The sequence below is a fragment of the Amycolatopsis samaneae genome (assembly GCF_039541975.1).
In the GTDB taxonomy this organism is placed as follows: Bacteria; Actinomycetota; Actinomycetes; order Mycobacteriales; family Pseudonocardiaceae; genus Amycolatopsis; species Amycolatopsis samaneae.
The window spans coordinates 168,969-223,831 of the sequence record NZ_BAABHG010000007.1 but is presented as its reverse complement, the minus strand read 5'-3'; the positions used below and the strand labels follow the sequence as shown (position 1 = coordinate 223,831).

61 protein-coding genes (2 of these 61 cut by a window edge) are annotated in these 54,863 nt (G+C 70.2%); 21 read left to right on the top strand and 40 right to left on the bottom strand.

The features are described from left to right. From nagA to ABD987_RS20075, 3 genes are all read left to right on the top strand, one after another. Positions 1 to 772, top strand: partial view of an N-acetylglucosamine-6-phosphate deacetylase gene (nagA, locus tag ABD987_RS20085; RefSeq protein ID WP_345396196.1) — the 3' portion only. It extends 380 nt beyond the left edge of the window; the window shows 772 of its 1,152 coding nt (coding positions 381-1,152); the start codon falls outside the window, past its left edge; the stop codon is at positions 770 to 772. A 37-nt stretch (positions 773 to 809) separates the two neighbouring features. Beyond that, a complete protein-coding gene (locus tag ABD987_RS20080; protein ID WP_345395444.1) occupies positions 810 to 1,244 on the top strand; it encodes a hypothetical protein in 435 nt (144 codons plus the stop codon). 63 nt (positions 1,245 to 1,307) lie between these two features. Next, positions 1,308 to 2,018, top strand: coding sequence for a DedA family protein (locus tag ABD987_RS20075; RefSeq protein ID WP_345395441.1), 711 nt, complete (start codon positions 1,308 to 1,310; stop codon positions 2,016 to 2,018). A gap of 49 nt (positions 2,019 to 2,067) precedes the next feature. Here ABD987_RS20075 and ABD987_RS20070 read toward each other — a convergent pair whose 3' ends face one another. Next, positions 2,068 to 3,459, bottom strand: coding sequence for an FAD-binding oxidoreductase (locus tag ABD987_RS20070; RefSeq protein WP_345395438.1), 1,392 nt, complete (start codon positions 3,457 to 3,459; stop codon positions 2,068 to 2,070). A gap of 4 nt (positions 3,460 to 3,463) precedes the next feature. Continuing rightward, on the bottom strand, positions 3,464 to 4,963 hold the full coding sequence (locus tag ABD987_RS20065) for an MFS transporter (RefSeq protein WP_345395435.1): 1,500 nt from the start codon (positions 4,961 to 4,963) through the stop codon (positions 3,464 to 3,466). Between the two features lie 87 nt (positions 4,964 to 5,050). On the opposite strand from ABD987_RS20065, the gene ABD987_RS20060 reads away from it, so the two are divergent. Further along, positions 5,051 to 5,578: a TetR/AcrR family transcriptional regulator gene (locus ABD987_RS20060; protein ID WP_345395432.1), complete on the top strand. Its 528-nt coding sequence runs from the start codon at positions 5,051 to 5,053 to the stop codon at positions 5,576 to 5,578. A 21-nt stretch (positions 5,579 to 5,599) separates the two neighbouring features. On the opposite strand, the gene ABD987_RS20055 is transcribed toward ABD987_RS20060, so the two are convergent. Beyond that, complete coding sequence (locus tag ABD987_RS20055; RefSeq protein ID WP_345395429.1) at positions 5,600 to 6,019, bottom strand: PPOX class F420-dependent oxidoreductase; 420 nt, start codon at positions 6,017 to 6,019, stop codon at positions 5,600 to 5,602. A 7-nt stretch (positions 6,020 to 6,026) separates the two neighbouring features. Further along, positions 6,027 to 6,473 (bottom strand): DUF6653 family protein, encoded by a 447-nt coding sequence (locus ABD987_RS20050; RefSeq protein WP_345395426.1) that lies wholly within the window; start codon positions 6,471 to 6,473, stop codon positions 6,027 to 6,029. A 255-nt stretch (positions 6,474 to 6,728) separates the two neighbouring features. On the opposite strand from ABD987_RS20050, the gene ABD987_RS20045 reads away from it, so the two are divergent. From ABD987_RS20045 to ABD987_RS20030, 4 genes are all read left to right on the top strand, one after another. Beyond that, positions 6,729 to 7,253 carry a MarR family winged helix-turn-helix transcriptional regulator gene (locus ABD987_RS20045; protein ID WP_345395423.1) on the top strand — a complete coding sequence of 175 codons (525 nt, stop codon included), beginning with the start codon at positions 6,729 to 6,731 and terminating at the stop codon, positions 7,251 to 7,253. Further along, complete coding sequence (locus ABD987_RS20040; protein WP_345395420.1) at positions 7,250 to 9,853, top strand: MFS transporter; 2,604 nt, start codon at positions 7,250 to 7,252, stop codon at positions 9,851 to 9,853. Before ABD987_RS20045 ends, ABD987_RS20040 begins: the two co-directional genes overlap by 4 nt. Continuing rightward, a complete protein-coding gene (locus ABD987_RS20035) occupies positions 9,850 to 10,671 on the top strand; it encodes a YceI family protein (protein WP_345395417.1) in 822 nt (273 codons plus the stop codon). The genes ABD987_RS20040 and ABD987_RS20035 overlap by 4 nt, the downstream gene beginning before the upstream one ends. 181 nt (positions 10,672 to 10,852) lie before the next feature. Further along, positions 10,853 to 11,533: a DedA family protein gene (locus ABD987_RS20030; protein WP_345395414.1), complete on the top strand. Its 681-nt coding sequence runs from the start codon at positions 10,853 to 10,855 to the stop codon at positions 11,531 to 11,533. Between the two features lie 10 nt (positions 11,534 to 11,543). Here ABD987_RS20030 and ABD987_RS20025 read toward each other — a convergent pair whose 3' ends face one another. The 7 genes from ABD987_RS20025 to ABD987_RS19995 form a co-directional block, all read right to left on the bottom strand. Continuing rightward, entirely contained in the window at positions 11,544 to 11,957 is a 414-nt protein-coding gene (locus ABD987_RS20025; RefSeq protein ID WP_345395411.1) for a VOC family protein, read from the bottom strand. Between the two features lie 246 nt (positions 11,958 to 12,203). Next, positions 12,204 to 12,950, bottom strand: coding sequence for an SDR family oxidoreductase (locus ABD987_RS20020; RefSeq protein WP_345395408.1), 747 nt, complete (start codon positions 12,948 to 12,950; stop codon positions 12,204 to 12,206). Between the two features lie 51 nt (positions 12,951 to 13,001). Next, on the bottom strand, positions 13,002 to 13,637 hold the full coding sequence (locus ABD987_RS20015; RefSeq protein ID WP_345395405.1) for a nucleoside/nucleotide kinase family protein: 636 nt from the start codon (positions 13,635 to 13,637) through the stop codon (positions 13,002 to 13,004). Continuing rightward, a complete protein-coding gene (locus ABD987_RS20010) occupies positions 13,634 to 14,485 on the bottom strand; it encodes a PfkB family carbohydrate kinase (RefSeq protein WP_378214200.1) in 852 nt (283 codons plus the stop codon). Before ABD987_RS20010 ends, ABD987_RS20015 begins: the two co-directional genes overlap by 4 nt. A 10-nt stretch (positions 14,486 to 14,495) precedes the next feature. Then, positions 14,496 to 15,308 (bottom strand): ATP-binding cassette domain-containing protein, encoded by an 813-nt coding sequence (locus ABD987_RS20005; RefSeq protein WP_345395399.1) that lies wholly within the window; start codon positions 15,306 to 15,308, stop codon positions 14,496 to 14,498. After that, entirely contained in the window at positions 15,305 to 16,294 is a 990-nt protein-coding gene (locus ABD987_RS20000; protein ID WP_345395396.1) for an ABC transporter permease, read from the bottom strand. The genes ABD987_RS20005 and ABD987_RS20000 overlap by 4 nt, the downstream gene beginning before the upstream one ends. Further along, positions 16,291 to 17,304, bottom strand: coding sequence for a substrate-binding domain-containing protein (locus ABD987_RS19995; RefSeq protein WP_345395393.1), 1,014 nt, complete (start codon positions 17,302 to 17,304; stop codon positions 16,291 to 16,293). Before ABD987_RS19995 ends, ABD987_RS20000 begins: the two co-directional genes overlap by 4 nt. Before the next feature lie 122 nt (positions 17,305 to 17,426). On the opposite strand from ABD987_RS19995, the gene ABD987_RS19990 reads away from it, so the two are divergent. The 3 genes from ABD987_RS19990 (at position 17,427) to ABD987_RS19980 (ending at position 20,009) form a co-directional block, all read left to right on the top strand. Next, the gene (locus ABD987_RS19990; RefSeq protein WP_345395390.1) at positions 17,427 to 18,461 is read left to right on the top strand and encodes a LacI family DNA-binding transcriptional regulator; all 1,035 of its coding nucleotides are present in this window, start codon (positions 17,427 to 17,429) and stop codon (positions 18,459 to 18,461) included. 117 nt (positions 18,462 to 18,578) lie between these two features. Beyond that, positions 18,579 to 19,445: a LacI family DNA-binding transcriptional regulator gene (locus ABD987_RS19985; protein ID WP_345395387.1), complete on the top strand. Its 867-nt coding sequence runs from the start codon at positions 18,579 to 18,581 to the stop codon at positions 19,443 to 19,445. 33 nt (positions 19,446 to 19,478) lie between these two features. After that, a complete protein-coding gene (locus tag ABD987_RS19980; protein WP_345395384.1) occupies positions 19,479 to 20,009 on the top strand; it encodes a GNAT family N-acetyltransferase in 531 nt (176 codons plus the stop codon). A 91-nt stretch (positions 20,010 to 20,100) separates the two neighbouring features. Here the strand turns inward: ABD987_RS19980 and ABD987_RS19975 are convergent, their stop codons facing one another. The 4 genes from ABD987_RS19975 to ABD987_RS19960 all read right to left on the bottom strand — a co-directional run bounded on the left by ABD987_RS19975 (position 20,101) and on the right by ABD987_RS19960 (position 22,768). After that, a complete protein-coding gene (locus ABD987_RS19975) occupies positions 20,101 to 20,514 on the bottom strand; it encodes a VOC family protein (protein WP_345395381.1) in 414 nt (137 codons plus the stop codon). Between the two features lie 10 nt (positions 20,515 to 20,524). Then, positions 20,525 to 20,977 carry a helix-turn-helix domain-containing protein gene (locus tag ABD987_RS19970; RefSeq protein WP_345395378.1) on the bottom strand — a complete coding sequence of 151 codons (453 nt, stop codon included), beginning with the start codon at positions 20,975 to 20,977 and terminating at the stop codon, positions 20,525 to 20,527. Between the two features lie 55 nt (positions 20,978 to 21,032). Then, entirely contained in the window at positions 21,033 to 21,632 is a 600-nt protein-coding gene (locus tag ABD987_RS19965) for an SMI1/KNR4 family protein (protein ID WP_345396193.1), read from the bottom strand. Between the two features lie 113 nt (positions 21,633 to 21,745). Continuing rightward, positions 21,746 to 22,768, bottom strand: a complete 1,023-nt coding sequence (locus ABD987_RS19960) for a glycoside hydrolase family 76 protein (protein WP_345395375.1) — start codon at positions 22,766 to 22,768, stop codon at positions 21,746 to 21,748. Positions 22,769 to 22,842: 74 nt separating this feature from the next. Here ABD987_RS19960 and ABD987_RS19955 point away from each other — a divergent pair, with 74 nt between their 5' ends. Beyond that, the gene (locus tag ABD987_RS19955) at positions 22,843 to 24,984 is read left to right on the top strand and encodes a molybdopterin-dependent oxidoreductase (RefSeq protein WP_345395372.1); all 2,142 of its coding nucleotides are present in this window, start codon (positions 22,843 to 22,845) and stop codon (positions 24,982 to 24,984) included. 208 nt (positions 24,985 to 25,192) lie between these two features. On the opposite strand, the gene ABD987_RS19950 is transcribed toward ABD987_RS19955, so the two are convergent. From ABD987_RS19950 to ABD987_RS19885, 14 genes are all read right to left on the bottom strand, one after another. Then, entirely contained in the window at positions 25,193 to 25,447 is a 255-nt protein-coding gene (locus ABD987_RS19950) for a hypothetical protein (RefSeq protein ID WP_345395369.1), read from the bottom strand. Between the two features lie 211 nt (positions 25,448 to 25,658). Beyond that, complete coding sequence (locus ABD987_RS19945) at positions 25,659 to 26,042, bottom strand: YybH family protein (protein ID WP_345395366.1); 384 nt, start codon at positions 26,040 to 26,042, stop codon at positions 25,659 to 25,661. A 9-nt stretch (positions 26,043 to 26,051) separates the two neighbouring features. Then, positions 26,052 to 26,726: a TrmH family RNA methyltransferase gene (locus ABD987_RS19940; RefSeq protein ID WP_345395363.1), complete on the bottom strand. Its 675-nt coding sequence runs from the start codon at positions 26,724 to 26,726 to the stop codon at positions 26,052 to 26,054. A 25-nt stretch (positions 26,727 to 26,751) separates the two neighbouring features. After that, positions 26,752 to 27,144: a DUF2784 domain-containing protein gene (locus ABD987_RS19935; RefSeq protein WP_378214188.1), complete on the bottom strand. Its 393-nt coding sequence runs from the start codon at positions 27,142 to 27,144 to the stop codon at positions 26,752 to 26,754. 107 nt (positions 27,145 to 27,251) lie between these two features. After that, positions 27,252 to 27,440: a hypothetical protein gene (locus ABD987_RS19930; protein WP_345395360.1), complete on the bottom strand. Its 189-nt coding sequence runs from the start codon at positions 27,438 to 27,440 to the stop codon at positions 27,252 to 27,254. Positions 27,441 to 27,499: 59 nt separating this feature from the next. After that, on the bottom strand, positions 27,500 to 28,075 hold the full coding sequence (gene amaP / locus ABD987_RS19925) for an alkaline shock response membrane anchor protein AmaP (protein ID WP_345395357.1): 576 nt from the start codon (positions 28,073 to 28,075) through the stop codon (positions 27,500 to 27,502). Further along, positions 28,072 to 28,611, bottom strand: a complete 540-nt coding sequence (locus ABD987_RS19920) for a DUF6286 domain-containing protein (RefSeq protein ID WP_345395354.1) — start codon at positions 28,609 to 28,611, stop codon at positions 28,072 to 28,074. Before ABD987_RS19920 ends, amaP begins: the two co-directional genes overlap by 4 nt. Further along, positions 28,608 to 28,955 carry an Asp23/Gls24 family envelope stress response protein gene (locus ABD987_RS19915; RefSeq protein ID WP_345395351.1) on the bottom strand — a complete coding sequence of 116 codons (348 nt, stop codon included), beginning with the start codon at positions 28,953 to 28,955 and terminating at the stop codon, positions 28,608 to 28,610. Before ABD987_RS19915 ends, ABD987_RS19920 begins: the two co-directional genes overlap by 4 nt. A gap of 3 nt (positions 28,956 to 28,958) precedes the next feature. Continuing rightward, entirely contained in the window at positions 28,959 to 29,141 is a 183-nt protein-coding gene (locus tag ABD987_RS19910) for a hypothetical protein (RefSeq protein ID WP_345395348.1), read from the bottom strand. A gap of 1 nt (position 29,142) precedes the next feature. Then, positions 29,143 to 29,622 carry an Asp23/Gls24 family envelope stress response protein gene (locus tag ABD987_RS19905; protein ID WP_345395345.1) on the bottom strand — a complete coding sequence of 160 codons (480 nt, stop codon included), beginning with the start codon at positions 29,620 to 29,622 and terminating at the stop codon, positions 29,143 to 29,145. A gap of 106 nt (positions 29,623 to 29,728) precedes the next feature. Beyond that, positions 29,729 to 30,037 (bottom strand): hypothetical protein, encoded by a 309-nt coding sequence (locus tag ABD987_RS19900; protein ID WP_345395342.1) that lies wholly within the window; start codon positions 30,035 to 30,037, stop codon positions 29,729 to 29,731. Then, on the bottom strand, positions 30,037 to 30,444 hold the full coding sequence (locus ABD987_RS19895; RefSeq protein ID WP_345395339.1) for an Asp23/Gls24 family envelope stress response protein: 408 nt from the start codon (positions 30,442 to 30,444) through the stop codon (positions 30,037 to 30,039). The genes ABD987_RS19900 and ABD987_RS19895 overlap by 1 nt, the downstream gene beginning before the upstream one ends. Continuing rightward, positions 30,441 to 31,034: an Asp23/Gls24 family envelope stress response protein gene (locus ABD987_RS19890; protein WP_345395336.1), complete on the bottom strand. Its 594-nt coding sequence runs from the start codon at positions 31,032 to 31,034 to the stop codon at positions 30,441 to 30,443. Before ABD987_RS19890 ends, ABD987_RS19895 begins: the two co-directional genes overlap by 4 nt. Then, positions 31,025 to 31,591 carry an RNA polymerase sigma factor gene (locus ABD987_RS19885; RefSeq protein WP_345395333.1) on the bottom strand — a complete coding sequence of 189 codons (567 nt, stop codon included), beginning with the start codon at positions 31,589 to 31,591 and terminating at the stop codon, positions 31,025 to 31,027. Before ABD987_RS19885 ends, ABD987_RS19890 begins: the two co-directional genes overlap by 10 nt. A 164-nt stretch (positions 31,592 to 31,755) precedes the next feature. On the opposite strand from ABD987_RS19885, the gene ABD987_RS19880 reads away from it, so the two are divergent. Then, the gene (locus tag ABD987_RS19880) at positions 31,756 to 31,962 is read left to right on the top strand and encodes a CsbD family protein (RefSeq protein WP_345395330.1); all 207 of its coding nucleotides are present in this window, start codon (positions 31,756 to 31,758) and stop codon (positions 31,960 to 31,962) included. Positions 31,963 to 32,037: 75 nt separating this feature from the next. Here ABD987_RS19880 and pyrE read toward each other — a convergent pair whose 3' ends face one another. The 5 genes from pyrE to ABD987_RS19855 all read right to left on the bottom strand — a co-directional run bounded on the left by pyrE (position 32,038) and on the right by ABD987_RS19855 (position 38,107). Then, complete coding sequence (gene pyrE / locus ABD987_RS19875; protein WP_345395327.1) at positions 32,038 to 32,601, bottom strand: orotate phosphoribosyltransferase; 564 nt, start codon at positions 32,599 to 32,601, stop codon at positions 32,038 to 32,040. Positions 32,602 to 32,640: 39 nt separating this feature from the next. Next, a complete protein-coding gene (locus ABD987_RS19870) occupies positions 32,641 to 35,223 on the bottom strand; it encodes an FtsX-like permease family protein (RefSeq protein ID WP_345395324.1) in 2,583 nt (860 codons plus the stop codon). Beyond that, complete coding sequence (locus ABD987_RS19865; protein ID WP_345395321.1) at positions 35,223 to 35,978, bottom strand: ABC transporter ATP-binding protein; 756 nt, start codon at positions 35,976 to 35,978, stop codon at positions 35,223 to 35,225. Before ABD987_RS19865 ends, ABD987_RS19870 begins: the two co-directional genes overlap by 1 nt. Positions 35,979 to 36,059: 81 nt before the next feature. Beyond that, a complete protein-coding gene (locus ABD987_RS19860) occupies positions 36,060 to 36,824 on the bottom strand; it encodes an SDR family NAD(P)-dependent oxidoreductase (RefSeq protein ID WP_345395318.1) in 765 nt (254 codons plus the stop codon). Continuing rightward, positions 36,821 to 38,107, bottom strand: a complete 1,287-nt coding sequence (locus ABD987_RS19855) for an RNA-guided endonuclease InsQ/TnpB family protein (protein ID WP_345395315.1) — start codon at positions 38,105 to 38,107, stop codon at positions 36,821 to 36,823. The genes ABD987_RS19860 and ABD987_RS19855 overlap by 4 nt, the downstream gene beginning before the upstream one ends. 92 nt (positions 38,108 to 38,199) lie before the next feature. Between ABD987_RS19855 and ABD987_RS19850 the strand changes: the two genes are divergently transcribed. Further along, positions 38,200 to 39,378 (top strand): hypothetical protein, encoded by a 1,179-nt coding sequence (locus ABD987_RS19850; protein WP_345395312.1) that lies wholly within the window; start codon positions 38,200 to 38,202, stop codon positions 39,376 to 39,378. Between the two features lie 6 nt (positions 39,379 to 39,384). Here the strand turns inward: ABD987_RS19850 and ABD987_RS19845 are convergent, their stop codons facing one another. The 5 genes from ABD987_RS19845 to ABD987_RS19825 all read right to left on the bottom strand — a co-directional run bounded on the left by ABD987_RS19845 (position 39,385) and on the right by ABD987_RS19825 (position 47,352). Then, on the bottom strand, positions 39,385 to 40,206 hold the full coding sequence (locus tag ABD987_RS19845) for a type III secretion system chaperone family protein (protein ID WP_345395309.1): 822 nt from the start codon (positions 40,204 to 40,206) through the stop codon (positions 39,385 to 39,387). Between the two features lie 500 nt (positions 40,207 to 40,706). Further along, the gene (gene clpB / locus ABD987_RS19840; RefSeq protein ID WP_345395306.1) at positions 40,707 to 43,301 is read right to left on the bottom strand and encodes an ATP-dependent chaperone ClpB; all 2,595 of its coding nucleotides are present in this window, start codon (positions 43,299 to 43,301) and stop codon (positions 40,707 to 40,709) included. A 115-nt stretch (positions 43,302 to 43,416) separates the two neighbouring features. Continuing rightward, positions 43,417 to 44,604: an MFS transporter gene (locus ABD987_RS19835; protein ID WP_345395303.1), complete on the bottom strand. Its 1,188-nt coding sequence runs from the start codon at positions 44,602 to 44,604 to the stop codon at positions 43,417 to 43,419. Between the two features lie 115 nt (positions 44,605 to 44,719). Then, complete coding sequence (locus tag ABD987_RS19830; protein WP_345396187.1) at positions 44,720 to 46,813, bottom strand: MFS transporter; 2,094 nt, start codon at positions 46,811 to 46,813, stop codon at positions 44,720 to 44,722. Positions 46,814 to 46,857: 44 nt separating this feature from the next. After that, a complete protein-coding gene (locus ABD987_RS19825; protein WP_345395300.1) occupies positions 46,858 to 47,352 on the bottom strand; it encodes a MarR family winged helix-turn-helix transcriptional regulator in 495 nt (164 codons plus the stop codon). 350 nt (positions 47,353 to 47,702) lie between these two features. Here ABD987_RS19825 and ABD987_RS19820 point away from each other — a divergent pair, with 350 nt between their 5' ends. From ABD987_RS19820 to ABD987_RS19790, 7 genes are all read left to right on the top strand, one after another. After that, positions 47,703 to 48,878 carry a globin domain-containing protein gene (locus tag ABD987_RS19820; RefSeq protein WP_345395297.1) on the top strand — a complete coding sequence of 392 codons (1,176 nt, stop codon included), beginning with the start codon at positions 47,703 to 47,705 and terminating at the stop codon, positions 48,876 to 48,878. Positions 48,879 to 49,205: 327 nt separating this feature from the next. Continuing rightward, complete coding sequence (locus ABD987_RS19815; protein WP_345396184.1) at positions 49,206 to 50,309, top strand: globin domain-containing protein; 1,104 nt, start codon at positions 49,206 to 49,208, stop codon at positions 50,307 to 50,309. 57 nt (positions 50,310 to 50,366) lie between these two features. Further along, the gene (locus ABD987_RS19810; protein ID WP_345395294.1) at positions 50,367 to 51,068 is read left to right on the top strand and encodes a dienelactone hydrolase family protein; all 702 of its coding nucleotides are present in this window, start codon (positions 50,367 to 50,369) and stop codon (positions 51,066 to 51,068) included. A 141-nt stretch (positions 51,069 to 51,209) separates the two neighbouring features. After that, positions 51,210 to 51,965: a lytic polysaccharide monooxygenase gene (locus ABD987_RS19805; protein WP_345395291.1), complete on the top strand. Its 756-nt coding sequence runs from the start codon at positions 51,210 to 51,212 to the stop codon at positions 51,963 to 51,965. 80 nt (positions 51,966 to 52,045) lie between these two features. Further along, the gene (locus ABD987_RS19800) at positions 52,046 to 52,528 is read left to right on the top strand and encodes a DUF305 domain-containing protein (protein WP_345395288.1); all 483 of its coding nucleotides are present in this window, start codon (positions 52,046 to 52,048) and stop codon (positions 52,526 to 52,528) included. Between the two features lie 454 nt (positions 52,529 to 52,982). Further along, positions 52,983 to 53,732, top strand: a complete 750-nt coding sequence (locus tag ABD987_RS19795; RefSeq protein ID WP_345395285.1) for a GntR family transcriptional regulator — start codon at positions 52,983 to 52,985, stop codon at positions 53,730 to 53,732. A gap of 70 nt (positions 53,733 to 53,802) precedes the next feature. Continuing rightward, on the top strand, positions 53,803 to 54,567 hold the full coding sequence (locus ABD987_RS19790) for a sulfite exporter TauE/SafE family protein (protein WP_345395282.1): 765 nt from the start codon (positions 53,803 to 53,805) through the stop codon (positions 54,565 to 54,567). Positions 54,568 to 54,634: 67 nt separating this feature from the next. Here the strand turns inward: ABD987_RS19790 and ABD987_RS19785 are convergent, their stop codons facing one another. Further along, on the bottom strand, positions 54,635 to 54,863 hold the 3' portion of the coding sequence (locus ABD987_RS19785) for a heat shock protein transcriptional repressor HspR (protein WP_345395279.1). 200 nt of this gene lie beyond the right edge of the window; 229 of the gene's 429 nt are visible here — the last part of the coding sequence; its start codon lies off the right edge, out of view; it ends in the stop codon at positions 54,635 to 54,637.

The window sequence follows — 54,863 nt, the reverse complement described above, 5'->3', positions numbered from 1 at the left end:
GGCCCGCTGCGGCGCGCACGACCCGCTGGCGCTGCTGGAGCCGGACACCGGGACCGTGGACAAGCTGCTGCGCGCCGGGCAGGGCGCGATCCGGATGGTGACGCTCGCGCCCGAGCTGCACGGCGGCATCAAGGCCGTCCGCCAGCTCGCCGAGTCCGGGGTGATCGCCGCGATCGGGCACACCGACGGCGTCGAGGAGCAGCTGCTGCCCGCCATCGAGGCGGGCGCCACCGTCGCGACGCACCTGTTCAACGGCATGCGCCCGCTGCACCACCGCGAGCCCGGACCGGTCGGCGTCCTGCTCGACGACGAGCGCATCACCATCGAGCTGATCTGCGATCTCGTGCACCTGCACCCGACCGTGGTCCACCTCGCGGCCAGCCACGCCGGCCGCGACCGGACGGTGCTGATCACCGACGCGATGTCGGCCACCGACGCCGCCGACGGCCGGTACACCCTCGGCAGGCTCGAAGTCGACGTCCACGACGGCGTCGCCACGCTGGCCGACAACGGCTCGCTGGCGGGCAGCACGCTGACCATGGACAACGCCTTCCGGAACCTGGTGCTCGGCGCGAAGCTGCATGTCCTCGACGCCGTCCGCGCGACCTCCGCCCGGCCGGCCGAACTGCTCGGCGTCGCGAACCGGACCGGTTCGCTGCGGACCGGGTTCGCCGCCGACGTGGTCGTGCTGGACGACGACCTGCGCCCGCTGAAGGTGCTGCGACGGGGCGAGTGGGTCGCCGAGGTGGGCCGGGCTACCTTGAGTACCTGAGAACTCAAGGTCGTGCCTGACGCGGGGAGAACGCAGGATGAGCGAGCCGAAGGACCCGGAGCGGCTGCTGGCCGACGCCCTGCGCGCGCAGGCCGTCTTCGCGCCGCATCCGCAGGCTGACCGGGCCCCCGTCGGCGAGCAGAGCACGGAGCAGGCCGCCGCGACGGGGTCGGCCTCGTTCACCCGGCCTCCGGCCGAAGGGGAGCTGCCACCCCGCTACGGCCTGCTGTCCGGCGCGGGAGCGGACTCCCTGGAACGCGCCGCGATGGAGGTGGGCACCGCGCCCCAGCAGGCCCAGCCGCAACCACCGTCCCAGCCGCAACCCCAGCCGACGGCCGCTGCCGAACCCGGGACGGTCATCACGGCACCGGCTCCGGCCAGCGCACCGCTGCCGGTGCACTGGATCCTGCTGCTGGCGCTGCTGCTCGGCCTCGCCGCCGGCTCGGTGATCGGCCTGCTGACGCTGGTTTGACACGGCGCTTACCTGCGGTTCCTCCTGTGAGGACACACAGCGTCACCCTGTACCGTTTTCGGTGTGATTCTCGCCCAGAGCACAGTGACGACCATGTCCCTCCTGCCGTCGTGGCTGGACCCGCAGCACCTCCTGCAAGGGCTGGCGGCGCCGGTGATCGCCGTGCTCTGCCTGATCATCTTCGTCGAGAGCAGCATCTTCCCGGTGCTGCCCGGTGACTCGCTGCTGTTCACCGCGGGCCTGTTCATCGCGAACGGCACCCTCGACGCCCCGCTGTGGCTGGTGTGCGTCCTGGTGACGGTGGCGGCGCTGCTCGGCAACGTCGTCGGCTACTACATCGGGCACTTCGTGGGACCGAAGCTGTTCAACCGGCCGGACTCCAAGATCTTCAAACAGGAGTACGTGGACAAGACCCACGCGTTCCTCGACAAGCACGGCCCGAAGGCCGTGGTGCTGGCGCGGTTCGTGCCGTTCGTGCGGACGTTCATCACCTGGATCGCCGGGATCGGCCGCATGGACCCGAAGCGCTACTTCACCTACACGGTCATCGGCGGCATCCTGTGGGCCGCGGGGATCACCGTGCTCGGTTCGCTGCTGGGCAACATCTCCTTCATCGCCAACAACGTCGACGCGATCTTCGTCCTGATCGTGCTCGTGTCGGTCGTCCCGATCGTCATCGAGTACCTGAAGAGCAGGCGCGAGAAGAAGTCCGCCGCCGCGGCCGCGGCGGCGGACCCCGACATCACCCAGCAGATTCCGCGCATCCGCGACTGACCGCCGGGCTCCACAGTGGACGGGGCCCGTACGTGCCGGGCCCGCGGCGTCAGGTGAGGGAGAACATCGAGCCCGGGTTGAAGAGGTTGTCCGGGTCCAGCGCCTGCTTGATCTGGCGGTGTACCCGCAGCCCGACCGGCCCGATCTCGCGCTCCAGCCACTCGCGCTTGATCTTGCCGACGCCGTGCTCACCGGTCACCGTGCCGCCCAGCGAGAGCACGACCTCAAGGATCGCGTCGAACGCCTTCCGCGCGCGGGCGAACTCGTCCGGGTCGTCGGGCTGGTAGACGATCGTGGGGTGCATGTTCCCGTCACCGGCGTGCCCGACGACGGCGATCCGCAGCCCGACCTCCTCGCTGATCCGCTCGCAGCCCAGGATCAGCTCGGCGATCCGGGTACGCGGGACACAGAGGTCGTCGGTCAGCCACACGCCGTACATCTCCAGCGCGGTCAGCACCACCCGGCGCGCCTGGAGCAGCATCTTGCCCTCTTCGAGGTCGTCCGTGGCGTAGACGAGGTCGGCCCCGCAGTCGGTGCAGATCTGCTCCAGCACGGCCAGTTCGCGCCGTGCCGCCTCGCCGCCCGAGTCGGACTGGGCGAGCAGCAGCGCCCGGCAGTCCGAGCCCGCGCCGAGATCCGTCTTCAGGTACGCCTCGGCCGCCTTGATCGACGACGCGTCCATGATCTCCAGCAGTGACGGCACGAGCCCTTCGCGCACCGCGCGGGCGACCACCTCGCACGCGGCCTCGGTGGTGCTGAACCCGGCGACCAGGGTCGCGGGCGCCTGCGGGAGCGGTTTGAGCGCGACGGTCGCCTGCGTGATCACGCCGAGTGTGCCCTCGCTACCGACGAACAGCCGGGCCAGGTCGTATCCCGCGACCCCCTTCACCGTGCGCCTGCCGGTTTTGAGCAGCGAACCGTCCGCCAGCACGACCTCAAGACCGAGCACGGAATCCGTGGTCACCCCGTACTTCACGCAGCACAGCCCGCCCGCGTTGGTGGCCAGGTTGCCGCCGATGGTGCACCAGTCGTAGCTCGACGGGTCGGGCGGATAGAACAGGCCGTGCTTCTCGACCGCGGAGCGGAAGTCGAGGTTCACGACGCCTGGCTGCACCACGGCGAGGCGGTTGCCCGCGTCGATCTCGACGACCTTGTCGAGCTTCGTCAGCACCAGCACGACGCAGCCGTCGACGGCGTTCGCGGCGCCGGAAAGCCCGCTTCCGGCGCCGCGCGGCACGATCGGCACTCCCGCCTCGGCGCACGCGCGAACGGTGGCCTGCACGCCCTCGGTGTCGGACGGCAGGACCACCGCCACGGGCTTGCCCGCCGAGGCGAGCGGCATCATGTCCCGCGAGTAGGTGGCGAGCACGTCAGCGTCGGTGAGGACCGCGTCCTTGCCGATCTGTTCCTGGAGCCGGGCGATGAGGGCGTCGTTGCTCATGGATTCATCGTAAGCCCGATTCTGTCCGCACAGCGGAATTATTTTTCCGATTTAGCAGAATCAGCGCCTGAACACCCGTATAGACCAGCACGGCCGTGGCGGCCAGCGCGGTGATGTGCAGTCCGTTCACGAACGCCTCCCTTGCGGTACCCAGCAACGCGCCCGCCTGCTCGGCGGGGAGCTGCTGGGCCGTCGCGACCGCGCCGCCGAGCGTCTCGCGCGCCGCCTCCGGCGTACCCTCCGGCAGCCCGCCGCGGTACACCGCCGCCGCGACACTGCCGAGGATCGCCGTACCGAGCGCGCCCCCGAGCTCGAAGCCCATCTCGGAGATCGCCGAGGCCGCGCCGGCTCGTTCGGCCGGGGCCGCGCTGATGACCATGTCGTTCGTCAGCGTGTCTGCCAGCGCGACACCACCGCCGACCACGACGAACCCGATCACCACCGCCACCAGACCGGACCCCACCCCGGCCGCGGCGAGCACGACGCAGCCGAGCGCGGCGACGATCAGACCGCCGGAGACCAGCACCGGCACCCGGAACCGCTTGGCGAACCACACCGCGGCCATCGCCCCGAGGACACTGGCCACGCTCGACGGCAGTACCCACAGCGCCGCCTCCAACGGCGACATACCGAGCACGAGCTGCAGGTACTGCGGTACGAGGAACAGCAGCCCGGACAGCGCGAACACGGCGAGCAGGTTCGTCGCCACGGACCCGGTGAAACGCGGGTTCGCGAACAGCGCGAGGTCGATCATCGGCGATTCGAGAGCCCGCTGACGCCGCACGAACACCACGCCGAACCCGACGCCGACGAGGATGCCCAGCACCGCGACGACCGAGAAACCCTCGGTCGCGAGGACCTTGATGCCGTAGACCACCGGCAGCACCGTGGCCAGCGAGAGGACCGCCGACAGCGGGTCGAACCGGCCCGGGTTCGGATCCCGCGCCTCCGGCAGCAGGAACGGGCCCGCGATCAGCAGCAGCACCATCACCGGCACGTTGATCAGGAAGACCGAGCCCCACCAGAAGTGGCCGAGCAGCCAGCCGCCGACGACCGGGCCGAGCGCCATCCCGCCGGAGAACGCGGAACTCCACACCGCGATCGCGATCCGGCGCTCGCGGGCATCGGTGAAGATGCCGCGCAGCAGCGACAACGTCGAGGGCATCAGCGTGGCACCACCGACACCCAGCAGCGCCCTGGCCAGGATGAGCATCAACGGGGAGGTCGAGAACGCGGCGAGCACCGAGGCGACACCGAACGCGACCGCGCCCGCGAGCAGCAGCTTCCGCCGCCCGATGCGGTCACCGAGCGTGCCCATGAACACGAGCAGCCCGGCCAGCACGAACGAGTAGATGTCGACGATCCACAGCTGTTCGGCGCCGCTCGGCCGGAGGTCCTCGCTCAGATACGGCAGCGCGAAGCCGAGGACCGTCATGTCCACGCTGATCAGCAGTGTCGGGAGGACCAGCACCGCCAGTGCCCACCAACGCTTGCGCCCCACCATGGCGCACTCATCCTTTCTTGCACCGTCCAGACGGTGCAGTTTCGCAGTTGTCTCGACACTATACCGTCCAGACGGTACAGTCAAACCATGGCGAAACCTTCCGCACGTGAACGCATCCTCGACGCGTACGAACAGATCGTGATCGATCAGGGGCCCGGCGTCACCTTGGAAGGTGTCGCGGCGCGGGCCGGGGTGTCGAAGGGCGGCCTGCTCTACCACTTCGGCTCGAAGGACGCGCTGCTGGAAGGGCTGCTGGAGCGGCTGCTCAGGCTCAACGACGAAGATCTCGAACAGGCGCGGCGGGCGCCGGAGGGGGTGGTGCGGTACTACCTGCACTCCACGGTCACGGACGCGACCGAGAACGTGCCACTGCACCGCGCGATGTCGGCGACCATCCTGCTGCTGGCCACCGAACCGCGGGCGGCCGAAGCGCTGCGGCGGTGTTCGGTGGCCGTGCGCGAGGTCGTGGCGTCCGTGGTGGACGACCCGCTGACCGCCGACCTCGTGGTGCTGGTCGGCGACGGCCTGTGGCTGCGCACCGCGATGGAAGGCAAGGAGAGCGTGGTGCTGGGCCAGGTCGACGCCATCATCAGCCGGCTCGAAGCGCAGATCTGACCAGGCGCCCCGGCGTCGTGGTCAGCGCACCTGGCCGTAGACGTGCGTGATGCGCAGGGTCAGCAGCACCCGCTGGTCGGCGACCATCGCTTCGCGGTACTCGGCCCAGTCGGGGTGCTCGCCCGCGACCTTCCGGTACAGCTCGACCAGCCCTTCGACGGTCGCGTCGTCCGTGGCCGCGGCGGGCGGCGTGAGCTCGGCGGTGGCCTCCGCGACGGCGAAACTCCAGCCGTCCTCGCTGCTCACGTGGTAGGTGGCGCGGGGATCACGGCGCAGGTTCTTCGTCTTGGCGCGGGTCTCGGTGATCGAGACCTGGATGGTCCTGGCCCCGGGGTCGTAGTGGTGCGTGACCGTGGACAGCTGAGGACGGCCATCGCGTTTGATCGTGGCCAGCACCCCGCGCTTGGCGGAGCCGAGGAAGTCGTAAAGCACGTCACTCATGCGGACCTCAAGCTTTCTCAGCGGTGTCGTTGTTCCCGGAGCCGTGGTGTTCGTCGTAGTAGGCCACCATCTGACGCCAATAGATCATGAGCAGCGCCATCTCGGCGGCGGTCGCCGCGACGGCGAGCCCGCGACGGCGGCGCCAGGCCGCCACGACCGCGAGCAGGCCGAGCGCCGAACCGGCCAGGTTGGTGGCCATCGCGGCGTCCCGCGGCCGCCGGACGACCCACAGTTCTTCGCCGAGCATCGCCCGCGTGGCGAACGCGCTGTCGTCGCGCGGCTCCGGGAAGACGACCGCGTTCGCGGCGAGCCAGGTGGCGACCACCGCGCCCTGCCGCCAGCTGCGGTTCCAGATCGGCACCAGCACGACCGGCGTGGTCAGCCAGCGGCTCCACGCGCTCCACGGATTGGCATGACGGCGGAACATCCACCGCCGCGCCTCGGCCAGCTTCACCCCAAGCCCCTTTCACCCCAGACGGCCGCCCCCGGACGGCACGGCGCGAGCGTACGCGCAAAGCGGCTACCCGGGTTTCCCACAAGGGATGAACAGGACGATCGACCACGAATAATCTGCTTGCATGTGGCAACTAAAGTGGCTTGTGACACACCGCAGTCATAACTACTTGCGGTTTCGTCCAACTGGGCACACTCTTGCTCTAGGCAACTAGTTGCAGGGGCCAATCAACGGCCGGACCGCGGGGAAGACACCATGCCAACGAACAACGGCACCACCAGGCCCAAGGCCGAGCTCGACGTCGCCGATCAGCTCGGCCACGAGCTCGTGCGCCTCATGCGGCTGGTCACCAAGGCGAAGTCGCAGGTGTCGAAGCAGGGACCGGACGGGATCGAGCGGGCCGCGTACGCGATCCTCTTCACGCTCATCCACGAAGGGCCCCAGCGGACCAGCAAGCTCGCCGAGATGATGCACGCCGAGATTTCGACGATCAGCAGGCAGAGCAGCTCGTTGGTCCAGCACGGTCTTGTCGAGCGACAGGCGGACCCGGAGGACGGGCGGGCGTGCCTGCTCGCGCCGACCACCGAGGGGCTGCGGGTGTTCGAAGAGAACCGCAAGCAGCGAAACCAGTGGCTTGCCGAGGTACTCGCGGACTGGCCCGAAGAGGACCGCCGGAACCTCAACAAACTGTTCAACCGGCTCAACTCGGGGATCGAAAAGAGCCTTCCACACTTCGCCGACCCCGACTCGGCGACCTCGGGCAAGGGGGCCCCAGCATGACAGCGACCACGGAGAAACCACCACAAAGCGCGCCACCCGGCGCGACCGACGAGGGACCGAGGCTGACGCACCGCCAGATCGTCACGATCCTGAGCGGGCTGATGTGCGGCATGTTCCTCGCCGCGCTCGACCAGACCATCGTCGGTACCTCGATCGTCAAGATCGCCAACGACCTGCACGGCTTCGACCTGCAGGCCTGGGCGACCACGGCGTACCTGATCACCTCGACGATCGTCACGCCGATCTACGGCAAGCTTTCCGACATCTACGGCCGCAAGCCGTTCTACCTGGCCGCGATCGGCATCTTCGTGGTCGGCTCCGCGGCATCGACCTTCTCGACGTCGATGTACGAACTGGCCGCGTTCCGCGCGGTACAGGGTCTCGGCGCCGGTGGTCTGATGTCGCTGGCGATGACCATCCTCGGTGACATCGTGCCGCCGCGTGAGCGGGCAAAGTACCAGGGCTACATCCTGGCCGTGTTCGGCCTGTCGACCGTGCTCGGCCCGGTGCTGGGCGGCTTCTTCGCCGGTATCGACAACCTCGCGGGCCTGCACGGCTGGCGCTGGGTCTTCCTGATCAACGTGCCGATCGGCGTCATCGCGCTGTTCGTCGTCGCCAAGGTCCTGAACGTGCCGCACAAGCGCCACGACCACAAGATCGACTGGTGGGGCGCGCTGACGCTGGTCATCGCGGTCGTGCCGTTCCTGATCGTCGCCGAGCAGGGCCAGAAGTGGGGCTGGGGCGACCAGAAGTCGATCCTCTGCTACGTCATCGGCGGCGTCGGCGTCATCGCGTTCATCGTGGTCGAGAAGCTGATGAAGGACGCCGCGCTGATCCCGCTGCGGCTGTTCAGGAACTCGACGTTCACCGTGGCGATCATCGGCGGTGTCATCGTCGGTGTGGCGATGTTCGGCGCGATCACCATGATCCCGCAGTTCATGCAGGTCGTGCAGGGCTACACGCCGACCGAGTCCGGGCTGCTGATGCTGCCGCTGATGGCGGGCATCATGTTCAGCTCGATCGTGTCCGGGAAGATCACCGGGACCACCGGCCGCTACAAGGTGTTCCCGATCGTCGGCACCATCCTGATCGCCGGTGGCGCGTTCCTCTTCGCGCAGGTCGAGTACGACTCGGCGCTGTGGCACCCGCTGGTCGCCGCGGCCATCATCGGCCTCGGCCTCGGCCAGTGCATGCAGACGCTGATCATCGCGGTGCAGAACGCGGGCCCGCGCAGCGACATGGGCGTGTCGACCGCGGCGGCGACGTTCTTCCGGCAGATCGGTGGTACCGCGGGTGTCGCGGTGTTCCTGACGATTCTGTTCAACGTCCTGCCCGGCAACATCACCAAGGCGTTCGGCGGGCGCATGCCCCCTGGCGGCGGGCAGCTGACCGACCTGCAGAGCAACACGAGCGGCATCCAGAGCCTGCCCCCGGAGATCAGGACGCCGGTGCTGATCGGCTTCACCGACTCGATCACCACGGTGTTCTGGGTCGCCGGCGGTGTGGCGCTGCTCGCCACGGTGGTGCTGCTGTTCATGAAGGAGATCCCGCTGGTCGGTGGCGGCCCCTCGGCCGCGGCGACCGCGGTGGAAGGCGGCGAAGCGCTGCTGGCAGAGGAAAGCGCAGACGACGCGCCGACCGAGATCGTGGAGCCGGTCGCGCCGGCCGCCGAGCCGCCGCGGGAACCCGCGCTGGTCGGCGCCGGGAAGCACGCGATGAACGGGAACGGGCACGGTGACTACAAGGCCGTCTCGGGAGCGCTGCCGATGCCGATCTCGGCGTCCGCCGGCTCCGACGACCTCCCGGTCGGCGCGGGTGGCCTGCCGATCACCGGCCACGTCCGGCGGCAGGACGGCACCAACGTCAGCGGGGCCGCGCTGACCCTGATCGACCAGCGCGGGCACCAGGTCGCGCGGGCGACCGGGAACACCGACGGCAGCTACTCGATCCCGACCACCGGGCCCGGCACGTACGTGCTGATCGTCGCGGCGGGCGGGCACCAGCCGCAGGCGTCCAGCGTCGTGGTCGGCGGACGCCCGGCGAAGCTGGACGTGACGCTGACCGGGTCGGGCGAGCTGACCGGTGTGGTCAGGGCGGCCGGTCGCGGTACGCCGCTGGCGAACGCGACCGTGACGCTGACCGACGAGCGCGGCGAGGTGAACGGCGCCTCGATCACCGGCGAGGACGGGGTCTACTCGTTCGCCGGTGTCGGCGCCGGGCGGTACACGCTGGTCGCGGCCGGTCCGCACTACCGGCCGGTGGCGGTCACGCTGACCGTGCCGGACAGCGGGGTGCTGCGCCACGACGTCGAGCTGACCGGGGCGGTGCTGCTCTCCGGCATCGCGCGGACCGACGGCGACCGCATCGTGCCGGACGCGCGGATCACCGTGCTCGACGAAAGCGGCAACGTCGCGGCCGTGGCGCGGACGGACGCCGAGGGGCACTACGTGGTGAGCGACCTGCCCGCCGGCGCCTACACGGTGGTGGCGAGCGGATACCCGCCCGCGACGAGCCGGGTCGAACTGTCCGACGGGGAAGCCGCCCACGACGTCCGGCTCAGCTACGACCAGGCGCTCGACGAGCTGGTCGACCGGTCGTGAGCGGGCTGCGAGCGTCGATCCGGACGGCCGAGGGCTGGGCGGTGGAGCACGCGGTGCTGACCGTGACCGACCCGGCAGGCCGTCAGGTCGCGCGGGAGGAGACGGACGCGAAGGGGGAGGTGGCGGTCGGGTCGCTGCCCCCTGGGAGCTACACCGTCGTGGTCACCGCGGCCGGGTTCGGGCCGGTCGCGCGGACCGCGCTGGTCGGTTCGGACGGCTCGGGGGCGCTCGGCGACATCGTGCTGGCCCCGCTCGCGGACGCGGTCGAGCCGCCGCCCGCCGGGCCGTGGACGATCGATCCGATGCACTCGTCGGTCGTGGTGACCGCGCGGCACCTCGGCATCGCGAGCATCAAGGCGCGGTTTCCCGAGGTCGGCGGCCGGATCGAGATCGGCCGTCCGGTGGAGCGGTCCTCGGTGCGCGCCGAGATCGTGGCATCGAGCATCGACACGGGGATCAAGATGCGCGACGACCACCTGCGGTCGGCGGACTTCCTCGACGTCGACGCGCACCCGGTGATCACGTTCGCGAGCACCGGGCTGCGCCAGCGCGGCGCGGACTCGTGGGTGCTTTCGGGTGAGCTGACGCTGCACGGGGAGCAGCGGCAGATCGAGCTCGACCTGACCTACGGCGGCTACGGGCCGGACCCGTGGGGCGGGGTGCGCGCGGCGTTCCACGCGGAAACGCAGCTGCACCGCAACGAGTTCGCGATCAACTACAACGCCATGGTGCGGGCCGGGGTCGCGGCGATCGGGACGACGGTGAAGGTCGAGCTGGACATCGAGGCCGTCCAGGGCGAGTCACTGCCGCAGTTCTGAATTTCTCCAGGACAGGGCGCACGGGGGTGCGTGGCCGGTCCGTGGGGGCCTCCTTGAGGGACTCTAGGTCCCTCAAGGAGGCCCCCACGGATCTTTGGCCTGCAAGTTCCCGACCTGCGGTTTTTCCGGGTTTTCGCACGTGGCGCCCACGCACGCAACCTTCGCCACGTAGGCTCAGGAGGTGAGCGTGGTGAGCATCGAGGCCGCGGGCATGGGTGTCGGCTGGCTCGACACCGCCGGCCCGCTGCTCGTCTGGGTGATCGTGCTGAGCTTCGTCTTCGTCGAATGCGCACTGATCATCGGGCTTTTCCTGCCCGGCGATTCGCTGCTCTTCGGCGCCGGGGTGGTGCTCGCCCAGCACGGCTCCGACCTCAACGCCTGGCTGCTGTCCGGCGCGGCGCTGATCGTCGCCGTCCTCGGCAACCAGGTCGGCTACTACATCGGCCGCGGCACCGGGACCAAGTTCATCGCGCGACGCGGCGGCAAGGTGCTCAACCGGGAGAACCTCGAACGGGCGCAACGCTTCCTCGACCGGCGCGGCTTCTTCGCGATCGTCGCCGCGCGCTGGATCCCGTGGATCCGCACGCTCGCCCCGCTCATCGCGGGCACCGCCCGGATGGATCCGCGCCGGTTCATGTTCGCCACCGCGCTCGGCGGGCTGCTCTGGGTCCCGACGCTCGTGCTGCTCGGCTACTACGGCGCCGGGCTGCTCGACGCGCTCCCGTGGGTCAAGACCGTCGCGCTGTGGGCCAGCATCGCCTTCTTCGTGCTCGGCACGGGTTACGGTTTCCTGCGGTACCGGCGCGAGATGCGCCGCCCGGTCGAGGTCACCGCGTCCGACGACTCGAACGCCCGCGCCTGAGCGACGCGTCTCAGAGCGCCGGGTCGGCCCAGACCTCGAGCTGAATTCCGTCCGGGTCGCGGAACACGATCACCGTGGCACCGTCGAGTGTCCGCGAAGGCGCCGCGGGCGTGTACTGCACCCCGAATTCGGCGAGGCGGGCCTCCCATTCGGCGAGCTCCGCCACCGACGAGACCTTGAACGCCACGTGGTCCAGACCAGTGTGGCACTCGTCGAAAACGCGGCGTCCGGTGTCGGCGTGCTGGACGAGCATCACCGAGAACTCGTCACCCGGCGAGCGCAGCACCACCTTGCGCAGGCCGCTTTCCGGGTCCTCGCGACGCGTGTGCTCCGCCAGGTCGAGCACCCGCACGTACCAGGGCACGCTGCGGTCCACATCGGTCACGGTGAGCGCCAAATGGTGCACAGACGTGAGTTTGGGCATGGCTTTCGTGGCCGTCCTTTCAGCAACCCCGGCGGCGCACTCCGTGGCATATCAAAGCGTTCGCACGATCACGGAGGTCACGGACCCGTGACACACCGTCCCCCCGGCCCGTGCCAGAAGAAAGATCTTGTTCCGCCGAGGCTTCATCAGACTCGCACAGCGACGGCACGACGAAAGCCGGGTTCACCGAGTTCCCCCACGAATCGTGATCTCACCGTCGCCGAGCTTCTCAGCCCGTGGACCCGGTCACCGGGCGCCGCCGACCTCCAGCACCGCCCCCGCGGTGAACGACGCGCCGGGCGAGAGCAGCCACAACACCGCCTCGGCGATCTCCCCGGGGTGCCCGGCCCTGCCCATCGGGATCGCCGGGACGAACCGCTCGATGCGGTCGGGCATCCCCGCCGCCTCGTGCAGCCCGGTGTGCACCATGCCGGGCGCGACCGCGTTGACCCGCACGCCCTCGCCCGCGACCTCCTGCGCCAGCCCGAAGGTGAAGGTGTCGACCGCAGCCTTCGACGCCGCGTAGTGCACCCACTCCCCGGCCGAGCCCATGCGCGCCGCCGTCGAGCTGATGTTCACGATGGCGCCACCGCCGCCGCCGTGCCGGATCGACAGCCGCCGTACCGCCTCCCGCGCGCACAGGAACACGCCGGTCACGTTGACGTCCAGCACCCGCCGCACGATCGCGACGTCCTGTTCGTCGACGCGGCCGGGCGTGTTCCCGGTGATCCCGGCGTTGTTGACGAGGCCGGCCAGCGGCCCCAGTCCCACGGCGGCGTCGAACAGCGCGCGGACGTCCGCCTCGTCGGTGACGTCCGCGCGCACCGCAAGCGCTTTCCGGCCCAGCTCGCGCACCCGTCCGGCCACCTTTTCGGCGGGCTCCGCGTCACCCGAATAGTTGACCACCACGTCGTAGCCCTGTTCCGCGGCGAGCCCGCAGACGGCCGCGCCGATCCCGCGGCTGCCGCCGGTCACGATGAGCACCCCAGTCATAGGGCCAGTCAACCAGGCCACGGCGCGCGCACAACCCCGATTCGTGCGCTGTTACAGCGCGAAGTTGACCAGCGGGAGGTTCTCCAGCACCAGGTCCGCGCGGTCGCGGGTCTGCGCGATGAGGTCAGCGTTGCGCTGGTCGGACCCCAGCGCGCGCTTCCGCGCCTCGACCAGCGAACGACCGTAACGGCGGTGCCGGGACACGAGCCGCTCGATGCGTTCCGGCTCGTCCGGGGCGAGGAACCACGACTCGGTCAGCAGCGGTTCGACGCCGCTCCACGGATCGTCCTGCAGCAGCAGGTAGTTGCCCTCGGTGATCACCAGTTGCACGCCGGGTGGCACCGCGACGGCACCGGCGATCGGCTCCTCGATCTCTCGCCGGAACTCGGGCGCGTACACCGTCTCGCGGCCTTCGGAGAGACGGCGGACGAGGTGCACGTACCCGGCGGCGTCGAAGGTGTCCGGCGCGCCCTTGCGGTCGGTCCGGCCGAGCCGCTGCAGCTCGACCTGGGCGAGGTGGAAGCCGTCCATCCCGACGACCGCGGCCCTGGTGCCCAGCGCGTTCGCGATCGTCCACGCCAGCGTCGTCTTGCCGGACGCGGGCGCGCCGACGATGCCCAGCACGCAGCGCTTGCCCGGCTGGGCCATCCGCTCGGCCCTGGCCAGCAGGTCGTCCATCCCCGTCATCGTTGCTCTTCTCCCATCCTCGCGACCGCGGCCGTCCACGACCTCGGTCCTGCGTGCCGCACCCGTTCGGCGGCCACCTCGTTGGCGAACCCGATCCGGCTCGCCACGTCCCCGCCGCGCGCGACCGCGTAGGCCAGCGCGCCGTGCCAGACGTCGCCCGCCCCCAGTGTGTCCCGCGCTTCGACTGCCGGAACGGGCACCTCGCCGGACGCCCCGCCCGCCGACCAGCGCACCGGCTCCGGCCCGGCGGTGGTGATCACCGTGGCGACACCACGCTCGTGCAGGCCGGGCTCCGGCGCGCGGAAGTGCGCCGAGCACGCGGCGATGTCGACCAGCGGCAGGAGCTCGTCGAGCACCGGCTTCCAGCTGCCCGCGTCGAGCACCACCGGGACGCCGTGCCCGCGCGCCCACCTCGCCACCGCCAGCGCCAGTTCCGGATGGTGACCGTCGACCAGCACCGCGTCCGGCGTCGGCCGGAAATCCAGGATGGGCAAGGAAAATCCCGCCGACGGATCGGCGGCGTTGCGGGAGACCACGGTCCGCTCGCCGTCGTGCTCGCGGACCGTGACGGCGCTGACCGCGGGCGGTTCGGCGCGCCCTGGCGCGAGGTCGACGACCCGCACGCCGTGTGCGTCGAGATCGGCCCGCGCGAGTGCCGCCAGCGAGTGTCCACCGAGGACGGTCAGCAACGTCGCCTCGCCACCGAGCGCGGCCACGGTCACCGCGGCGTTCGTCGCGGGCCCCCCGGCCGCGACGGCCACCGCGAGCGACTGCGTCTTTTCGCCCGGTGCCGGGATTTCGGCGACTCGCTGCACCACGTCCACAGTGCACAGTCCCGCCAGCAGCACTCGCGCCATGTCAGTCGAGTCCCGCGTGGACGGCCGCCGCGACTTCCTCGACCTCGCCGTTCTCGCCGACCTTCAGCGCACCGGTGAGCAGGCCGACGACCTGGTTCATCGTGTGCGTCTTCGGCGAGACCACCGCGACACGCTTGCCGAGCCGATGCACGTGGATGCGGTCGGCGATCTCGAAGACGTGCGGCATGTTGTGGCTGATCAGCACGACCGGCAGGCCACGCTCGCGGATCCGGTCGATCAGCGCGAGCACCTTGCCGGACTCGGCGACGCCGAGCGCGGCGGTCGGCTCGTCCATGATCACCGCCTTGGTGCCGAACGCGGCCGCGCGGGCCACCGCGACACCCTGGCGTTGCCCGCCGGACAACGTCTCCACCGGCTGGGTGATGGACTTGACGTTGATGCCGAGCTCGTCGAGCACGCGTTGTGCCTCGGCCCGCATCGTCGCCGTGTCCAGCTTGCGGAACAGGCCGCCGAACAGCCCGCCGCGGCGTTTCTCCCGGCCGAGGAACATGTTCGACGCGATGTCCAGCGCGGGCGCGACGGCGAGATCCTGGTACACCGTCTCGATCCCGTAGTGCCGGGCGTCCAAAGGGGACTTGAAGTGGACGGTCTTCCCGTCCACTTTGATCTCCCCGGCGTCCGGGACCACCGCGCCGGAAAGGGCCTTGATGAGGCTGGACTTCCCGGCGCCGTTGTCGCCGACCACGGCGAGCACCTCGCCGGGGAGCAGGTCGAAGTCGGCGCCGTCGATCGCGGTCACCCGGCCATAGCGCTTAACCAGTCCGCGCGCGGAGAGCGTGGGTTCGGGGCTCATACTTGCTGCCTCCTCGCGAAACGGTCTACGGCGACAGCGGCGATCAGCAGCGCGCCGGTGGCGACGTCCTGATAGAGCGCGTCAACGCCGAGCTGGGTCAGGCCGGACCGCAGCACCGCGACGACCAGCGCGCCCATCATCGTGCCCAGCACCGAGCCTCGGCCGCCGAAAAGGCTTGCGCCGCCGAGGACAACGGCAGTGATGGAGTCGAGGTTGCCGAGCTGGAACGCGTTCGGGTCGGCGTTCGGCACCCGGCCGAGCGCCTGCCAGGCCGCGAGCCCGAAGATCACCCCGGCCACGACGTACACCGAAAGAATCGTGCGCTTGACCTTGATCCCGGACAGCCGCGCGGACTCCGGCGCGTTGCCGACGGCGTAGACGTGCTTGCCCCACGAGGTTTTCGTGAGCGCGTACCAGAGCACGAGGTACATCAGCAGCGCGAGCGTCATGCCGTAGGTGATCGGGATGCCGCCGAAGAGGAAGCGGCGGGTGCCTAGCCACTTGAGCAGCTCGTCGGTCACCGGCACCGCCTGCCCACCGGCGAACAGCTTCGCGGCGGCGGTCAGCACGGTCAGCAGGCCGAGCGTGACGATGAACGGCGGCAGCTTGATCCGGGTGACCAGCGACCCGGTGACCGTGCCGATCACCACCGTCGCGACGATGCCCAGCAACAGCGCCCAGATCCCGGCCGCGCCACCACCGGCGAGCTTCGCCATGATCAGTGTGCCGAGCACCATCGCCGCGGCGTTGGCGAGGTCGATCCCGGCGGTCAGGATGATCAGCGTCTGGCCGAGCGCGAGCGTCCCGACGACCAGCGACTGTTGCACCACAAGGGAAAGGTTGTCGAGGTCGAGGAAGGTGTCGGTGGACACCGAGAACACCACGACCGCGACGACGAGCGCCAGCGCCGGACCGACCGCGGGGGCGCGGAGGAAGAACTCACCGATGCTCGCGCGATCCTGCGCGCGTGCCGTGGCCGTGGTCATTTCGTCCCCCAGCAGTTCTCCAGGCCCCAGGCGGTGTCCTTGCTCTCCACCCCTGGCACGGGCTTGTCGGTGATCACCGCGGATCCGGTGTCGATGAACCCGCTGGGCTTCTTGCCGGTCTTGGCGTACTCGACGGCCGCGAGCACGCCCTGTTCGGCCATCTTCTTCGGGAACTGCATGACGGTCGCGGCGTACTGACCGTCCTTGACGTTGTGGACGCCCTCGCAGCCGCCGTCGATCGAGCCCATGACGACCTTGCCGACGAGCCCGCGTGCCTGGAGCGCCGCGTAGGTGCCCCGGCCCATCGGCTCGTTCATCGTGTACACGGAGTTGATGTCGGCGGTGCGCTGCAACAGGTTCTCCACGCCCTGCTGGGCGAGGCTCTGGTCACCGTTCGCCGCGACCTTGCCCTTGATCTCCGGCGAGGCGTCGGTCAGCCCGATGCCCTTGAGGAACCCGCCGTGCCGCTGGGTGTCCACGGTGCTGCCCGCGGTGCCGTCGACCATGAAGAACTTCGGCGCCTGACCGCCGAGCGCGGCCTTGACGTAGGCGCCCTGACGGCGGCCCGCCTCGAAGTTGTCGGTGGCGTAGGTGGCGTCGACGGCGGTCGCCGGTTCGGTCGCGGTGTCCAGCGCGATGACCAGGACGCCGGACTTGCGGGCCCGGTCGATCGCGTCGAGCACGCCGGTGGAGGAGCTTGGCGTGATCAGGATCGTGGTCGCGCCCTGCTGCATCAGGTTCTCGATCGCGCGGACCTGACCGTCGTTGTCGCCGTCGAACTGACCGGCGAGCGCGCTGAAGTCGGCGCCGTTGGCGTCCGCGGCGGCCTTCGCGGCGGCACGGAGCTCGACGAAGTAGGGGTTGGTGTCGGTCTTGGTGACCAGGCCGACCTTGGCCTTCCCACCGCCGCCCGCGTGCGCGCCGCCGCCCCAGTGGCGTTCGACGGTGCACCCGGTGGTGGTTACGGCGAGGAGGGCCAGCGCGAGGGCTACGAGACTGCGCTGTCTCATGTGTTTTGCTCACCTTCGTCTGTCGAGGCTTGCCGATGGTCGGGAAGGTAGACAGACTCACTGCCAGGGCGCAAGCGTTTGCGCAAACGCTTGCGAGTGAACAGTGCGCTCGAAGGGTGGACATGCCGCAGCCGAAGTCGTCCCGGCCGACCCAACGCGACATCGCCGAGCTGGCCGGCGTCTCGATCACGACGGTATCGCACGTGGTGAACGGCACCCGCGCGGTCGCCGAGGAGACCAAGGCCGCCGTGCTGCGGGCCGTCGAAGCGACCGGTTACACCGGTGACGCGATCGCGCGTTCGCTGGTCACCGGGGGCACGCGGTCGATCGGGATCGCGATCTCGCTGCTGGCCAACCCGTACTTCGCGATGCTCATGCAGGCCATCGAGCGCGAGGCCGCGGCGGCCGGGTACACCGTGCTGCTCGCCGACACTCACGACACCGTGGACACCGAGCGCGCGACCGTGCGGGCCCTGCGCTCCCGCCGCGTCGACGGGCTGCTGATCACCCCCGCGCCCGGCGACGGCTCGGTGATCGGCGAGCTCGTCTCGCTCGACGTGCCGACCGTGCTCATCGACCGGCTCGCCACCCGGGGCGACGTCGACCAGGTCGGCGTCGAGAACATCCAGTCGACCTCGGCGCTGACCGCGCACCTCGCGACGCTCGGGCACCGGCGGATCGGCATGATCAGCGGCGCGCCGGGGCTGAGCACGAGCGAGGAGCGCACGCTCGGCTACCGGCTCGGCCTCGGCCGGTCGGGGCTGACCTGGTCGCCGGAGCTGGTCGCGTGTGGCCAGTCGTCGCGGGAGGGCGGCGCGCTCGCGCTGAACACGTTGCTCGCGCTGCCCGAGCCGCCGACTGCGCTGGTCGTGGCCAACGACAGCATGATGGTCGGCGTGCTGCACGAGGCGCGGCGGCGTGGGCTGCGGATCGGGCGGGACCTCCCGGTGGTCGGCTACGACGACGTCGAGTGGGCCGATCTGGTGGATCCGCCGCTCACCACGATGGCGCAGCCGATCGAGGACATCGGGCGGCAGGCGGTGCGGCTGCTGCTCGGCCGCATCAACGACCCGGCGCGCCGGGCGCAGACCGTGCGGCTCCCGCCGACCCTGCGGCACCGGTCCTCCTGCGGCTGCCCCGGTGTGTCCACTCCGTGACGAGCCCTCGGCCGGGTCACTCACATTGGTGATTCTCTGAGACGTTTGCGCCGCTGTAACGCCGGTCAGGGCGCCGTCCGACTACCTTCACCTGGACACCTGTGAGGGTCGGAGGACATGACCGCACTTTCGCCGGAACTCCCGCTCCGGGAGCCCCCGGTCATCCATCGCTTCGGGGTCGCGATGGGACTGCACGCGAACCCGTACTCGGCCGAACTGCTGCGCGCGATCGAGAACGCCGCCGCCAAGGCGGGGTGCGCGATCACGCTCGCGGACACCGGTGACAGCGTCAGTGAGGAGGCCGCGGTCGTGCGCGCGCTGCGCGCCGACCGGGTCGACGGTGTCCTGCTGGTGCCCGCCGCCGGGGACGACGCGGTGGTCAACGGCCTCGTGCGGATGGGCGTGCCCACCGTGCTGGTGGACCGGATCGCCGGCCGCAACGACGTGGACCAGGTCGGCTCGGAGAACATCCAGGCGGTGTCCGCGCTGGTCCGGCACCTCGCGCAGCGGCGGCACCGCAAGATCGGCCTGATCGCCGGGGACGAGGGGCTGACCACGAGCGAGGAACGCGCGCTCGGCTACCGGCTCGGCCTCGGCCGCTCCGGGCTGCGCTGGACCTCGTCGCTGGTCGCCTGTGGACAGTCGACCCCCGGCGGCGCCGCGCGGGCGACGGCGAAGCTGCTCGACGCGTGGCCGTCGCCGACGGCGCTGGTGGTGGCGAGCGAGTCGATGTTGATCGGGGTGCAGTACGAGGCGCATCGGCGCGGGATCCGCATCGGCTCGGAACTCGCCGTCGTCGGCTACGGCGACATGGAGTGGGCGCGGCAGGTGACGCCGGGGGTGACGACGATGGCGCAGCCGATCGCCGAGATCGGGCGCAAGGCCGTGCACCTGCTGCTCTCGCGGCTGGCCGATCCGGAACGCAGACCGGAGGCGGTGCGGCTGGCCCCGCGGTTCCGCCACCGCTCGTCCTGCGGCTGCTGAAAGCGTTTGCGTGGGCTCGACATACTGGGCGACATGATCACCCGTCTCGCGCACACCGCCGACCTCGACGCCGCGACACGCACCGCCGCCAGGACCCTCCTCGACGCCGCGTTCGACGGCGATTTCACCGACGAGGACTGGGCGCACGGTCTCGGTGGGATGCACGTCCTGTGCTGGGAAGGCGACGAGCTGACCGGGCACGCCTCGCTGGTACAGCGGCAGTTGCTGCACCGGGGACGCGCGCTGCGTACCGGGTACGTGGAGAACGTCGCGGTGCGCGAGGACCGGCGGGGACGCGGGTACGGTGCCGCGCTGATGTCCACTGTGGAGCGTCTGATCCGCGGCGGCTACGAACTCGGCGCGCTGTCCTCGTCCTCGGACGCGCTGGAGTTCTACGGGGCCCGCGGCTGGGTGCTGTGGCGCGGGCCGACGTCGGCGTTCGGCCCGGACGGGCTCGTCCGGACCGAGGAGGACGACGGCGGCGTGTTCGTGCTGCCGGTGAGCGCCGCCCTCGATCCGGACGCGCCGCTGGCCTGCGACTGGCGCGAGGGCGACGTCTGGTGACACGGGCTCCGGATGTGCGGCGGCCGTGCGCCCCAATGCCACATTCGGTGCGTTTGAGGGCCGCCGAGAGCCGGTGTGCCAGGACGAGCGGTCAGGCCGCCGGAGCTTCGCGGATGCGCAGCTGGTTGCCGAACGGGTCGCGGATCGCCATGTCCGTACCGTAGGACTGCACCGTCGGTTCCTGGGTGATCTCGACGCCCTTGTCGACGAGTTCGGTGTGCGTCTTGTGGATGTCGTCGGTGGTGAAACCGAGCCAGCCGCCGGTCGCGCCCTTCGTCACCAGTTCCCGGATCCGTTCGGCGGTCGCGTCGTCGTGCGCGGGCGCGCCGGGGCGTTCCAGCAGGATTTCGCGCCCCGGCGTGCCCGGCACACAGATGGTGAGCCAGCGCATGAAGCCGAGGTCGGCGTCGGTGTGCACCTCGAAGCCGAGTTTGCCGACGTAGAAGTCGAGCGCCTCGTCCTGGTCGAGCACGAAGATCGAGGAGAGCGTGATCGCGTTCATCATGCCGCGAAGGTTAGTCAGCGCGGATCGCCGATGGCTTATCCGAAACGACTGTGCCCGCAACCGCGTCGCGCGGGCGGGTCCAGGCCATCGCAAAACAGGTCGGGACCGGCGGGGGCGCGGCGGCCCCGGCGCGGGCGCGGTAGGCGGTCGGGGATTCGCCGACGATGTCGCGGAAGGTGCGGCTGAACGTGCCGAGGCTGCCGAACCCGACGTCGGCGCAGATCTCGGTGACGCTGCGCTCGGTCTGGCGCAACAACATCATCGCGCGCTCGACCCGGCGGCGTTGCAGGTAGCGGTGCGGGGTTTCGCCGAACGTCGCACGGAAGGTGCGGGTGAAGTGCGACGGCGAGAGGTGGGTGAGCCTGGCGAGCGCGGCGACGTCGAGTGGCTTGGCGAACGCGCGATCCATCGCGTCGCGGGCGCGCAGCATGCGCCGGTTCGTCTCCTCGACGGCCTTACTCATCCTTCATACAGTGTAGCGGCACCTTCCCCTTCCTGGGCGTTCCAGAGCGCCGCGATCACGCACCGGCAGCGCTACCACTGCGATACCGTTTCTCGTCTTCCCACAGACTTGTCACCATTGTCGCGAAGTCGGTATGCGGTTCAGGATCATCCCCGTCGCCGGGCCACCATTCGTACGCGGTCCATTCACCATTGTCCGCGACACTGTCGGCGTACAGGAAGAGGTAGTGACCACTGCCCCCGTCGTCGTTCGAAATCAAGACAGAGCGCTTGAGTACTTCGATCCAGTCGTCGTAGGCTCCGGAGTCCGACCACGCTTCCATAAGCCTGGGTGCCAGGTCCGCAAACCACCCGATCTCAGTGATGTCGAGCAGGTCCACCGCGTAGGAGATCGTATGCCAGCCGTTGCTGACCAGAAGAAAATTCCGATAGCTCGGCGGAAGCCGGATTCCCAGCCTCTGCTCGGCGGCGGCAATCGCGTCCTCGGTCGCCGGTTCGTAGCCCAGCCACCGGTTGGCCCGCTCGGTTTCGCTGGCGAAAAGGTCGTCCCGCCCCTCCTCCGCCATCTCACGCAGAAACGGGGATTCCAGGAACTCCGAGCTGTAACTCTGCAGAAACTCACGCCAGTCGGCGGGAACCAAAGGTGGCGGCGGCACGTTCAAGCGAAACTCCTTCTCCGCGATGCATAGATCTCGCGACGCTCGCAGGAGGATTTCTCCGTGTCAACCAGCTTGGCCTCTTTGGACACATTTGCCGGCCCATGCTTCCCTCACGTCAGGGAAGCGGCGGCTTCCAGCAACATCCAGGCACCGACCTGCACCGAAAGATCCCGCTCGGGGACGTCGGGCGCGAGCGGGAGCGCGGGCGCCGGCCGCGACCATTCGGCACTGAACAGCGGGCCGCCGGGCGCGTCGACGGCGCCGGACCAGCACGCCTCCGCCGAGGTCAGCACGAGGTCACGGGCGATCGCGGCGGTCTCGGCCTCGGTTTCGGGCAGGCGCAACGCGGCGAGTGCGAGGTACCGCGCGAGGATCGCGGCGAAGAGGCCACCGTCGCCACCGTTCTGCCCACGCAGCACGCCACCGGGCGCGCAGTGCGCCGCGACCGCCCGCACGGTGCGCGTCGCGTTGTCTACTTCGGACAGTTCGACACAGGCGCCGAGGTAAACTCCTTGGCAGTACGTGTAAATGTGCTTGACCAGCTCGCCGGTGTCGAGCCGCAGGCCGTCCCAGACGAGACCGGTTCCCGGGTCGACGAGCGTGCTCGTCATCCAGTCGGTCAGCCCGGCGGCGTGCTCGGTCTCGCCACCCCTGGCGTGGAAGATCGCGGCGGGCCCGTTCGCCGGGGCGTTCTTGAAGCGGTCGCCGCGGCGCCACCAGATCCCACCCCCCGATTCCTCGCTCCAGCCCTCGCGCAGCCGCGCGCCGATGGCGTCGATCGCCGCGTCGAACCCGTCGATCCGCAACGCGCGGACCCGTTGCAGGGCGAGGCCGAGCCAGGCGATGTCGTCGTAGTAGTCGTTGACCCAGCGGCCGAAGTTGCGCAGCAGCACCGATTTCGCGAAGCGCTCGATCCTTTTCGCGCGTTCGGCCGTCGGCGCGCGCAGCTGTGCGTCGACGAGCGAGTCCAGCAGATGCGCCTGCCACCAGTAGTTCCAGTGCCAGTGCAGGCGCTGCCCGGGGTCCGGCGGCCAGCCGCTACGGCCGAGCACGGTGCCCGGCAGCGCCCACACCCGGCGGAGGTGTCGCTCGTGTACCGCGCGCTCGGCCGCGGCGGCCCGTTCCGCATGCATGAGGACATCCTTCCTTGCCGCGTGACATACCGCTCGGTATGTTCGGGGTCCCGTCACCGGACCGCGAGGTGCTCATGACCACGGCATACGTGACCTGCCCGCTGTGCGAAGCGACCTGCGGCCTGGAGGTGACGCTCGACGCCGATCGGGTCACCCGGGTCCGGGGCGACGCCGAGGACGTTTTCTCGAAGGGCTACCTCTGTCCGAAGGGCGCCTCGCTCGGCGCGCTGCACCACGATCCCGACCGGCTGACGAAACCGCTGGTCAAGCGGGACGGCGAGTTCGTCGAGGTCGGCTGGGACGAGGCGTTCGAGGAGATCGGCCGGCGGCTGCCGCCGCTGATCGAGCGGTACGGCCGCGATTCCGTCGCGGTGTACGCGGGCAACCCCGGCGCACACAACCTCGCGCTGATCCTCTACGGCCGGGTGTTCTACAAGGCGTTGGGTACCAAGAACTTCTACAGCGCGACCTCGGTCGACCAGCTGCCGAAGCACTTCTCCTCCGGGTACCTCTTCGGCGATCCACTCGCCATTCCGGTGCCCGACCTGGACCGCACGCGACAGCTGCTGGTGCTCGGCGCGAACCCGCTGGTGTCCAACGGCAGCCTGATGACCGCGCCGGACACCCGCGGCAAACTGCGCGCGATCCAGCGGCGCGGTGGCCGGATCGTCGTCGTCGATCCCCGCCGGACGCGGACCGCGCGGATGGCGGACGAGCATCACCCCATCGTGCCCGGAACCGACGCGCTGCTGCTGTTCGCGCTGGTCAACGTCCTGTTCGCGGAGGACCGCGTCGCCCTCGGACGGCTCGGTGAACACGTGGCCGGGCTCGACGAGGTGCGCGAGCTGGCCCGTCCGTTCACACCCGAGGCCGTCGCGCCGCACACCGGGATCGCCGCCGGCGCGATCCGGCGGATGGCACTCGACCTCGCGGACGCCGAGTGCGCCGCGGTGTACGGCCGGATCGGGACCACGACGCAGGCGTTCGGCACGGTCGCGAGCTGGCTGGTGGACGTGCTGAACGTGCTCACCGGCAACCTCGACCGTGAGGGCGGCGTGCTGTTCCCGCTGGCCGCGGCCGGGCCGAGCAGCCGTTCGCGGGCGTTCACCACCGGCCGCTGGGCCAGCCGGGTCCGCGGTTACCCCGAGGTGCTCGGCGAGCTCCCGGTGGCCACCCTCGCCGACGAGATCGAGACGCCGGGCGAAGGACAGGTCCGCGCGCTGGTCACGATCAGCGGCAACCCGTGTGTCAGCACGCCGAACGCGGGACGGCTGTCCCAGGCGCTGGGGCGGCTGGACTTCATGGTGTCGCTGGACATCTACCTCAACGAGACCTCGCGCCAGGCCGACGTCATCCTGCCCGGACCGTCTCCACTGGAACGTCCGCACTACGACCTGGCGCTCTACCAGCTCGCGGTGCGCAACGTGGCGAACTGGACCCCGGCGACGCTGCCCACGGACCTGCCGCAGGAATGGGAAACCGCGCTGCGCCTCACCGGCATCGTCACCGGGCAGGGCCCGCACGCCGACGTCGCGGTGCTGGACGACTTCGTGGCCGCCGAGACCGCGCGGCGCAACGGCGTCGACGTGGCGCTGGCGGCGGGCCGGACCGGTCCGGAGCGGCTGGTCGACCTGATGCTGCATGCCGGGCCGTACGACCTGACGCTCGCGGACCTCGAGGCGGCACCACACGGCGTCGACCTCGGCCCGCTGCGGCCGCGGATCCCCGAGGTGCTGAGCACCGCGAGCGGCCGGATCGAGCTGGCCCCGCCGGCGATCACCGGGGATGTCGCGCGGCTGCGGGCGACGCTGTCCGGTACCCCGGCCGACGGTCTGGTGCTGATCGGGCGGCGGCAGCTCGGCTCGAACAACTCGTGGATGCACAACCTCACGCAGCTGGTCCGCGGCACCAACCGGTGCACGGTCCAGGTGCATCCGGACGACGCGGCGCGGCTCGGGCTGGCCGACGGCGGGCTCGCGTCGGTGACCTCACGGGTCGGGAAGCTCGAAGTGCCGGTGGAGGTGACCGACGAGGTGCGGCGGGGCGTGGTGAGCATCCCGCACGGCTGGGGGCACGACGTGGACGGCGTGCGGACGCGGGTCGCGCGGGCGAATCCGGGAGTGAACTCGAACCTCGTCGCCGACGAGCAGCTGATCGACGCGCTCTCCGGAACGGCGGTGCTGAACGGGATCCCGGTCGAGGTCGCCCCGGCCTGAGCAGTGCTCGCGGTGACGTTCGGGGCCTCGGGGCCGCCGCGCGGTCTCGTTCGTCCGCGAGTCCGTGGGGCCCGTTTTCGGCTGGTCCGTGAATGCCACCTTGAGGGACTCTGAGTCCCTCAATGTGGCATTCACGGACCAGGGATGCGGTGTGGCCGGGCGAGGAAGTCCTCGTCGGGAGCCCCGCCCAGAGCGAATCCTGCCTGTGTCAGTGCTTGGCCAGCCGCTCGAAGAGCGTGAAGGTCTTCGTGGTGGTGCTGTAGACGCAGACACGGTAGGTGGCCGTGCCGTTGGCGATGTCGAGGTCGCCGTCGTGATTGCAGGCCGCCTCGGTCTTGTAGCCGCCCGCGGCCACGACCAGCGGGCCTTCGTCGGCGAAGGCGGCGCCCGCGGTCAGCGGAAGGACGGCGACGGCGGCCCCCGCCACGAGACCGGCACCGACACGAGAACGCCACGACTTCATAGTTCCTCCATATGGTTTGCCGAGTTCCCGTGGAACGGTGATCGGCTTCCCGATCGTCCACATGGGACCATCACCCGGATCTGACGACTGTCAGCGAACCGCCACCGAGGTATCCGCCGCCACCGTCCGGGTAGTTCGGCGCGACAACGCTGCCCCTTTTACTTCGAGAGTTGGGGCTTTTCCCACCATTCGACAAAAAGGTGAATGCGGCTCAGGACTCGGTCGCGCCCGCCGGGTTCGTGTCGGTGCCGAGGTAGGTGCCGTAGCCCTCGACCACGAGTGGGCCGTCGAACAGCAGCACCTCGTTGACGAGGCCACCCTTCTGGTTGCGGTAGTTGATGACCAGGCTCCGCACGCCGAGATAACTGCCCACCACCTCGAACCGCAGGTCGGGGATGCGCCGCAGGCCCTCCGCCCAATAGGCGCGCAGGGCCGCCTTGCCGCGGATGACGCCGTCCCCGCCGAGCAGTTGCGCCGCGACCGGCGAGGAGAAGGTCACCTCGTCCGCGAAGTGGTTCATCAGGGCGTCGAGATCGTGGGCGTTCCACGCGGTCACCCAGCCGTCGACGAACTTCCGCGCCGTTTCATGATCCATAACGCATTATCACCAGGCGGCGGACAGATCGGCGTGCTGCCCGACCCAGGCGTGCATCACAATCCCGGCGGCGACCCCGGCGTTGATCGAGCGGGTGGTCCCGAACTGCGCGATCGACACCACCAGCGACGCGGCGGACTGGGCACCGGCGGACAGCCCCGGCCCCTCCTGGCCGAACAGCAGCACACACGAACGCGGCAGCCCCACGGTCTCGATCGGCCGCGCGCCGGGAGTGTTGTCGACCGCGACGATCGCCAGGCCGGACTCCGCGGCGAAGGTCACCAGCCCGTCGACGTCCTCGTGATGCCGCAGATGCTGGTAACGGTCGGTCACCATGGCACCGCGGCGGTTCCAGCGGCGACGGCCGACGATGTGCACCTCGGCCGCGGCGAAGGCGTTCGCCGTCCGGACCACGGTGCCGATGTTGTGATCGTGCTGGAAGTTCTCGATGGCGACGTGGAACGGGTGCCGTCGACTGTCCATATCGGACACGATGGCCTCGCGCCGCCAGTACCGGTAGGCGTCGACGACGTTGCGGCGGTCGCCGTTCGCGAGCAGTTCGGGGTCGTACCGGTCGTCGGCGGGCCACTCGCCCGGCCACGGTCCGACACCGACCTCCTCCCGGCTCACCCATTCGGTGGGTCCGGCCTCGTGCGCCTCGCCCGTCGTCGCATGGTCTGTCATCGCACAGTCACGCGACGATTGTCGCTCAGTGGTGGGCGACGGTGGCCGCCGGTGCCCCGTGGTGGCCGCGGTGCCGCCAGCGCTGGTACGCGCCGACGTAGGAGAAGATCACCAGCCCGAGCGCGAGCACGATGACCATCGGCAGCGCCGCACGCGGGATCACGGTGTCGTACAGGTAGTAGGCGTTGAACCCGCCGGGTAGGCTGCCGAGCCCCTGCTCGTGCCGGAAGTAGTTCTCCAGCGCGGTCAGCGGGCACGGGATCGGTGTCACGTTGACCAGGACGCCCCAGATCGCGAAGAAGACGTGGACGAGGACGACCTTCGGCCAGCGCCAGGCGAGAAAGCCGCCCAGGCCGATGAACAGCAGCGCCAGAATATGCACGAACACGGTCAAGTCGGCAAGAAATCTCACCAGCATCGCCCCATTCCCACATCCCTCTACCAGCGACTTTACCCCTACTTCACAGGAGAAAGCCGACAAAAGGATCTCGGAGCTGTGATATTCGACCTACCGACGCAACCTGTTCACCCGCCAGGTGACGGCAGGATCACTCCTGGTGGGAACTCCTTGGGCGGCCGACCCGGATAGGGCGTCGGCTCCTCGTGCGGGTACTGCTCCGGCGCGCCCGGTGGCGGCTTCCGGCGCGGATACGGCGGCTGCTCCCCGGGCCGCTCCGGCGGTTCGGGTGGCGTGCCCGGCTTCGGGGTTTCCACCCTTCGACGGTACGCCCCGAACAGGCCGGGAGCGCCCGCTTCCGCCGCGGGCGAACGGCTCAGCGTGCCCTGACGCCGGTGGCCTTCGTGGTGAAGCGGAGTTCGAGGCGCACCGGGAGCGTCTCCACCTCCAGCGCCTGCCGCAGCCGCGCGACGGCGTGCGAGGCGATCCGGTGCCGCAGCGCGCTGATGTCGGTGTCCTGATCGGCGGTGACCAGCAGGTACAGCTCGGGCTCGTCCCGCGACCCGGACACCCACGCCGACGCCGACTTCACGCCTTCGTACCCCTCGATGTCGGTCGCGACCGGAGCATTGGCCGCCGACGAGTCCATCGTGGTGGTCCCGTCCTCGGGGCTTTTCTCCAGCCGCCAGCCGACGGCCTTCGGCGTCCGGAACGCCTGCGCGGCCAGCCAGCGCAGGCACAACAGCCCGACGACGACCGCGGCGGCGACCGTCACCCAGAACACCCAGGTCGGCGGCGCCGCGGTGCCCGGGACCAGCGACGCGGCGGGATCGAGCACCCGCAGCCAGCCGAAGTACGTCGCGACGGCGAACCCGCCGCCCGCGAGCAGCACGAGCCCGGTCAGCGCGAGCAACGTCCGGTTCAGCCCGGCCGGGCGATTGACACGGCTCATCGGACACCTCGCGTGGTCGTGGCCCGGACCCGCACCCGGACCTCCGGCGGATTCTCCGGCCCGATCTCCTCGATCCGGCGGGCGAGCGTCACCCGGACCGCGTCGGCGAGCCCGTCGGTGTTGTCGCGATTGGTCCGCACGCGGACGACAACCTTCTTACGCCCCAAGCGGATCCGGGCGGCGGCGACGCCGTCCACCGAGTTCGCCGCGCCCCGCAGGGAGACGAGCACGCCCCGGCGGGTGATGCCGGAGTCGAACCCGGCCTCCTCGGTCAGCGGCACGACGGTCGGTCGCCCCGGCACCACCGCCAGCAGCAGCAATACGAGCCCGACCAGCACGGCTGCCCCGCCCCCGACGAGCACGGGCAGTGTGTTCCAGGTCGTCGCGTGCACGCGGCCGGCGATCGCGTCGTAGGACAGGAACGGCCGTTCCCCGAGCAGCCGCTGCACCAGCGCGACCACGATCAGCACACACACCGCGAGCAGCACCAGCGCGAGCAGCGACGCGGGCAGCCCGCGCCTCGGACGGCGGATCACCGCACCCTCCTCGTCGTCACGGGTTCGTTCGGCAGCGCGGACACCGTGATGTCCACCCGGCGCACGGTCAGCCCGGTCAGCTCGGCGGTCCGCGCCGTCACGTGCGCGCGGGCCTGTTCCGTGGTCCGGGCGACCGGCGCCGGATAGCGCACCGGCAGCCGAACGTCCAAAGTGGCCGATTCCTCGTCGATCCTCGCGCTGACCTGGACGTCCGCGCCGACGCCGTCGACCTCGCCCACCGCGTGCGCGGCGATGCGGCGGACGGCGCGGTCGGCCAGCGTGGTGCGCCCCCTGTCCTCCGGGGCGAGGTCCGCGGGCCCGGCGGGCACAGCGGCGGCGGTCATGGCCTACCTCCGATCCCGGACGGACCCGATGAGCGCGGACACGTCGAGCTTGCCGTCGAGCCAGCGCCCGACCAGCAGCCCGATCGCGCCGAGCAGCAACACGACGACGAACGCGCCGAACCCGCCGAACGCGGCGGCGAGCCCGAGCACCAGCCCGGTGAACAGCCCGATCACTGTCCCGCTCATGTCACTTCACCCGATCGCTGACAGCTTCTTCGTCGTCCTCACCGGGGATGTAGACGTCGTTGACGTTGATGTTGACCTCGACGACCTCCAGCCCGGTCATCTGCTCGATCGCGGTGATCACGTTGCGCCGCACCGAACGCGAGAGGTCCGCGATGCCCACGCCGTATTCGACGACGATCTGCAGATCGACCGCGGCCTGCTTCTCCCCGACCTCGACCGAGACGCCCTGGCCGACGCTGGCCGAGGCGCCGGGGATCCGGTCACGGATCGCGCCGAACGCACGCGCCGCGCCGCCGCCGAGGTCGTGCACCCCGGACACCTCGCGCGTGGCGAGCCCGGCGATCTTCTGCACGACGACGTCGGCGATCGAGGTGGTGCCCTGTTTGGTGACCAGCCCGTCGTCCTTGGTGGTGACCAGCGCGCCGGTCGAGTTCCGGGTGGCGGTGCCCTCCGCGGTCTTGCCGGTAGCCGTGTTGGTCATGCCGTCCTCCATGGGTTTCCGGTGGGGCACAAGGGTTTCGCGCCCCGCTATCTGTATCGACACGATCGCCGGGGGTTCCTCACTACCCGATCGTGTGACCTGGGTCTCAGTGCCCGCCGTCGAACGCGGCACCGTCGATGTCGGTCACGACGAGCCGCAGCGTCGCCTTTTCCCATTCCGTCCCCGTGAGCAGCGGGCGGACCACTTCGGTCGCCCGCGTCAGCAACGGCGGCAGCGGCAGCCGCGTGACGATCAGCCGGATCTCCACGAGTTCGGCGGTCAGGTCGACGGCGAACCCGTCCCAGTCCCACGGCAGCCACGTCGTGGCTTCCTCCGCGACGGGCGTCGCGGGACGCAGCCCGGGAATCGCCCTGATCGCGCCGACGAGTTTTTCGGTGACTTCGTCCGCCGACATCACCACTGCTCCGGTTCGATGTCCAAAATGGACACGGACACCTCGTCGACCGTCAGCCCGGTCTGCTCGGCCACCGCCTGGACCACGGCGCGCTGCACGGCCTGCGCGACCGCGGCGGCCTGGTCGACGGCGGAGGTGACCAGATCGAGGGACACGGTCAGCGTGCCGTCGTCGGCGCGACGGGCGCGGACGCCGTCGGCGGGCGCCGGGTCGAGGCCCTTCCAGCGTTGCCGGGCGGCCCGCGTCCACGCGGTCACCAGCCCGCGCAGACCGGGTTCGAGCCGCACCACACCGGGCGTCTCGACCGCGGCCCGCGCGGCGACGCTCGCGATCACCGGATCGGCGATCACGAACTCCGCTCTCGGCTCCGGCACGCCGGAAACCCCGGTCAGGTCGGACACGGTCATCGATCGTCTCCCACGGTTTCCTCGTACACGTCGACCATCACCAGATCGAGTTTCGCCAGTACCAGGCCGACCTTCGCCGCCGCCGCGGCGGCGACCCGGTCCCGCACCCGCGACAACGCCTCGCCGCCCGCCGCGTTCGCCAGGCTCAGCGCGAGGCTGAGTTCGACCTCGACAACGCTTTCGCCGCCCGGTCCCTCCCCGACGACGCGAACCCGGCAGCGGCGGGCCCGCACGCCGTCGACGGAGTCCGCGGCGTACCGCAGCACGACCGCGACGGCCTGCTCGCTCACCTCGATCGGCCCCAGTTCCGTCGCCGGCAGGCTCAGCAGCTGACCACGCCGCACCTCGGCACGCACCGCGGACATGATCCGCCCGACCAGGTCGGGCGGGGTGGCTTCCGGCTCGGCGATCAGCTCCTGCGTTGCCTCACGCAGCGCCAGCAGGCTTTCGCGGGCGACCCGGCAGTGCGGGCAGGACAGCTCGTGCTCGTCGGCGAGGCCCTGGCCGACGACGTCCATCCGCTCCCAGACCCGCTCCAGCTCCCGGCCGCAGGGCAGTTCGTACTCCTCGGTCGTGTTGTTCACCGCCATGGCTTCATCACCTCGGCCAACTGGGCTCGCGCCCGCGCTATCCGCCCACGGACCGCCACCGCGTTCGCGCCGACGATCTCGGCGATCTCGTCGTAGGAGCGCCCGTGCACCTCACGCAGCAGCCAGCACGCGCGCTGGGGCGGGGTCAGCCGCTGCAGCGCGTCGTTGAGCGCCGCCAGCTGGCCGGACACCTGCGCGGCGTGCTCGGGCCGGGTCTCGGTCCGCGGCGACTCGGCCGTGTCCAGGTCGACGTCCGCACGCGGACGGCGCGCCCTGAGCACGTTGAGACAGCGGTTGGTCGTGGTCCGGTAGAGCCAGCCGACGAACGCCGCGTCGTCGTTGAGCTGCGCGAGCCTGCGCCAGGCCGTGAGGAAGACGTCCTGGACGACGTCCTCGGCGTCGGCGCGGTCCGCGAGCATGCGCGACGCGAGCCGGAACATGGGTCCCTGGTAACGCAGCACGAGCTGCTCGTACGCCCGGACGTCGCCGTCGCGGGCGCGGCCGACCAGGGTCGCGTCGTCGAGCGGCGTGCCGGGCTCCGCACTGGTCGTGGTCACGGCACCTCCTCGGGAAGGAGGACACCGGTCGGCGGGAAAGCTCACGGGTGAATTGTGGGTGATCACCGCCACCTCGGCGAATCCGTGCGGTTCCAGTGGGTGACGGTGTCGTACCGGTGAGCGCATCCGCGAGGGGTGCGACCGAGGAGCACCGGAGGTGCCTGATGTCGTTGGGCGACAAGATCAGCAACAAGGCGGACGACCTCGGCGGCAAGGCCAAGGAGGCTGCGGGGAACGTCACCGGCGACGAGCAGTTGCAGGCCGAGGGAAAGACCGACCAGGCGAAGGCCGGGCTGAAGGACGCCGCCGAGAAGGTCAAGGACGCGGTCGGCGACGCGGCGGAGAAGGTGAAGGACACCTTCCGCAAGTAGGGCTATCGGTCCGTGGGGGCCTCCTTGAGGGACCTAGAGTCCCTCAAGGAGGCCCCCACGGACCTTCGCGGAAACTCAGGCCAGGCCGAGGTCGTCCTTGCCGAGGACGTAGCGGTATTCGAGGCCCGCCTTCTCGACGGCCTCCCGCGCGCCGGTGTCACGGTCGACGACGGTCGCCACCCCGACGACGGTCGCGCCCGCCTCACGCAGCGCCTCGACCGCGGTGAGCACGCTGCCGCCGGTGGTGGAGGTGTCCTCGACCGCCAGCACCCGCTGCCCACGCACCTCGACGCCCTCGACGCGACGCTGCATGCCGTGCTCCTTGACGGCCTTGCGCACGACGAACGCGTCGAGCACGACACCGTCGTTCGAGGCGGAGTGCAGCATCGCCAGCGCGACCGGGTCGGCGCCCAGCGTCAGCCCGCCCGCCGCGACGAAGTCCCAGTCGGCGGTGAGCTGCCGCAGCAGCGTGCCGATCAGCGGGGCGGCGGCGTGGTGCAGGGTCGCCCGCCGCAGATCGACGTAGTAGTCGGCTTCCTTGCCGGACGCCAGGGTCACCTTGCCGTGTACCACGGCCAGTTCGGTGACCAACCTGGCCAGTTCGAGTTTCGCTGCCTTGTCCAACGCGGGAATCGCCACGGCCGAGAGTCTTACACACGCCACAACGTGGTCCGGCCCTCACTCACCGATCGCCGTCGCGTCGCTCGGCCGTCCCCTGGTGGCGAACCAGGCCGGGACGAGCGTGGCCACCAGCGTCAGCGCGGCGGCGAGCCCGATCACCGCGAGGTAGATCGACAGCGGCCCGGACGGCAGCAGCGAATCGCTGGCCACCAGGCAGAACGGCACGATCGCCCCGGCCGAGACGACGGTCCCGAGCACGATCCCGATCAGTGCGGTCAGCCCGCCCTCGATCCCCGCCATGCGCAGCACCTGCGCCCTGGTGAACCCGGTCAGCCGTTGCAGCCCGAACTCCTGACGCCGCCGCGCGGTCGCCATCACGAGCGTGTTCGCCACCGAGATCACGGTGTAGGCCATGATCATCCCGACCAGCAGGTAGTTGATCCACGCGCCGATCTCGTTGCCCTTCTCGTGCGCGGCGATCAGCGTCTCGCGGTCGCCGACCGTCACCGGGAACCCGCGCGTCGCCGCGCGCAGCCGCGTGGCGAGCGTGCCGGGATCGACGCCCGGCTCCGCGCGGACGAGCAGCTGCGGCGCGAGCCCGGCGCTCGTGTGCGAGGCCAGCAGGTCCGCGGGCAGCACGAAACTCTCGAAACCCGGCCGCTGCTTCACCAGGGCCACCACCCGGAGGTCGGCACGCGCGCCGTCGCCCAGCCGCAACGTCATGCGGTCACCGACGTTCCTGCCGAGATCCGTGGCGAGGTCCGCCGGCACCGCGACGGCGTCGCCCGACAACGCGTCGAGGCTGCCCGCCACGACCTGGGTCGCGGTGGTCCGCGCGGCACCGTTCGCGGTCAGGCCGAGTGCCGGTCGTCCCTTCTTCTTCTGCCCGGATTCGTAGGGCTGCTCGACGTAGGCCTTGCTCGTGACGTACTCCGAAGCACCCGCCACCCCGGGGACGTCCTGGACGCGCCGCACCAGTTCGGGCGCGAGCCCGCCCGGCCCGCTGACGACGGCGTCGGCACGGAGATCCTCGGTGAACGCCTGGTTCGACACCGCTTCCTGGGTGGTCTGCAGGTAGATGTTCGCGGTGGCGACGCCGACCGCGAGCATGATCGGGGTGACCGCGCCGGACACGCGCAGCGCGCCGACACGGGTGTTGCGCAGCGCCAGCCAGCCGTTGACACCGGTGAACAGCTTCACCGGTAGGTGCAGCAGCACCGCGGTCGCCTTGGTGACGCCGGGGCTGATCGTCGCGACCCCGATCGCCCACAGCATCACCGCGGGCCCGGCCGTGCTCGCCGCGACCGGACCGCTCATCACGGCCACGGTGACGATCGCCAGCGCGGTACCACCGGCGAAGCACAGCACGGCGAGGATGATCCGCGTCGGCGTGAGCCAGCGCGTCCGCACCGCGGCCTCGGCCAGCGCCTCGGCCAGCGCCTCGGTCGGCCGGACCCGGCCCGCCCGGTACCCGACGGCGACCGCCGCGAGCAGCACGGCCAGCAACACCGCGCCCGCGGCGACGACGGCGGGCACCCAGCCCTGGTGGAAGATCACCTCGGCGGGCACGACGCCGTTCGCCACGAACCGGTCGAACAGCAGCTGCCCGGCGAACCGGCCCGGCAGCACGGCGAGCACGGTGGCCAGCAGGCCGACGCCCATCGCCTCGCCGAGCACCATCCGCCGGAGCTGGCGCGGTGTGGTGCCGATGGCGCGCAGCAGGGCGAGTTCGCGCTGCCGCTGCTGGGTGGACAACGCCAGCGTGCTCGCGACGACGAAGATCGCGACCGACACCGCCAGTCCACCGGTCACGCCGGAAAGCACGATCAGCTTCTCCCCGCTGGCATCCGCTTCGGGGAATTCGAACTGCCCGCGTTCGTCGCCGGTCAGCACGACCGCGTTCGCGTCGTTAGCGTCCTGGAGGACATCGCGCACCCGAGCCGCCACCGCGGCCACGTCGCCGGTCGTGAACACCCCGATCGCGTCGGCCCTGCCGGGATGTCCGGAAAGCCGTTCGGCGTCGGCGGGGGCGAAGAACACCGCGGAGCGCGTCATCGTCCTTGGCGCCGCGGCGATCCCGGCGATCCGATAGGCACCCGTGGTGCCGTGCGCGGCGATGTCGACGCGATCGCCGACGGACAGCCCGGCCCGCCGCGCGAGTTCGGCGTCGAGCACGGTCTCACCGGGCGCGGGCGCGTGGCCGGAGGTCAGCGCGTAGGGCGTGAGCGCGGCGGAATCCCAGGCGTGGCCGAGAATGCCGGCCCCGGCGGCCTTGGGCAGCATGGCCGGGAAGGAGACCTCGGCGACCGCGCCGGTCACCCCGGGAACGGACCGGACGCGGCCGGCGAGCCCGGCGTCGAGGCGGACGCGCTCGGGCAGGGTGACCGTCCGGGTCTTCAGCGCCTTGCCCTTGGCCGAATCGTGTTCGGCCGGATCCTCGCGGGCGATGTCGATTTCCTGCTGGCCGCCGATGACGATCGGCGCACCCGCGAGCCGTTGCGGCTGCGCGTCCGAACGGATGCCGGTCTCCATCAGCCCGGCGCACGCGGAAACGAGCACCGCGCCGAAGAACACCGCGACGAACGTCGCGACGAAACCGCCCTTGCGCAGCCGCAGCGTGCGAAGCACGAGACGCAGCATCAGGCACCCACCGCGGCCCAGGCACCGAGGTGCGTCATGCGCTCGGCTACGGCGTCGGCGGTCGGCCTCGGCAGCTCGCCCGCGATCCGGCCGTCGGCGAGGAAAACGACGCGGTCGGCGTAGGAGGCGGCGACCGGGTCGTGCGTCACCATGATCACCGTCTGGCCGCTGGCTTGAACGGATTCCCGAAGCAGCGCAAGGACTTCCGCGGCCGTGCGGGTGTCGAGCGCACCGGTCGGCTCGTCGGCGAACACCACCGCGGGATCGGTGATCAGCGCGCGGGCGATCGCGACCCGCTGCTGCTGACCACCGGACAGCTGACCGGGCAGATGCCGGCGTCGTTCGGCGAGTCCGACGCGGCGGAGGATCTGGTCGACCAGCCCCCGGTCCGGGCGGCGCCCGGCGAGCTGGTGCGGGAGCAGGACGTTCTGCTCGACGGTGAGCGCCGGAAGCAGGTTGAACGCCTGGAAGACGAAACCGACGCGGTCGCGACGCAGCTTCGTCAGCCTCGCTTCGGACAGCTCGCCGAGGTTCTGCCCGTCGAGGGTGACCGTGCCCGCGCTCGGCCGGTCGAGCCCGGCGGCGCAGTGCAGGAACGTGCTCTTTCCCGATCCCGACGGCCCCATGACCGCGGTGAACTCACCACGGCCGAAGGCGAGGCTGACCCCGTCCAGCGCGGCGACCCCGTTGCCGTAGTCCTTGCGGACGGCCTCCAGCCGCACCGCGTCCCCCGCCCCGTTCCACCCAGTTCTCATGGAGAGAAACGCTAGGGATCGTGGTGGGGTTTCACCCTGGTGCCAGCGTGCGTTCCGGGGGTAGGGAAGTCCCTACCCCGCTCAGGTCCGCCCCTTGCCCCCGAAGCCACCGCTGACCCGGCGCAGCACCGCGCGCGGCAGCAGCCCGCCGATCGCGACGAGGGCCTTGTACTGCAGGCTCGGCACCGAAATCACCTTGCCACGGCGTAGATCGGCCAGCGCCTCGGCGACGACCTGCTCGACGTCGAGCCAGAACGCCTTCGGCCCCGGCTTACCGATCCCGGCGCGCTCGTGGAACTCGGTGTTCGTGAAACCCGGGCACAGCGCCATCATCCGCAGCCCCGGCGGCAGCGACGCCGCGATCCCCTCGGTGAACGAGGTGACCCAGTTCTTGCTCGCGGTGTAGGTCGAACCCCGCCCGCTGAAGAAGCCGGCGACACTGCTCACGTTGATCACGGCTCCGTGGCCGCGCTCGATCATCCCGGGCAGCACGGCCCTGGTCAGCCGGAGCACGGCGGTGACGTTGACGTCGAGCTGACGTTGCAGCGCGTCCGGCGGAATGGTCCAGAAGTCCCCGTTGAGACCGAAACCCGCGTTGTTGACGAGCAGATCGACCGGACCGGCCAGCCGCTCCTCGACCTTCTCTCGTCCGTCCACTTCGGACAGATCGGCGGGCAGCACCTCGACGCGCACGCCGTGGCGCGCGGTGATCTCTTCGGCGAACGCGGTCAGTCGCTCGACGTCGCGGGCGACGAGCACCAGGTCGTACTTCTCGGCGGCGAGCGTGCGCGCGAACTGCGCGCCGATGCCCGCGGTGGCTCCGGTGATCACGGCGGTGGTGGTCATGTGGGTGAACATACCCCCAGTTGACATGCTCCCCAGCCTGATGACTGGGGATTCCCATGCGGCCATGCCGCATCTGGGGTGCTTCCTGCTTCATCGCCCTGCGCCTCCCCGAAGGGTGGACTTACCGGGGCTCCACAAGCGTTTCGCCTCTCCGCCCGCCCGGCGGCGAGGATATTCACGGCAGCGTTCTCATCCCGATCGTGGACAGCGCCGCAGCCGGGACAGCACCATTCCCGGATCTTCAGCTGCATGGTGTCCATGACATGCCCGCAGCCCGAACAGGTTTTCGAGCTGGGCAGCCAGCGGGACACCTTGTGCACTGTCCGGCCGTACCGTTCGGCCTTCTCCTGAAGCAGCCGCACGAACTGTGCCCACCCGACATCCGAGATGGCTCGCGCCAACCGGCGATTGCGGACCATCCCCACAATGTTCAGGTCCTCGACGTGGACCGCTTGATTCTCGCGGACCAGGATGAGGGCCTGCTTGTGGTGATAGTCCCGCCGGGAACAAGCCACCTTGCCGTGCTGCACTGCAACCTTGCGACGTGTCTTCGCCCGGTTCGTGCTGCCCTTGGCTCGGCGGTGCTTCTCGCGTTCCAGCCGGGCAAGCTTCCGCAGTTTCCGTGCGAGGTGTTTCGGGTTCGCCACCTCCGTACGGCGCCCCGTGGTGTCGGCCACGGTCCCCAAGCGGGAGATCCCGAGATCGATCCCCGCTTCCTGCTCGATCGGCGGAAGCGGTGTCGGCTCGACCTCGACCACGAACGAGGCGTAGTAGTGCCCGTCCGGTTCGGCGATGATCGTGACAGAGCTGGGCTCGGACGGCAGAGCACGAGACCAGCGGACACGGACGTCCCCAATCTTCGCCAGGTACAGGTGTCCGTTGGGGCGCAAGCTGAACCCGTTGCGAGTGAGCCGAAACGACTGCCGGTTGTCCTTGCGCGACTTCATGCGTGGCTTGCCGACCTTCCGGCCTCGCCGCTTCCCTGTCACCGAGTCGAAGAAGTTCGAGAACGCCCGATGCGCATCACGTACCGACTGAACCAACGCCACTGACGCCACCTCGGACAACCACACGCGCTCCTCGCAGGTCTTCGCCTCGGTGATCACCCGCCGTTGCACCTCAGTCGGCGACAACTTCTCCCCAGCCCGGTACGCCTCGTCCCGGCAACGGATCGCGTCGTTGAACACCACCCGGGCGCACCCGAATGTCCGCGCCAACGTGCCACGTTGAACTTCGCACGGTTCGATCCGATACCGATACCTGACCTGCACGAACATCACCATAGCCACGAGGTATGACAAAACCGGCGCCGGAGCATACCCACAGGTCAGGCCATAAGGTGCGGGCGCGGGCACGGCGTCGTATGGTCCGCGCCATGGGTAAGCACACCAAGCGAAAAACGGCCTACCTGCCCAGGGTCGCCGCCGGTGCCGCACCTCTCGCTCTCCTGTTCGCCGCCCCGGCCACCACCGTGCTCCTCGCCCCCGCCGAGGCCGCCACCCTTCCCCTCGATCGCCTGCCCCTCCCGCTCGACCACCAGCACGACGGCGGCGTCACGCGCGACCTCGAATCGCACGACGACGGCCGGACGGCCACCTCCCGCGGTTCGGTCGGCCTGGTCCGCCACGACGTGTACCGCGAGCAGCTCGGCGACACGCGCGTCGTCTCGGATGTCCGGCACACCGCAGGTGCCGACCACGAGGACCGCGACTCGACCGTCACCGGCCCGCTCGGCACCGCGCGGACGACGGACGGAAGCGCGGGCTACCGGGAGAGCCGGACGCACACCACGCGGTTCGGCGATCTCGTCGCGTCGACCGGCGGCGACCACTGGCTGCGCCGGGCCGAAACGCGTGCCACCGCCGTTTCCGCCGACCCCGCCACGGGTGTCTCAAGCGCGCACGAAGACGATCAGCGGCTGGTGGGCGCCGGCGAGTCCGGCAGGCACGGCATCGGCCTGCCGCACAGAACCGATCTGCTGACCGAAAACGGCGAACAGCTCGACGCGGGTATCGCGCGTTCGGCCACGCTGGACACCGGTCCGTCGGGCGAGGGCCGGTTCGCCGGTGACCTCGCCGGCGGGCTGGACGGCTCCCGCTCGTCCGGGCAGGCGATCGACGTCGGTGACGTCGCGGCGTTCGGCACGACGTCGGCACAGCACGGCCGAGGCCAGTTCAGCGGGGTCCTCGATGTCGCGAAGACCGGCACGCTTTCCCAGCGCCTCGCCGGGTTCACCAACGGCACCTTCGAGCAGACGCATGTGCTCGGCGGGCATGTCGGACCGCTTTCGGGCACCGTCACCACCACGCAGTCGTCGAGGCTGGCCGACCGGGCCGCGACCGACGCGGCCCAGCCGCACGTCGACGGTGAGCTGGGCGACTCGATCAGCGGCGACCTCGGCGTCGACCACGTGGTGCGAACGCGGGGCGGGACGACGACGTCGGTACGCGGGGTACTGCCGGACCAGCCGCACGTCAGCCGGGCTCAGTCGCTGAGTGTCGGCGTCGCCGATCAGCCACCGGTCACCTTCGCGCCTCCGGCGCTGACGCTCTAGCTCCGCTCAGGAATCGGGGCGTTCCTCCGCGGAACGCGGCTCGGGCGGGATCTGGAACTGCCGGGTCGGCGCCGGGGGCACCGGTGCCGGGGTCTGCGGCGGCGCGGGCACGTCGGGCTGCCGGCCGGTGTCCGCGGGCTGCTCGGGCAGATCGGGCTGCCAGTGCCTGCCGCCGGAGCCGTCGTAGGCCTCCTCGTCGAACGGGTCGACGATGTCGGCGATCTCCCCGAGGTCGCGCAGCAGCCGCTCCAGCCGCGACGGGCCCGCGTTCGGCACGACGCTGGCGAGCACCCACTCGTTCTCCAGCCACGCCACACCGACGTCGCCGCCGAGCTGGTCCGCGGCGTCGACGAGGTCCTGGGTGATGACCTGGCGGGCGCCCTCGGAGTCGTCGGCGAACGCGTAGCGCTGGCCGATCGGGCCGAGCATCTCGGGCATGTCGGCGCGCTGGAACGGCACGCTGGACAGCCACATCTCGATCGGGATCCGGTGGACCTTGTTGCAGCGCACCGCCACCACGACCGCCGGGATCTGCCCCTCGGACTCGATGTCGAAGATGAACACCGGACGGCGGCCGTCGGAGGTGAAGGTCGAGCCTGCCACGACGTTGACCGCGGCGTCTGCGCCGAAGTAGCCGATGGCGCCGCGGGACCACTGCTTCGGCAGCCGCTCGTCCTCCTCGACGAACTGCCATCCGCGCAGCTGGGCCCAGCGCATGCGCTCGCGGTTGCGCGAGCCCTCCTTCGCCCGGTCGGCGGCGAGCAGGCCGAGACCCGCCACCAGCGCGACGGCGGCGATGACGAACCAGATCCACGCTGGAATACCCACGAAGGTCAGGGTATCGCCCCGGCCTCCCGCGCGATGATCGCCCGCGCCGTGTCGCGCCGCCCCTTTCGAGCCAATCGCGGATTTCCGCCCCGGGCCGGCTGCTCCATCCGGCTGAGCCGTCGTGACGCACCGCGATGTGACAACGCTGTCATCGTTGCGGTGCGGTGATTCCGTCGATCCGGCGATCCGTGAAGGACCCCTTCACAGCGTTGGACGCCGGGAAGGGGTCCTTCACGGCCTCGTTCCCTCGCACCGGAACTTGTCCACAGCCTCAGGCGGTTGTGGACAACTCGGGCCCGAAACCGCCGATCGCCGGGTTCTGTCGGACCCCAGCGGTACGCTGAAGCGGGGCCGCCCCCCAACGGGAAGGGTGGGGGATGGGGTTACGCGATCGGGGCGGCGGCTCGTGCGCGGGTAAGGGAAAGGTCCGTGAAGGACTCCTTACCGGCGTTGAGCGCGGTGAAGGAGTCCTTCACGGACCAGTGTCGAGCCGAGCGGCGTCAGACCTTGCTGACGGTCAGCCCGTCGGACGCTTCCATGTCCGGCAGGTCGACACGCACGGTGTCGCCGTCCCGGATCTCGCCCGAAAGCAGCTTCCTGGCGAGCTGGTCACCGATCGCCGACTGCACCAGCCGCCGCAGCGGACGGGCACCGTAGATCGGGTCGAAACCGTTGAGCGCCAGCCATTCGCGGGCACCGTCGGTGACCTCCAGGTGCAGCCGCCGCTGCGCCAGCCGCTTGCCGAGCCTGGCGATCTGGATGTCCACAATGGACGTCAGCTGCTCGGTGCCCAGCGCGTGGAACACGACGATGTCGTCCAGCCGGTTCAGGAACTCCGGCTTGAACTGCCGCTGCACCACCTGGAGCACGGCGTCCCGCCGCTGCCGCTCGTCGAGCGCCGCGTCGGCGATGGCCTGCGAGCCGAGGTTCGAGGTCAGCACGAGGATCGTGTTGCGGAAGTCCACCGTGCGGCCCTGGCCGTCGGTCAGCCTGCCGTCGTCGAGCACCTGCAGCAGCACGTCGAACACGTCCGGGTGCGCCTTCTCGACCTCGTCGAGCAGGACCACCGAGTACGGCCGCCGCCGGACGGACTCGGTCAGCTGCCCGCCCTGGTCGTAGCCGACGTACCCGGGCGGCGCGCCGACGAGCCTGGCCACCGAGTGCTTCTCGGCGTACTCGCTCATGTCGATACGCAGCATCGCGCGCTCGTCGTCGAACAGGAACTCGGCCAGCGCCTTCGCCAGCTCGGTCTTGCCGACGCCGGTCGGGCCGAGGAACAGGAACGAACCGGTCGGCCGGTCGGGGTCGGCGACCCCGGCGCGGGCACGGCGCACCGCGTCCGACACCGCCTTCACGGCTTCTTCCTGCCCGATCACACGATGACCGAGCTCGTCCTCCATGCGCAGGAGCTTGCCGGTCTCGCCCTCCAGCAACCGCCCGGCCGGGATGCCGGTCCACGCGCTGACCACGTCCGCGACGTCGTCCGCGCCGACCTCCTCCTTGAGCATGACGTTCTGCTGGCTGACCTCGCTCGCCGCCGTCGCGGCCGCGAACTCCTTCTCCAGCACCGGAATCCGGCCGTACCGCAGCTCGGCGGCCTTGCCGAGGTCACCGTCGCGCTCGGCCCGCTCCGACTCGCCGCGCAGCTGCTCCAGCTGCTCCTTGAGTTCGCGGACCTTTTCGATCGAGCCCTTCTCGTTCTGCCAGCGAGCGGTCAGCGCGGTCAGCGTCTCCCGCTTCTCGGCCAGCTCGCCACGCAGCGCGGCGAGACGCTCACGAGAGGCGGCGTCGTCCTCTTTGGACAGTGCCATCTCCTCGATCTCCATCCGCCGCACGGCGCGCTCGACCTCGTCGATCTCCACCGGCCGCGAGTCGATCTCCATGCGCAGCTTCGACGCCGCCTCGTCGACGAGGTCGATCGCCTTGTCCGGCAGGAACCGCGCGGTGATGTAGCGGTCGGACAGCGTCGCGGCCGACACCAGCGCGGCGTCGGTGATCCGGACACCGTGGTGCACCTCGTAGCGCTCCTTGAGCCCGCGCAGGATGCCGATGGTGTCCTCGACCGACGGCTCGCCGACGAGCACCTGCTGGAACCGCCGCTCCAGCGCGGGGTCCTTCTCGATGTGCTCGCGGTACTCGTCCAAGGTGGTCGCGCCGACCATCCGCAGCTCACCACGGGCAAGCATCGGCTTGATCATGTTCCCGGCGTCCATCGCGCCCTCACCGGTCGCGCCGGCGCCGACGATCGTGTGCAACTCGTCGATGAACGTGACGACCTCGCCCGCGGAGTCGGTGATCTCCTTGAGCACGGCCTTCAGCCGCTCTTCGAACTCGCCGCGGTACTTCGCGCCGGCGACCATCGAACCGAGGTCCAGCGCCACGACCCGCTTGCCGCGCAACGATTCCGGCACGTCACCGGCGACGATGCGCTGCGCGAGGCCCTCGACGATGGCCGTCTTGCCGACGCCCGGCTCGCCGATCAGCACCGGGTTGTTCTTGGTACGCCGCGAAAGCACCTGCACGACCCGGCGGATCTCGGTGTCCCGGCCGATCACCGGGTCGAGTTCGCCAGCACGCGCACGCGCGGTCAGGTCGACGCCGTACTTCTCCAGCGCCTTGAACGTGCCTTCCGGATCCGGGCTGGTGATCCGCGCGGAGCCGCGGACCTTGGCGAACGCCTCGCGCAGCGCGTCCGGCGTCGCACCGTGGCGGCGCAGCAGGTCGGCGACCTGCGCGCCCTCGGTGGCCAGCCCGACGAGCAGGTGCTCGGTCGAGACGTACTCGTCCCCGAGCTCGGTCGCGAGCTTCTGCGCGTGCGTCAGCGACTTGACGGCCGGCGCGTCGAACTGCGGGGTCGACACGGTCGCCCCGGTCGCCGAGGGCAACGCGCCGATGATCGGCTCGAGCTCCTTGTGCACCTGCTCCGGGTCGGCCCCGACCGCGGTCAGCAGCGGCGCGGTGAGCCCTTCACCCTGCGCGAGCAGCGCGCCGAGCAGATGCGCCGCCGAAACATGCGGATTGCCCGCCATCGTGGCTGCCTGCGCCGCGGAGGAGATCGCCTGCTGGGTCTTCGTGGTCGGGTTGAAAGCGTCCATCCCTCACCTCGTACTTGGGTACTGCGTCCTACACAGTCTGCGGAAAAGTCCTGGTCACCGCTCATCGCGGTGCCTCTCGACAGGTATAACGTCAGAAAACTTGAGTCTGTTCCACTCAACTCTGAATCGGTGCCACGGCATGCGCGGGAAGCCGGGGCGCGAGCCTGCCGAGCCCGGCCGCGGCCAGGCAGGCACAGATACCGACCAGCACCCAGGGTAGCCATACCGCGACGGAAAAGAGCGCCACGATGGCCGGGGCCAGCACCTGGGCCACGGTGAACGCGTACTGGAACGCCGCCAGGTAGCGGCCCTTGGCCTCGGGCGGCGCCGCGGCCTCGGCCAGCGCGCCCGAGCGCGGCCCGAACACGAGATCGCCCGCCGCGAACACCAGCGTCGCCGCCAGCAGGTAGGGCACCTCCCAGCCACTGGGCAGGACCAGGGCGCCGAGACTGACCACACACCACGCGGCGAACAGCGCCGAACCGAGCCGCATCGCGGCGATCCGGGTCAGGTAGCGGGTCAGGCGCAGCGCGTACGTCCCGCCGACACTGGTCAGCACGGTCAGCAGGGCCAGGATCGCGCCGGGCAGCCAGACCGGGCCGCGCAGCTGTTCGAGCACGAACACCGGGGTGCCCACGAGGAAGAAGTCCAGCGACAGGCCGAACAGCCCGCTGAACGCGATCAACGCCAGGTACGGCCGGTTCCGGCAGACCCGCGCGGACGCCGGCCGCCGGGTGCACCGCGGCGGCACGGTGCGCACGAACATCGCCAGGATCACCGCCGCGATCCCGAAGCTGACGGCGTCCGCGGCGACCACGATCCGATAGCCGTCCTGGTCGATGCCGGTGAGCAGCACGGCGGCGGCCACCCCGCCGAGGCCGAAAGCGCCCGCCCGCACCATGCCCGCCTCGGCGAACGGCCGGTCCTTCGGCACGTCACCCGCGACGTGCGCGATCAGCGCGTACAGCGAGCTGTAGAACAGCTGCTGGCCCGTCGTGAGCAACACGGCGGCGAGCACCACCATGCCGAAGCCACCGGCGAACAGGTAGCACACCAGCCCGGCCGCCTGGACGAGCTGGGCGCCGACGACGACCGAGCGAGGGCCCACCCGGTCGACGAGCCGCCCCGCCACCGGAGGCACGAGCAGTCCGACGAGCGTGCCCGCCGTGACGGCGGGCCCGGCCACCGCGAGCGGCAGATCCACCACTCGGGTCACGTAGACGAGCACCAGGGGAAGGAAAAGTCCCGAACCGAAATTGTCGACACCCAGCGCGCACAGCAGCGCCGCTCGGCCACCTGTCACGTGCCAAACGCTACTGCCGGAAAACGGTGCGGAGGCAGGTCCGAAAGCCGCCTTTTCCCAGCGGAAATGACACTCCCGGTAGCACTTCGTGTGCTACCGGGAATCCCTTTCGGGTTCAGCCAGCGTGGCGTAGTCCGACACGCGGGACCGGTGCCAGTTCGACGTCGTAACGGGTCCGGCTCCCGGCCCCGACGGTGAACGCCCCGGCGAGCGGCCGGTGCCCCGGCGCGGCCACCGTGAGCGTGTATGCCCCCGGTGTGAGTCCGGAAATCCCGTACCACCCGTCGCCACCCGCGTGAGTGGAGTCGACGACCGTGCCCTGACCATCGGTCACGGTCACCAGCGCGCCCGCGACCGCCGCGTGCCTGCCCGCGGTGCGGACCCGCCCGCCGAGCCCGCCGGTGCGCTCCAGCAGGAAGTCGTGCCGCAGCGGGATCTCGTCGAGCCGCACGGTCGAGGCCTGCGGCCGGATCGTGCCCGACGTCGCGAGCAGGACGTGGTCACCGGCACCCGGCGCGGTCAGCCGGTATTCGCCGCCGGGACCGGTGTGCCCGAGGGCGACCTGGTGCCCGGACGCGTCGGTGAGCGTGAGGACGACGCCCGCGACCGGCCGCCCGTTCGCCCCGAACACCCGCCCGTGCAGATGCGTGACCGAGGCAGCCACCGCGGCGATCTCCGCGGTTTTCTCGGTTTCTCCGGCTTCTTCGACGACCACGGTCTCGACGTCCAGCGACTGTCGCAGCGGGACCTCCTTCATCAGCAGCACGGCCACCAGCGTGACCACCGCGATGCAGCCCGCGATGAGGAAGACGTTGCCGATCGCGTCGCCGTAGGCGCTGTGCACGATCGTCCGCATCGGCTCCGAAAGCGACTTGATGTCGAGCGTGCCGCCGCCCTTGGCCGCGCCGGCCGGGACGCCGAGCTTCGCCAGCGACTCGGTGATGTTCGTGGTGACGTGCGAGGCGAGCACCGCGCCGAGCGCGGACACCCCGGCCGCGCCGCCGAGCGAGCGGAAGAACGTGACCACCGACGAGGCCGCGCCCATGTCCTTCATGCCGACGCCGTTCTGCACGACCAGCACGAGGTTCTGCATGAGCAGTCCGACCCCGATGCCGACCAGCGCGAGATAGCCGCCCATGAGCGTCAGGTTCGTGGCGTGGTCGATCGTCGAGAGCAGGAACAACCCGGCGACGAGGAAGACCGCGCCCGGCACCATGAACGGCTTCGTCCGGCCGGTGCGCGAGATGATCTGCCCCGCCACCGTCGAGGAGATCGCCAGGCCGAGCAGCATCGGCATGGTCATCAGCCCCGCGTGCGTCGGCGTGAAACCGCGCGCCAGCTGGTAGTACTGGCCGAGGAAGACCGAGGCGCCGAACATCCCGGTGCCGACCGCGAGCGAGCCGAGCACGGCGAGGGTGAACGTCCGGTTCCGGAACAGCCGCAGCGGGACCACCGGCTCGGCGGCCCGCGTCTCGGCGAACACCGCCAGGCCCAGCAGGACCACCGCGCCGCCGACGTAGCCAAGCGTCGACCACGAGACCCAGGCGAAGCTCTTGCCCGCCAGCGAGATCCACACCAGCAGCAGGGCGACACCGCCGACGAGCAGGGTCGCGCCGAACCAGTCGATCTTGACCTCGCGCTTGATCACCGGCAGGCGCAGCGTCCTGCCGAGCACGACGAACGCGATCACCGCGATCGGCACGCAGACCCAGAAGCACCAGCGCCAGCCGAGCGGCGAGTCGACGATGAGGCCGCCGACCAGCGGACCCGCCACGGTCGCGACCGCGATCACCGCGCCGATGTAGCCGGAGTACCGGCCGCGTTCCCTCGGCGGGATCATCGCGGCGATGACGATCTGGACCAGCGCCTGCAGACCACCGAGGCCGATGCCCTGGAGCGCGCGGTAGGCGATCAGCTCCGGCATCGACTGCGCGATACCGCCGAGGACCGAGCCGAGGGTGAAGATCGCGATCGCCAGCTGGTAGAGCAGCTTCTTGCTGAAGAGGTCGGCGAGCTTGCCCCAGATCGGGGTCGTCGCGGTCGAGGTGAGCAGCATCGCGGTGACGACCCACGTGTACTCGCCCTGCGTGCCACGCAGGTCGGCGAGGATCGTCGGCAGCGCGTTGGACACGATCGTCGAGGACAGCATTGCCACCAGCAAGGCCAGCAGCAGCCCGGAAAAGGCCTTCATGATCTGCCGGTGGGACATCTCCTGCCCACCGGCCTGGGATTCGCTCGTACTCACGCCTTTGCTCACTTTCCGTTCTCCGCCGCGGCGAAACAGCCACCGGGGGCACCGAGCGTCGTCCGGAGGGCGTCGTTCAGCTCCGCCAGCCCGGTGGTGAGCGTGGTGATCCGCTCCTCGTCCCAGCCGCCCAGCGCGTTCCGCATGAATTCGAGGTAAGTGGTCCGCCAGCGCTCCAGTTCGGCGTTCCCGCGTTCGGAGACGCTGATGAGCGTCGCGCGGCCGTCGTCGGGGGCGGGGCGACGGTCGATGAGGCCGGCCTCCTGCAACTGCGTGACCTGCCTGCTGACCACCGAAAGGTCGACGAACCGGCGCTTCGCCAGCTCGGACGGCCGCGCTTCGCCCACCTTCGAAAGGTCCGACAGCAGCATGACCGCGGCGGGATGCAGATTCGGCTGCGTCTTCCAGGCCTGGATGATCCACGCGTGCTGGATCAGCGCGGCCGCCCTGAGCTCGCGCACCAGCTCCAGCCGGACGTCCTCGCCCTCGGTCGTGCTCCCCATCGCCGCCTCGCCGTCCTCACGTTACCCACTTGGTTGTGTCATACAACTATATGACCGGAAGGTTGCGTAGCACAACTATCGAACTGGTGAGGTGCCCCACGTCCCCGCCCGGGAATACACCCGTCCGGAGCAACGATGCAGGCAAAGAGCCGCCTGGCAGCTACTCTGCGGACGAGCCACGAACCGCGATCGGTCTGGCCCGGATCAATCGAAGAGGTGGAGCAGTGGTCGATTCCCCCGGAGACCCCCAGGCGTTCGACCGCGACGAAAACTCCTCGCCTGCATCCCGGGCAGTTCGTGACTAGTCGCCAGCCCTGCTCGCACGTACCCCGAACAGCGAATACCCGCCCATGACAGCCGAATCGATCAGCCCGCTCGCCCGCTCCGCCACCTCCCGGGAGACCCCTGCCGCCGTCGTCGCGATGGTCCGGCTCATCAGGGAGACCTGGGAGAGGTCCGAACCGTTCATCCCGGAGATCTCGCAGTTCTTCTACGGGATGCTCTTCACGCTGGCACCGGCCACCCGCGACTTCTTCCCGATCAACATGGAGGTCCAGCGGGGCAGGCTGGTGCGCGCGCTGGTGCGCATCGTGCAGATGGTGGACCGGCCGGACGACCTGGTGCCGTTCCTCCGGCAGCTCGGCAGGGACCACCGCAAGTTCGGCGTCATCCCTCGGCACTACGAGGCGGTCGGCACCGCGCTGCTCGCCTCGCTCAAGAACCACCTCGGCCCGGCGTGGACCCCGGAGGTCGAGCGGGCGTGGGCCGAGGCGTTCACCATCGTCGCGCGCGCGATGCAGGAGGCCGCCGCCGCCGACGCGAACCCGGCGTCCTGGCAGGCCACCGTGCTCGAACACCGGCGGCTCACCTGGGATCTGGCACTGGTGCGGGTCATGCCGGAGCACCCGGTGCCCTACCTGCCCGGTCAGTACATGAGCGTCGAGGTGCCGCAGCGGCCCCGGCTGTGGCGCTACCTGTCCCCGGCGAACGCGCCGCGCGAGGACGGCGGCATCGAGTTCCACGTGCGCGCGGTCGACGGCGGCTGGGTCTCCCGCGCGATCGTCAGCCACACGCAGCCCGGCGACGTCTGGCGGCTCGGGCCGCCGCTGGGCAGGCTCGCCGTCGACCGGGAGAACGGACGGGACGTCGTCATGGTCGCGGGCGGCACCGGCGTCGCGCCGCTGCGGTCCATTCTCGACCATCTGGCACTGTGGGGCGAGAACCCGAAGGTGCGGCTGTTCTACGGCGGCCCGACCCGGGACGCCCTCTACGATCTCGACGAGCTGCGCGCCCTGGCCTCGACCAACCCGTGGCTGAACATCACGCCCGTGGTCGAGCGCGGCGAGGACGCCCCTGGCTGCGAGCAGGGCACGCTCGCCGAGGCGGTCACCCGCTACGGCGCGTGGGAGGGCCACGACATCCTGGTCGCGGGATCGCCCGCGATGATCCGCGCGACCGTGTCGCGGATGCTCGTCGCGGGAAGCGCGCTGGACCAGATCCAGTACGACCCGTTCACCGTCGACTGATCCCGCGCCACACCCGGTTTCGCCGATTACTACCCGGCGAAAACCGTTATGCGCGAACTAAAAACCTCGCAAGATCGTTCTTACTCAGTGACATTCGAGTCTGACCAAACGTATCGAAATTGCTCCGTTCGAGCGGAAGTGGCGCACTTACGCGCCATTCTCCGGAAATGGGCATAGGGTCGGGCAGGCTCGGGGGCGGGCACCGCGGATGCGCTGCGTTGATCGCAGACTTCCTTTCAGGACTGGAGAATCCCGTTCCCGATGAGTAAGCCGACGACCTATTCCCGCCCCTCCCGTCCCCTGGTCCCGGGAGCCGACGGCCAGCGGATGGCAAAACTCGTCCGCGACAGTTTCGCCGTGGTCGAACCGAAGGCAGGCGAAGTCACGAGTTACTTCTACGGCGCGCTGTTCACGATCGCGCCGGAAACCAGGGACCTGTTCCCGGCCACCATGACCGTCCAGCGGGACCGGCTGTTGCGCGCGCTGGTCTACGTCGTCCAGATGGTCGACCGCCCGGACGAACTGGTCACCTTCCTGCGCCAGCTGGGCCGCGACCATCGCAAGTTCGGCGTGCTGGAGCGGCATTACGACGCCGTCGGCGTCGCGCTCATCGCCGCGTTGAAACGCTACCTCGCCGGCCACTGGACGGCCGAGGTCGAGGCCGCGTGGACCTCGGCGTACCGGCTGATCGCGCAGAGCATGCGGGAGGCCGCCGCGGCCGAAACGGGACCGCCGTGGTGGGCGGCGACGGTGCTCGAACACCGCCGGATCGGCCGCGACGTCGCGCTGGTCCGGGTCCGGACCGCCGAACCGTTGCCCTATCGCGCCGGCGGCTATGTGAGCGTGGAAACCCCGCACCGGCCCCGGTTGTGGCGTTACCTTTCCCCGACGACGGCGCCACGGAACGACGGCGTGCTGACCTTCCACGTCCGCGCCGTCCCCGGCGGCTGGGTGAGCGGCGCGATCGTGCGGCACACCCGTCCCGGCGAGGTGTGGCGGATCGGCCCCGCGATGGGCTCGCTCTCGGTCCTGCCGTCCGTCCGGCCGCGGCCGTTGCTGATGATCGGTGGTGGCACCGGAATCACTCCGCTGCTGTCCATTCTCGACGATCTTTCGCGCTGGACGCACAACCCCCGCGTACACCTGTTTTTCGGCGGGCGAAGACCGGAGGACCTGTATGTGCTCGACGATCTGCGCAAGCTGGCCGCGACGGCGAAGTGGCTGACCATCACCCCGGTGACCGAGGAGGGCGCGGTGGCCGGCGGCGACCGGGGCTCGCTGGCCACCGCGGTGACCCAGCGCGGGGCGTGGAACACGCACGACGTCCTGGTGTCCGGGTCCCCGCCGATGATCCGCGCCACGATCGCCCGGCTGCTGGCGACGGGCACCGAGCTGGAACGGATCTCCTACGATCCGTTCACCTTGGACTGATCCGTTCTGGATACCGTGAGTATGGAAAAACCGATGGTTTCGGACTAGGGTTTCACCATGGAGATCAGCGTTCCCACGCCGGGCGGCCCCATCGACGGCTACCTCGCCGAACCAGACGGCGACGGCCCGCATCCGGCCGTCGTGATCATCCACGACGTCACGGGACTCACGCAGGACGCCAGGAACATCACCGACCGGTTCGCCGCGGAGGGCTATCTCGCGCTGAGCCCGAACATGTACGCGCGCGGCGGCCTCGTCCGCTGCGTGAAAGGGGTTTTCCAGAACCTTTTCGCCCAGCAGGGACGCGCGTTCGACGACATCGAAGCGTCACGACAGCTTCTCGCCGCGCGCGAGGACTGCACCGGCAAGGTCGGCGTCGTGGGGTTCTGCATGGGCGGCGGATTCGCGTTGATCGCGGCGACCCGGGAATTCGACGCTTCCGCGCCGTATTACGGAATGCTGCCGAAGGACCTTTCCGTCCTGGACGGCGCCTGCCCGATCGTCGGGAGCTTCGGCCGGAAGGACGTCAGCCTGCGCGGCGCGGCCGCCAAGCTCGAGGCGAAACTGTCCGAAGCCGGAATTCCCCACGATGTCAAGGAATACCCCGACGCCGGGCACAGCTTCGCGAACCAGTTCCGGCTGGGCCCGCTCAACGCGTTGATCAAGGTCGCCGGGTTCGGCTATCACCACGATTCCAGCGAGGACGCGTGGCGCCGGGTGACCGCTTTCTTCGGCGAGCACCTGCGCCGTACGGACTGAGCCGTTCGGCCTCGCGTGCGCCGCCGTTCAGGCGCTCTTCGTTGACCGTGGTAGCGGTTGCTCTTATGGTCTAGACCACGTCTTCCTCCAAGAGGCGGATGCGCTTCGCCCTCCGGAACAAGGCTGTTCGAGGAGCCGACAATGACGTGGAAACGTAAACTCGGGGCCGCCGCGGCCGGTGCCGCCCTCGCCCCCCTCATCGTGGTGGCGCTGCCGGCGGCCGTCGCCAGCGCGCACGGCTACATCTCTTCGCCGCCAAGCAGGCAGGCGATGTGCGCGCAGGGCCGGGTGCCGAACTGCGGCGACATCATCTACGAACCCCAGAGCGTCGAAGGCCCGAAGGGCTTGCGCAGCTGCAACGGCGGCGAGGGCCGTTTCGAGCAGCTGAACGACGAATCCAAGCCGTGGCCCGCGACGTCGGTGGGCAAGTCGGTGTCGTTCAACTGGATCATCACCGCGCGGCACGCGACCACCACCTGGGAGTACTACATCGGCGGCACGCGGCTCGCGGTGTTCAACGACCACGGCAGGCAGCCGGGCGCGACCGTGCAGCACACCGTGGACATGGGTTCGTTCACCGGCAGGCAGAAGCTGCTCGCCATCTGGAACATCGCCGACACGGCCAACGCGTTCTACGCGTGCGTCGATCTGCAGATCGGCGGTGGCGGGCCGACTACGCCGCCCACCACTCCACCGACCACCCCACCGACCACCCCGCCGACGACGCCGCCGACCACGACGACACCGCCCACCGGCGGCACGTGGGCCGCGGGCACGGCGTACCAGCCGGGCGCCGAGGTGACCTACAACGGCGCGACCTACAAGTGCCTCCAGGCCCACACCGCGATCCCCGGCTGGGAACCGTCCAGCACTCCCGCGCTGTGGCAGAAACTGTGAGGTTCCGGCTTTTCCTGGGTTTGGCTGCCGCGCTTCTGGTGCTCACCGGATGCTCCGGGGGCGCGGCGGCCCCTCCACCGGTGCGCGCGCCTTCGAGCGCGCCGGAGTTCAACGCCGCGGACGTGATGTTCCTGCAGATGATGATCCCGCATCACGAGCAGGGCGTGGAGATCGTCCGGCTGGCGCGCGACCATCAGGTGCGCCCGGCGGTCGCCGAACTCGCCGCGGCGATCGAGGCGACGCAGCGGAGCGAAGCCGAGGACATGAAAGGCTGGCTGCGTGACTGGGGCCAGCCCGCCACGGCCGACGCGAGCGCGCACGCTGGGCACGGCGGCATGCCGATGACCAGCCCCGACCTGATCGGAGCGCTGAAGTCCGCGCCGGGCGCGGAGTTCGAACGGCGTTTCCTCGACATCCTCGCCGGGCACCAGCACCAGGCCGTCGAGATGTCCCAGACCGAAACCTCGACGGGCAAGAACCCCGCCGCCCGCGATCTGGCCCACCGCATCGTCGAATCCCGCACCGCCGAGATCAAGCAACTCCTCGGCTACACCACGACCTGACCCCCGCCCCACCACCCAGGCACCCCCCACCCGCCCTGGGGGCACGGCCCTGCAACATTCTATCGCCCCGGCACGACAGAACCCGGTCTTCGGCGGACCTGGGCACGAGTTGTCCACAACGGACGGTTCCTGTGGAAAAACGGCGCGGCACGGGAATCGTGACCGTGGAGGCCACATTGGGGGACGCTGATTCCCTCAATGTGGCATTCGCGGACTTCGCGGTGCGGGGACCCGTGTCCCGAACGGCCCGTTCGCGACGTTCAGTGTCCCCAACGGAGCGTTCGCGACATCCCCGAGCGTCCCGCCATGCCCGCCGCACCGGCGTATTCACCCGGCCACCGCGGCAAACCCCCACACCAGAACGTTTACGCAGGTCAACCGAAGTGGCGTAACCTCGGCGTAACAAAGATCCCGGTAGCGTGACCGGCGACGGAACGCTACGAAAGGGGCTGGGGTGAGCGAGAAAGCGATGTCCTCGCGGCCCCGCGCCGAACGTGCCCGGCAGGTGGCGGACACGCTGCGACGGCAGATCGCCGACGCCGCGTTCGCCGATGGCGTGCTCCCCGACGAACACACACTGGGCACCCGGCTGGGTGCCTCGCACAACGCGGTGCGGGACGCCCTCGCCCTGTTGCGCGCCGAAGGCCTGATCACGCGCAGACAGGGCATCGGCACCACCGTGGTGATGCCGAAGTACGGCCACGGGCTGGATCAGCTCACCGGCCTCGCCGAGGCACTCACCGGCCACGGCACCGTCACCAACGAGGTACGCACCGCCCATTCCGTGCCGCGGCCGCCCGCGGCCATCGCGGAACGCCTGGACCTGTCCCGTGACACCGAAGTCATCTGCATCGAACGGCTGCGCAGGCTCGGCGGGATCCCGCTTTCGCTGGACACTACCTACCTCACCGCCGACATCGGCCGCCCGCTGCTGGACCGCGATCTGACCGGCCGCGACCTCTTCGCGCTGATCGAAGAAACCACCGGCGAACGGCTGGGCAGCGCCGAAGTCGCCGTACACGCCGTCACCGCGGGCCCGGACACCGCCGCACTGCTGGACATTCCCTCCGGCGCCGCGATCTTCGCGATCGAGCGGCTCACCCGGCTGGCCGACGGCCGTGCGGTCGACGCCGAATCCATCCACCTCCGCGCCGACCGCCTCACCCTGCGCGCGACGCTACGACGCGAGCCCGCGCCGCGCTGAAGCATTCGCCGGGACGACGTCACCCTCACCTGACCCGCGTACTCAGCGAAACTCTCGATCGGAGGCCGCCGTGACCGGCTTGACCGCGCCATCGCTGATCCTGCTCGGGCTGTTCGGACTCGTCGGCGGGATCGGCATCACCGCCATCGGACCCGGCGGGGTGCTGCCCACCATCGGGCTGTTCGCGCTGACGAGCCTGTCCCCGGCGCAGGTCGCCGGTACCGCCATCGTCACCCACGTCGCGACCGGTGCGCTGGCCACCGCCGCCTACGCGCGCTCGGGTGAACTGCGCGAGCCGGAAACCCGCCGCACCGCGCTGATCCTGGCGGGCACCGCCGTCGTCGGGACGCCCCTCGGCGTGATGGTCAACAGCCTGGTGTCGAAACGGATGTTCGGCTTGATGCTCGGCGTTTTCGTGGCCGCGGTCGCCGTTCTCGTGTGGTATCGCGAGCGGCACCAGCCCGCCGCGACGCGCGCGCACCCGGCCAAGGTCGTGGTCGCCTGCCTCGGGCTGGCCGTTTCGCTCTGCGCGGGGATCGTCGGCATCGGCGGGCCGATGCTCACCGTGCCGCTGCTGGTCGCGCTCGGTGTTCCGGTGCTGGAATCGCTGGCCTCGGCTCAGGCCCAGTCGGTCGTCATCGCCTCGGCCGGCACCGTGGGGTACGTCGCCGCCGACGCCATCGACTGGCCGCTGGCGGCACTGGTCGGGATCCCCGAACTGGCCGGGGTACTCATCGGCTGGAAGATCGCCCGCGCGCTACCCACCCGCCGGCTGAAGTACGTCCTCATCGCGACCTTGCTCGCCGTGGCGCCCTATCTCGCCTTCCACGGTTGACCGGCAAAACGAACGGGGCGCCCGGTCGGCAGACCGGACGCCCCGTCCTCGCACTGAAAGCCGGATGTCACCGGCGTTTCCCGGGTTTCCACACGACCAGGGAAGTCTGGGGCTGAAACGGCACCAGATCCTTCCGGTACGACGCGTGCACCGCCGCGACGTTGCGCTCCGCCGCGACGTAGGCCGCCGCGAGTTCTTCGGTCAGTTCGGCGATCCGCGAGCGCAGCGCGTCGACCTGGTTCTCCAGCTCGATGATGCGCTTGATGCCCGCGAGGTTGACACCATCCTCCTGCGAG

Bases quoted from the DNA above. Each gene is read 5' to 3' on its own strand.
- ABD987_RS19805 (WP_345395291.1), top strand. From the start codon at position 51,210: ATGACGTGGAAACGTAAACTCGGGGCCGCCGCGGCCGGTGCCGCCCTC.
- ABD987_RS19975 (WP_345395381.1), bottom strand. From the start codon at position 20,514: ATGATGAACGCGATCACGCTCTCCTCGATCTTCGTGCTCGACCAGGAC.
- ABD987_RS19810 (WP_345395294.1), top strand. From the start codon at position 50,367: ATGGAGATCAGCGTTCCCACGCCGGGCGGCCCCATCGACGGCTACCTC.
- ABD987_RS19915 (WP_345395351.1), bottom strand. From the start codon at position 28,955: ATGACCGCCGCCGCTGTGCCCGCCGGGCCCGCGGACCTCGCCCCGGAG.
- ABD987_RS19880 (WP_345395330.1), top strand. From the start codon at position 31,756: ATGTCGTTGGGCGACAAGATCAGCAACAAGGCGGACGACCTCGGCGGC.
- ABD987_RS19850 (WP_345395312.1), top strand. From the start codon at position 38,200: ATGGGTAAGCACACCAAGCGAAAAACGGCCTACCTGCCCAGGGTCGCC.
- ABD987_RS19830 (WP_345396187.1), bottom strand. From the start codon at position 46,813: ATGTCCCACCGGCAGATCATGAAGGCCTTTTCCGGGCTGCTGCTGGCC.
- ABD987_RS20045 (WP_345395423.1), top strand. From the start codon at position 6,729: ATGCCAACGAACAACGGCACCACCAGGCCCAAGGCCGAGCTCGACGTC.
- ABD987_RS19985 (WP_345395387.1), top strand. From the start codon at position 18,579: ATGACCGCACTTTCGCCGGAACTCCCGCTCCGGGAGCCCCCGGTCATC.
- ABD987_RS19865 (WP_345395321.1), bottom strand. From the start codon at position 35,978: ATGAGAACTGGGTGGAACGGGGCGGGGGACGCGGTGCGGCTGGAGGCC.
- ABD987_RS20000 (WP_345395396.1), bottom strand. From the start codon at position 16,294: ATGACCACGGCCACGGCACGCGCGCAGGATCGCGCGAGCATCGGTGAG.
- ABD987_RS20070 (WP_345395438.1), bottom strand. From the start codon at position 3,459: ATGAGCAACGACGCCCTCATCGCCCGGCTCCAGGAACAGATCGGCAAG.
- ABD987_RS19825 (WP_345395300.1), bottom strand. From the start codon at position 47,352: ATGGGGAGCACGACCGAGGGCGAGGACGTCCGGCTGGAGCTGGTGCGC.
- ABD987_RS20005 (WP_345395399.1), bottom strand. From the start codon at position 15,308: ATGAGCCCCGAACCCACGCTCTCCGCGCGCGGACTGGTTAAGCGCTAT.
- ABD987_RS19955 (WP_345395372.1), top strand. From the start codon at position 22,843: ATGACCACGGCATACGTGACCTGCCCGCTGTGCGAAGCGACCTGCGGC.
- ABD987_RS19940 (WP_345395363.1), bottom strand. From the start codon at position 26,726: ATGACAGACCATGCGACGACGGGCGAGGCGCACGAGGCCGGACCCACC.
- ABD987_RS19910 (WP_345395348.1), bottom strand. From the start codon at position 29,141: ATGAGCGGGACAGTGATCGGGCTGTTCACCGGGCTGGTGCTCGGGCTC.
- ABD987_RS19900 (WP_345395342.1), bottom strand. From the start codon at position 30,037: ATGTCGGCGGACGAAGTCACCGAAAAACTCGTCGGCGCGATCAGGGCG.
- ABD987_RS19820 (WP_345395297.1), top strand. From the start codon at position 47,703: ATGACAGCCGAATCGATCAGCCCGCTCGCCCGCTCCGCCACCTCCCGG.
- ABD987_RS19945 (WP_345395366.1), bottom strand. From the start codon at position 26,042: ATGGATCATGAAACGGCGCGGAAGTTCGTCGACGGCTGGGTGACCGCG.
- ABD987_RS20060 (WP_345395432.1), top strand. From the start codon at position 5,051: ATGGCGAAACCTTCCGCACGTGAACGCATCCTCGACGCGTACGAACAG.
- ABD987_RS20015 (WP_345395405.1), bottom strand. From the start codon at position 13,637: ATGACGGGGATGGACGACCTGCTGGCCAGGGCCGAGCGGATGGCCCAG.
- amaP (WP_345395357.1), bottom strand. From the start codon at position 28,075: ATGAGCCGTGTCAATCGCCCGGCCGGGCTGAACCGGACGTTGCTCGCG.
- ABD987_RS19860 (WP_345395318.1), bottom strand. From the start codon at position 36,824: ATGACCACCACCGCCGTGATCACCGGAGCCACCGCGGGCATCGGCGCG.
- ABD987_RS19870 (WP_345395324.1), bottom strand. From the start codon at position 35,223: ATGCTGCGTCTCGTGCTTCGCACGCTGCGGCTGCGCAAGGGCGGTTTC.
- ABD987_RS19980 (WP_345395384.1), top strand. From the start codon at position 19,479: ATGATCACCCGTCTCGCGCACACCGCCGACCTCGACGCCGCGACACGC.
- ABD987_RS20040 (WP_345395420.1), top strand. From the start codon at position 7,250: ATGACAGCGACCACGGAGAAACCACCACAAAGCGCGCCACCCGGCGCG.
- ABD987_RS20020 (WP_345395408.1), bottom strand. From the start codon at position 12,950: ATGACTGGGGTGCTCATCGTGACCGGCGGCAGCCGCGGGATCGGCGCG.
- ABD987_RS19990 (WP_345395390.1), top strand. From the start codon at position 17,427: ATGCCGCAGCCGAAGTCGTCCCGGCCGACCCAACGCGACATCGCCGAG.
- ABD987_RS19895 (WP_345395339.1), bottom strand. From the start codon at position 30,444: ATGACCGTGTCCGACCTGACCGGGGTTTCCGGCGTGCCGGAGCCGAGA.
- ABD987_RS19935 (WP_378214188.1), bottom strand. From the start codon at position 27,144: ATGCTGGTGAGATTTCTTGCCGACTTGACCGTGTTCGTGCATATTCTG.
- ABD987_RS19855 (WP_345395315.1), bottom strand. From the start codon at position 38,107: ATGGTGATGTTCGTGCAGGTCAGGTATCGGTATCGGATCGAACCGTGC.
- ABD987_RS19995 (WP_345395393.1), bottom strand. From the start codon at position 17,304: ATGAGACAGCGCAGTCTCGTAGCCCTCGCGCTGGCCCTCCTCGCCGTA.
- ABD987_RS19950 (WP_345395369.1), bottom strand. From the start codon at position 25,447: ATGAAGTCGTGGCGTTCTCGTGTCGGTGCCGGTCTCGTGGCGGGGGCC.
- ABD987_RS20080 (WP_345395444.1), top strand. From the start codon at position 810: ATGAGCGAGCCGAAGGACCCGGAGCGGCTGCTGGCCGACGCCCTGCGC.
- ABD987_RS19960 (WP_345395375.1), bottom strand. From the start codon at position 22,768: ATGCATGCGGAACGGGCCGCCGCGGCCGAGCGCGCGGTACACGAGCGA.
- ABD987_RS19970 (WP_345395378.1), bottom strand. From the start codon at position 20,977: ATGAGTAAGGCCGTCGAGGAGACGAACCGGCGCATGCTGCGCGCCCGC.
- ABD987_RS20055 (WP_345395429.1), bottom strand. From the start codon at position 6,019: ATGAGTGACGTGCTTTACGACTTCCTCGGCTCCGCCAAGCGCGGGGTG.
- ABD987_RS20025 (WP_345395411.1), bottom strand. From the start codon at position 11,957: ATGCCCAAACTCACGTCTGTGCACCATTTGGCGCTCACCGTGACCGAT.
- clpB (WP_345395306.1), bottom strand. From the start codon at position 43,301: ATGGACGCTTTCAACCCGACCACGAAGACCCAGCAGGCGATCTCCTCC.
- ABD987_RS19890 (WP_345395336.1), bottom strand. From the start codon at position 31,034: ATGGCGGTGAACAACACGACCGAGGAGTACGAACTGCCCTGCGGCCGG.
- ABD987_RS19815 (WP_345396184.1), top strand. From the start codon at position 49,206: ATGGCAAAACTCGTCCGCGACAGTTTCGCCGTGGTCGAACCGAAGGCA.
- ABD987_RS19905 (WP_345395345.1), bottom strand. From the start codon at position 29,622: ATGACCAACACGGCTACCGGCAAGACCGCGGAGGGCACCGCCACCCGG.
- ABD987_RS20065 (WP_345395435.1), bottom strand. From the start codon at position 4,963: ATGGTGGGGCGCAAGCGTTGGTGGGCACTGGCGGTGCTGGTCCTCCCG.